Origin of the sequence: Microcystis wesenbergii NRERC-220, from assembly GCF_032027425.1 — a bacterium.
In the GTDB taxonomy this organism is placed as follows: Bacteria; Cyanobacteriota; Cyanobacteriia; order Cyanobacteriales; family Microcystaceae; genus Microcystis; species Microcystis wesenbergii_A.
Genome location: NZ_JAVSJA010000001.1, coordinates 4,567,519 through 4,624,215, shown reverse-complemented (window position 1 = coordinate 4,624,215; position 56,697 = coordinate 4,567,519). Strand labels below are relative to the sequence as shown.

General features: G+C 43.2%; 57 protein-coding genes, 2 tRNA genes and 1 riboswitch (2 of these 60 cut by a window edge). Of the genes, 18 read left to right on the top strand and 41 right to left on the bottom strand.

Going from position 1 to position 56,697, the window contains the following annotated elements; genetic code table 11:
• From RAM70_RS22520 to RAM70_RS22465, 12 genes are all read right to left on the bottom strand, one after another.
• On the bottom strand, positions 1-828 hold the 5' portion of the coding sequence (locus tag RAM70_RS22520; RefSeq protein WP_312675702.1) for an RpnC/YadD family protein. 141 nt of this gene lie to the left of the window's left edge; 828 of the gene's 969 nt are visible here — the first part of the coding sequence; it begins with the start codon at positions 826-828; the stop codon falls past the left edge of the window.
• A 21-nt stretch (positions 829-849) separates the two neighbouring features.
• A complete protein-coding gene (locus RAM70_RS22515; protein ID WP_312675700.1) occupies positions 850-1,836 on the bottom strand; it encodes an RpnC/YadD family protein in 987 nt (328 codons plus the stop codon).
• A 54-nt stretch (positions 1,837-1,890) separates the two neighbouring features.
• Positions 1,891-2,193, bottom strand: coding sequence for a DUF4347 domain-containing protein (locus RAM70_RS22510; RefSeq protein ID WP_312675698.1), 303 nt, complete (start codon positions 2,191-2,193; stop codon positions 1,891-1,893).
• Between the two features lie 204 nt (positions 2,194-2,397).
• On the bottom strand, positions 2,398-2,805 hold the full coding sequence (locus RAM70_RS22505; protein WP_045360544.1) for a type II toxin-antitoxin system VapC family toxin: 408 nt from the start codon (positions 2,803-2,805) through the stop codon (positions 2,398-2,400).
• A gap of 5 nt (positions 2,806-2,810) precedes the next feature.
• On the bottom strand, positions 2,811-3,071 hold the full coding sequence (locus tag RAM70_RS22500; RefSeq protein ID WP_002733873.1) for a hypothetical protein: 261 nt from the start codon (positions 3,069-3,071) through the stop codon (positions 2,811-2,813).
• 183 nt (positions 3,072-3,254) lie between these two features.
• Positions 3,255-3,437 carry a hypothetical protein gene (locus tag RAM70_RS22495; protein ID WP_072024871.1) on the bottom strand — a complete coding sequence of 61 codons (183 nt, stop codon included), beginning with the start codon at positions 3,435-3,437 and terminating at the stop codon, positions 3,255-3,257.
• A 1,036-nt stretch (positions 3,438-4,473) separates the two neighbouring features.
• Positions 4,474-5,691, bottom strand: a complete 1,218-nt coding sequence (locus tag RAM70_RS22490) for an ATP phosphoribosyltransferase regulatory subunit (protein ID WP_312675695.1) — start codon at positions 5,689-5,691, stop codon at positions 4,474-4,476.
• A gap of 38 nt (positions 5,692-5,729) precedes the next feature.
• The gene (locus tag RAM70_RS22485; RefSeq protein ID WP_190380391.1) at positions 5,730-6,668 is read right to left on the bottom strand and encodes a J domain-containing protein; all 939 of its coding nucleotides are present in this window, start codon (positions 6,666-6,668) and stop codon (positions 5,730-5,732) included.
• Positions 6,669-6,990: 322 nt separating this feature from the next.
• Positions 6,991-7,821, bottom strand: a complete 831-nt coding sequence (locus tag RAM70_RS22480; protein WP_045360551.1) for an inositol monophosphatase family protein — start codon at positions 7,819-7,821, stop codon at positions 6,991-6,993.
• A gap of 14 nt (positions 7,822-7,835) precedes the next feature.
• Positions 7,836-8,204, bottom strand: coding sequence for a 2Fe-2S iron-sulfur cluster-binding protein (locus RAM70_RS22475; RefSeq protein ID WP_190380390.1), 369 nt, complete (start codon positions 8,202-8,204; stop codon positions 7,836-7,838).
• Between the two features lie 165 nt (positions 8,205-8,369).
• Positions 8,370-10,643, bottom strand: coding sequence for a hypothetical protein (locus RAM70_RS22470; RefSeq protein WP_312675688.1), 2,274 nt, complete (start codon positions 10,641-10,643; stop codon positions 8,370-8,372).
• Entirely contained in the window at positions 10,640-11,581 is a 942-nt protein-coding gene (locus tag RAM70_RS22465) for a homogentisate phytyltransferase (RefSeq protein ID WP_190380388.1), read from the bottom strand. Before RAM70_RS22465 ends, RAM70_RS22470 begins: the two co-directional genes overlap by 4 nt.
• 246 nt (positions 11,582-11,827) lie before the next feature.
• Between RAM70_RS22465 and RAM70_RS22460 the strand changes: the two genes are divergently transcribed.
• Positions 11,828-11,914 (top strand) — tRNA-Ser (locus RAM70_RS22460).
• 464 nt (positions 11,915-12,378) lie between these two features.
• Here RAM70_RS22460 and RAM70_RS22455 read toward each other — a convergent pair.
• Positions 12,379-13,041 (bottom strand): class I SAM-dependent methyltransferase, encoded by a 663-nt coding sequence (locus RAM70_RS22455; protein ID WP_045360557.1) that lies wholly within the window; start codon positions 13,039-13,041, stop codon positions 12,379-12,381.
• 106 nt (positions 13,042-13,147) lie between these two features.
• On the opposite strand from RAM70_RS22455, the gene RAM70_RS22450 reads away from it, so the two are divergent.
• Together RAM70_RS22450 and RAM70_RS22445 are read left to right on the top strand one after the other, a co-directional pair.
• Positions 13,148-16,300 (top strand): hybrid sensor histidine kinase/response regulator, encoded by a 3,153-nt coding sequence (locus RAM70_RS22450; RefSeq protein ID WP_312675685.1) that lies wholly within the window; start codon positions 13,148-13,150, stop codon positions 16,298-16,300.
• 114 nt (positions 16,301-16,414) lie between these two features.
• Complete coding sequence (locus RAM70_RS22445; protein ID WP_190357825.1) at positions 16,415-16,573, top strand: hypothetical protein; 159 nt, start codon at positions 16,415-16,417, stop codon at positions 16,571-16,573.
• Positions 16,574-17,023: 450 nt separating this feature from the next.
• Here the strand turns inward: RAM70_RS22445 and RAM70_RS22430 are convergent, their stop codons facing one another.
• The 11 genes from RAM70_RS22430 to RAM70_RS22380 form a co-directional block, all read right to left on the bottom strand.
• Entirely contained in the window at positions 17,024-17,800 is a 777-nt protein-coding gene (locus RAM70_RS22430) for a type II restriction enzyme (protein WP_045360646.1), read from the bottom strand.
• Between the two features lie 29 nt (positions 17,801-17,829).
• Positions 17,830-18,744 (bottom strand): DNA adenine methylase, encoded by a 915-nt coding sequence (locus tag RAM70_RS22425; RefSeq protein ID WP_045360561.1) that lies wholly within the window; start codon positions 18,742-18,744, stop codon positions 17,830-17,832.
• 218 nt (positions 18,745-18,962) lie between these two features.
• Positions 18,963-19,478, bottom strand: a complete 516-nt coding sequence (locus RAM70_RS22420; protein ID WP_045360563.1) for an alpha/beta hydrolase — start codon at positions 19,476-19,478, stop codon at positions 18,963-18,965.
• Between the two features lie 167 nt (positions 19,479-19,645).
• On the bottom strand, positions 19,646-19,972 hold the full coding sequence (gene frp / locus RAM70_RS22415; protein ID WP_002746320.1) for a fluorescence recovery protein: 327 nt from the start codon (positions 19,970-19,972) through the stop codon (positions 19,646-19,648).
• Positions 19,973-20,201: 229 nt separating this feature from the next.
• Positions 20,202-21,164, bottom strand: a complete 963-nt coding sequence (locus RAM70_RS22410) for an orange carotenoid-binding protein (protein ID WP_012265170.1) — start codon at positions 21,162-21,164, stop codon at positions 20,202-20,204.
• 521 nt (positions 21,165-21,685) lie between these two features.
• Positions 21,686-22,444, bottom strand: a complete 759-nt coding sequence (locus tag RAM70_RS22405) for an ABC transporter ATP-binding protein (RefSeq protein WP_312675680.1) — start codon at positions 22,442-22,444, stop codon at positions 21,686-21,688.
• 70 nt (positions 22,445-22,514) lie between these two features.
• A complete protein-coding gene (locus RAM70_RS22400; RefSeq protein WP_312675678.1) occupies positions 22,515-23,330 on the bottom strand; it encodes an ABC transporter permease in 816 nt (271 codons plus the stop codon).
• Between the two features lie 218 nt (positions 23,331-23,548).
• Positions 23,549-24,589: an ABC transporter substrate-binding protein gene (locus tag RAM70_RS22395; protein WP_312675677.1), complete on the bottom strand. Its 1,041-nt coding sequence runs from the start codon at positions 24,587-24,589 to the stop codon at positions 23,549-23,551.
• 63 nt (positions 24,590-24,652) lie between these two features.
• A complete protein-coding gene (hypB, locus tag RAM70_RS22390) occupies positions 24,653-25,342 on the bottom strand; it encodes a hydrogenase nickel incorporation protein HypB (RefSeq protein ID WP_312675676.1) in 690 nt (229 codons plus the stop codon).
• Between the two features lie 58 nt (positions 25,343-25,400).
• Positions 25,401-25,757, bottom strand: coding sequence for a hydrogenase maturation nickel metallochaperone HypA (hypA, locus tag RAM70_RS22385; RefSeq protein WP_002731704.1), 357 nt, complete (start codon positions 25,755-25,757; stop codon positions 25,401-25,403).
• Positions 25,758-25,763: 6 nt separating this feature from the next.
• Positions 25,764-26,942, bottom strand: coding sequence for an agmatinase family protein (locus RAM70_RS22380; RefSeq protein ID WP_045360572.1), 1,179 nt, complete (start codon positions 26,940-26,942; stop codon positions 25,764-25,766).
• Between the two features lie 68 nt (positions 26,943-27,010).
• Positions 27,011-27,144: riboswitch (guanidine-I (ykkC/yxkD leader) on the bottom strand.
• 500 nt (positions 27,145-27,644) lie between these two features.
• Here RAM70_RS22380 and RAM70_RS22375 point away from each other — a divergent pair.
• Both RAM70_RS22375 and RAM70_RS22370 read left to right on the top strand, forming a co-directional pair.
• Positions 27,645-27,854 (top strand): DUF2281 domain-containing protein, encoded by a 210-nt coding sequence (locus RAM70_RS22375; protein ID WP_312675964.1) that lies wholly within the window; start codon positions 27,645-27,647, stop codon positions 27,852-27,854.
• The gene (locus RAM70_RS22370) at positions 27,851-28,105 is read left to right on the top strand and encodes a type II toxin-antitoxin system RelE family toxin (protein WP_002760924.1); all 255 of its coding nucleotides are present in this window, start codon (positions 27,851-27,853) and stop codon (positions 28,103-28,105) included. The genes RAM70_RS22375 and RAM70_RS22370 overlap by 4 nt, the downstream gene beginning before the upstream one ends.
• Before the next feature lie 391 nt (positions 28,106-28,496).
• Here RAM70_RS22370 and RAM70_RS22365 read toward each other — a convergent pair whose 3' ends face one another.
• The 6 genes from RAM70_RS22365 to RAM70_RS22340 form a co-directional block, all read right to left on the bottom strand.
• Positions 28,497-29,462, bottom strand: a complete 966-nt coding sequence (locus RAM70_RS22365; RefSeq protein ID WP_045360577.1) for a permease — start codon at positions 29,460-29,462, stop codon at positions 28,497-28,499.
• A 218-nt stretch (positions 29,463-29,680) separates the two neighbouring features.
• The gene (locus RAM70_RS22360) at positions 29,681-31,018 is read right to left on the bottom strand and encodes an anthranilate synthase component I (RefSeq protein ID WP_312675672.1); all 1,338 of its coding nucleotides are present in this window, start codon (positions 31,016-31,018) and stop codon (positions 29,681-29,683) included.
• A gap of 349 nt (positions 31,019-31,367) precedes the next feature.
• On the bottom strand, positions 31,368-31,745 hold the full coding sequence (locus RAM70_RS22355; RefSeq protein WP_045360581.1) for a hypothetical protein: 378 nt from the start codon (positions 31,743-31,745) through the stop codon (positions 31,368-31,370).
• A gap of 36 nt (positions 31,746-31,781) precedes the next feature.
• On the bottom strand, positions 31,782-33,500 hold the full coding sequence (locus RAM70_RS22350; RefSeq protein WP_312675670.1) for an ABC1 kinase family protein: 1,719 nt from the start codon (positions 33,498-33,500) through the stop codon (positions 31,782-31,784).
• Positions 33,501-33,671: 171 nt separating this feature from the next.
• Complete coding sequence (locus tag RAM70_RS22345; protein ID WP_312675668.1) at positions 33,672-34,376, bottom strand: Uma2 family endonuclease; 705 nt, start codon at positions 34,374-34,376, stop codon at positions 33,672-33,674.
• A gap of 623 nt (positions 34,377-34,999) precedes the next feature.
• Positions 35,000-35,239 carry a hypothetical protein gene (locus RAM70_RS22340; protein ID WP_287998445.1) on the bottom strand — a complete coding sequence of 80 codons (240 nt, stop codon included), beginning with the start codon at positions 35,237-35,239 and terminating at the stop codon, positions 35,000-35,002.
• A gap of 8 nt (positions 35,240-35,247) precedes the next feature.
• Between RAM70_RS22340 and RAM70_RS22335 the strand changes: the two genes are divergently transcribed.
• Complete coding sequence (locus RAM70_RS22335; RefSeq protein WP_002750529.1) at positions 35,248-35,514, top strand: glutaredoxin family protein; 267 nt, start codon at positions 35,248-35,250, stop codon at positions 35,512-35,514.
• A 237-nt stretch (positions 35,515-35,751) separates the two neighbouring features.
• Here RAM70_RS22335 and RAM70_RS22330 read toward each other — a convergent pair whose 3' ends face one another.
• Together RAM70_RS22330 and RAM70_RS22325 are read right to left on the bottom strand one after the other, a co-directional pair.
• Positions 35,752-36,933 (bottom strand): serine hydrolase, encoded by a 1,182-nt coding sequence (locus tag RAM70_RS22330; protein ID WP_287999658.1) that lies wholly within the window; start codon positions 36,931-36,933, stop codon positions 35,752-35,754.
• Between the two features lie 27 nt (positions 36,934-36,960).
• Positions 36,961-37,761, bottom strand: a complete 801-nt coding sequence (locus RAM70_RS22325; protein WP_046662435.1) for an RNA methyltransferase — start codon at positions 37,759-37,761, stop codon at positions 36,961-36,963.
• A 36-nt stretch (positions 37,762-37,797) separates the two neighbouring features.
• On the opposite strand from RAM70_RS22325, the gene RAM70_RS22320 reads away from it, so the two are divergent.
• The 4 genes from RAM70_RS22320 (at position 37,798) to RAM70_RS22305 (ending at position 41,544) form a co-directional block, all read left to right on the top strand.
• Complete coding sequence (locus tag RAM70_RS22320; RefSeq protein ID WP_002746413.1) at positions 37,798-37,953, top strand: DUF2256 domain-containing protein; 156 nt, start codon at positions 37,798-37,800, stop codon at positions 37,951-37,953.
• Between the two features lie 169 nt (positions 37,954-38,122).
• A complete protein-coding gene (locus RAM70_RS22315) occupies positions 38,123-39,271 on the top strand; it encodes a glycosyltransferase family 4 protein (protein WP_312675664.1) in 1,149 nt (382 codons plus the stop codon).
• Between the two features lie 9 nt (positions 39,272-39,280).
• Positions 39,281-40,615, top strand: coding sequence for a TrkH family potassium uptake protein (locus RAM70_RS22310; RefSeq protein WP_045360595.1), 1,335 nt, complete (start codon positions 39,281-39,283; stop codon positions 40,613-40,615).
• Positions 40,616-40,854: 239 nt separating this feature from the next.
• Complete coding sequence (locus RAM70_RS22305) at positions 40,855-41,544, top strand: potassium channel family protein (protein ID WP_045360596.1); 690 nt, start codon at positions 40,855-40,857, stop codon at positions 41,542-41,544.
• 190 nt (positions 41,545-41,734) lie between these two features.
• Here the strand turns inward: RAM70_RS22305 and RAM70_RS22300 are convergent, their stop codons facing one another.
• The 3 genes from RAM70_RS22300 to RAM70_RS22290 form a co-directional block, all read right to left on the bottom strand.
• The gene (locus RAM70_RS22300) at positions 41,735-43,333 is read right to left on the bottom strand and encodes a SpoIID/LytB domain-containing protein (RefSeq protein WP_190381026.1); all 1,599 of its coding nucleotides are present in this window, start codon (positions 43,331-43,333) and stop codon (positions 41,735-41,737) included.
• A gap of 201 nt (positions 43,334-43,534) precedes the next feature.
• Complete coding sequence (locus RAM70_RS22295; protein WP_045360600.1) at positions 43,535-44,584, bottom strand: hypothetical protein; 1,050 nt, start codon at positions 44,582-44,584, stop codon at positions 43,535-43,537.
• Positions 44,585-44,708: 124 nt separating this feature from the next.
• The gene (locus RAM70_RS22290) at positions 44,709-46,766 is read right to left on the bottom strand and encodes a protein phosphatase 2C domain-containing protein (protein ID WP_045360602.1); all 2,058 of its coding nucleotides are present in this window, start codon (positions 46,764-46,766) and stop codon (positions 44,709-44,711) included.
• A 312-nt stretch (positions 46,767-47,078) separates the two neighbouring features.
• Here RAM70_RS22290 and RAM70_RS22285 point away from each other — a divergent pair, with 312 nt between their 5' ends.
• Positions 47,079-47,633, top strand: a complete 555-nt coding sequence (locus tag RAM70_RS22285; RefSeq protein WP_045360604.1) for a DUF4126 domain-containing protein — start codon at positions 47,079-47,081, stop codon at positions 47,631-47,633.
• Between the two features lie 12 nt (positions 47,634-47,645).
• Here RAM70_RS22285 and RAM70_RS22280 read toward each other — a convergent pair whose 3' ends face one another.
• Positions 47,646-49,157, bottom strand: a complete 1,512-nt coding sequence (locus RAM70_RS22280; RefSeq protein ID WP_045360606.1) for a hypothetical protein — start codon at positions 49,155-49,157, stop codon at positions 47,646-47,648.
• Positions 49,158-49,285: 128 nt separating this feature from the next.
• Between RAM70_RS22280 and RAM70_RS22275 the strand changes: the two genes are divergently transcribed.
• A tRNA-Glu gene (locus RAM70_RS22275) sits at positions 49,286-49,358 on the top strand.
• Positions 49,359-49,378: 20 nt separating this feature from the next.
• Here RAM70_RS22275 and RAM70_RS22270 read toward each other — a convergent pair.
• Positions 49,379-50,728: a sensor histidine kinase gene (locus RAM70_RS22270; RefSeq protein WP_045360607.1), complete on the bottom strand. Its 1,350-nt coding sequence runs from the start codon at positions 50,726-50,728 to the stop codon at positions 49,379-49,381.
• Positions 50,729-50,783: 55 nt separating this feature from the next.
• Entirely contained in the window at positions 50,784-50,960 is a 177-nt protein-coding gene (locus tag RAM70_RS22265) for a hypothetical protein (RefSeq protein ID WP_190381526.1), read from the bottom strand.
• Between the two features lie 88 nt (positions 50,961-51,048).
• Here RAM70_RS22265 and RAM70_RS22260 point away from each other — a divergent pair, with 88 nt between their 5' ends.
• The 4 genes from RAM70_RS22260 (at position 51,049) to RAM70_RS22245 (ending at position 53,991) form a co-directional block, all read left to right on the top strand.
• On the top strand, positions 51,049-51,522 hold the full coding sequence (locus tag RAM70_RS22260; protein ID WP_045360609.1) for an EVE domain-containing protein: 474 nt from the start codon (positions 51,049-51,051) through the stop codon (positions 51,520-51,522).
• Positions 51,523-51,525: 3 nt separating this feature from the next.
• Positions 51,526-52,380, top strand: a complete 855-nt coding sequence (locus RAM70_RS22255; protein ID WP_045360611.1) for a prohibitin family protein — start codon at positions 51,526-51,528, stop codon at positions 52,378-52,380.
• Positions 52,381-52,646: 266 nt separating this feature from the next.
• Positions 52,647-52,832 (top strand): hypothetical protein, encoded by a 186-nt coding sequence (locus RAM70_RS22250; RefSeq protein WP_045360613.1) that lies wholly within the window; start codon positions 52,647-52,649, stop codon positions 52,830-52,832.
• A 502-nt stretch (positions 52,833-53,334) separates the two neighbouring features.
• Positions 53,335-53,991, top strand: coding sequence for a discoidin domain-containing protein (locus RAM70_RS22245; RefSeq protein WP_312675660.1), 657 nt, complete (start codon positions 53,335-53,337; stop codon positions 53,989-53,991).
• A gap of 88 nt (positions 53,992-54,079) precedes the next feature.
• Here the strand turns inward: RAM70_RS22245 and RAM70_RS22240 are convergent, their stop codons facing one another.
• From RAM70_RS22240 to RAM70_RS22230, 3 genes are all read right to left on the bottom strand, one after another.
• Positions 54,080-54,763 (bottom strand): response regulator transcription factor, encoded by a 684-nt coding sequence (locus tag RAM70_RS22240; RefSeq protein WP_312675659.1) that lies wholly within the window; start codon positions 54,761-54,763, stop codon positions 54,080-54,082.
• Positions 54,764-54,862: 99 nt separating this feature from the next.
• Positions 54,863-55,318: a (2Fe-2S) ferredoxin domain-containing protein gene (locus tag RAM70_RS22235; RefSeq protein ID WP_312675658.1), complete on the bottom strand. Its 456-nt coding sequence runs from the start codon at positions 55,316-55,318 to the stop codon at positions 54,863-54,865.
• Between the two features lie 55 nt (positions 55,319-55,373).
• Positions 55,374-55,676, bottom strand: coding sequence for a hypothetical protein (locus tag RAM70_RS22230; protein ID WP_045360621.1), 303 nt, complete (start codon positions 55,674-55,676; stop codon positions 55,374-55,376).
• 115 nt (positions 55,677-55,791) lie between these two features.
• Between RAM70_RS22230 and RAM70_RS22225 the strand changes: the two genes are divergently transcribed.
• Both RAM70_RS22225 and cobQ read left to right on the top strand, forming a co-directional pair.
• The gene (locus RAM70_RS22225) at positions 55,792-56,193 is read left to right on the top strand and encodes an Npun_F0494 family protein (protein WP_045360650.1); all 402 of its coding nucleotides are present in this window, start codon (positions 55,792-55,794) and stop codon (positions 56,191-56,193) included.
• Positions 56,194-56,302: 109 nt separating this feature from the next.
• A protein-coding gene (gene cobQ, locus RAM70_RS22220) for a cobyric acid synthase CobQ (RefSeq protein WP_312675657.1) crosses the window boundary here: on the top strand, positions 56,303-56,697 show its start. Its footprint extends 1,081 nt past the window's final position; only the first 395 of its 1,476 coding nucleotides appear in the window; its start codon is at positions 56,303-56,305; its stop codon lies off the right edge, out of view.

The window sequence follows — 56,697 nt, the reverse complement described above, 5'->3', positions numbered from 1 at the left end:
CACGGTTAAAACTGTTTTTATGTCATCGCGGCTTTTTTCTAACGCTCCAATTTCCTTGCCTATTTCTTTACCGCGTTCTATCCCTCGTAACTCCATATTACTTACTAAAGGCATGGTTCTTTCCTCCTCAAATTGTTTGATTTTACTCTCTAAACTTGACTGCAATTCAGGGGATAAAGTCATCATATTGTCGATGATTTCAAACAGTTTAATTATCTGTTCTCTCTCGAACTCCTTTTCATATAATCCCCTGATTAACCTCCACTTCCACTGTTCCCGTTGTGGCAGCTTCCCAGTAGTCGCTTTTGTTTTCAGGTGTGCCATGACGATTATAGCAAAGGGATTGCTACTTGCTTCTAGTTCTGACCAGCTTTCCTCATAGTCCAGTAATTTGACTGTTGGGAATTTCAAACTCACTTCACAGCCAGCGATAGTATAATTATAGGAATCTGGTCGCCAATTTACTCGTTCATCTCCTAATATAGCGAGACTGATAACTGGTTTCTGATACAAATCAAAGGCCCGATAGTTATAAATATACATCCTCTGAGGGAAATTTTCTTCGTACTGGCTTTGAATTTCAATATGAATCAAAATCCAGACTTCTTCACCCCTGAGTAACCAAACTTTATAGAGTTTGTCAGCAAAACGTTTTTTTGTCCTTGCTGAAGCGGTAATCCGTTTGAGTTCTTTTTCTAGAGATTCGGGAATTTTTGTCCAATCAATCAATTGGTGAACTTCAGGAAAGAAGAAATGTAAAAACGCTTCAAAATACTCGCTTAATGCTTCTTTCCAGGATTCATCATAATTGGCGGTTGTTGGGTTCATTGGAGAAGAAAATTACTGAGACTATTGTTCTAAAAGTTGATGCAACTCATCAAAAGAATTAACGGTTAATGCCGATTTCAGTAACTCGTCTAAAATCGATAATACAGAAATTTTATCCACAGCTTGCTCAATTTCTATTGGAATATCACCCAATCGCGTTTTCAGCACCGTTTTAACATAGTTACGAGCATTTTCTAACGCTCCAATTTCCTTACCTATTTCCTTACCAATTTCCTTGCCTATTTCTTTACCGCGTTCTATCCCTCGTAACTCCATATTACTCATTAAAGGCATGGTTCTTTCCTCCTCAAATTGTTTGATTTTACTCTCTAAACTTGACTGCAATTCAGGGGATAAAGTCATCATATTGTCGATGATTTCAAACAGTTTAATTATCTGTTCTCTCTCGAACTCCTTTTCATATAATCCCCTGATTAACCTCCACTTCCACTGTTCCCGTTCTGGCAGCTTCCCAGTAGTCGCTTTTGTTTTCAGGTGTGCCATGACGATTATAGCAAAGGGATTGCTACTTGCTTCTAGTTCTGTCCATCTTTCCTCATAGTCCAGTAATTTAACCGTTGGGAATTTCAAACTCACTTCACAGCCAGCGATAGTATAATTATAGGAATCTGGTCGCCAATTTACTCGTTCATCTCCTAATATAGCGAGACTGATAACTGGTTTCTGATACAAATCAAAGGCCCGATAGTTATAAATATACATCCTCTGAGGGAAATTTTCTTCGTACTGGCTTTGAATTTCAATATGAATCAAAATCCAGACTTCTTCACCCCTGAGTAACCAGACTTTATAGAGTTTGTCAGCGAAACGTTTTTTTGTCTTAGCTGAAGCGGTAATCCGTTTGAGTTCTTTTTCCAGGGATTCGGGAGTTTTTGTCCAATCAATTAGTTGGTGAACTTCAGGAAAGAAGAAATGTAAAAACGCTTCAAAATACTCGGTTAATGCTTCTTTCCAAGGTTCATCATAATTGGCGGTTGTTGGGTTCATTGGAGTTGTTTGCTTACTCCTAGGCTATGAAGCGCGATAGCGTAACGCACCGATTTAATAATAGAGGTGAATGGTGGTAATCTGGGGATTTTGTGGTAAAAAAGCGGATATTTGTTCGATTCCGTCTTGATTGGCAGAGAGAATAACGGTGGCGACTTCTGGAATTACCCCAGCTTGTAGGGTTTGATAATCGGTAACACCAGCATCGAGGAAGACTACAGTATTTAATTCGGGTGCGGTTAAACCCTGATTTCTCGCACTATTCACCTGATTAACTTGACTCAAGCCATCAGATTGAGCAAAATTGAAGAAAACATCGTCAACAGCAGGAAGGCTCGGCAACAGGGTAGAAGTCATGACATTGACCGCAAAGGATGACTTCGACTATTTTGTGCAAACAATCGCCAATTTTTCAAGGGGGATATAACAAAAATTTACAGAAAACGGGTTTCTAAATAGGCGTTTTCTCATGGTTTCTTGAAAAACCCCATTTTCTCAGTTTCGTGGGTTGTTGCAAGATATGCAATCTGAACGACGTTCATAAATTGTATTTTTATTAGTTTATGGGACACAAACAATTCCTAATCCTGCCATTTGACGAATATGATCATCAAAAGCGAATACCTTAAATATTTGTAAACGATGAGCCATAACTAAAATAGAACAATCTGTGTAACTCCATTTTTTATCATTGTACTTACAGAAAGCTTCCCATGTTGCCAGATCATCGCTATCTGACACATTGATATAACGATGATCTTCTCTTAGTATTTGACCCACTTGGATTGAGGCTCGACTAGATACCTTGCTCCGAATCCAAGTAACAGTTTCATCGAATACCGATTCCAGAATAATCCAATTATTATGAGGATTTTCCAAGTAATATTTTTGAGCGCTTTCGTGATGAGTTTCAGATTTGACAAAAAAGGCAATTAAAGCAGAAGTATCAACAATAATTTCTTTGTCCACAATTTTTAATAAATAATTTCATCGATGTTTTCAGCGTAGTTAGTTACAACTTGACCCCGATTATCTTGTCCGATAATATATTTAGGCTCAGGTTGGACAATTTCTAAACTTCCACAAAGTTCCCAAGTACGAGTCTTAGTAATATCTGGTAATTCAGCTTGAACATAATTTTCCAAAGCTTTGATAACAATCTCTTGAACCGAGGATTTTTGTTCTTGCAAACGAGATATTAATTCGTCGGGAATTTCGATCAATATTTGAGTCATTGATAAACCTTAGAGATTAACGTTGTTTTACTAACATTATAGCCTGTTTGTGAATTATAACCAAGAGACGCAAATGCAATTACCTGAATCAGTTACCAAAAGGCTAACAACTGTTCACTGATTCAGGTGATTCGCCATAAGTCCAGAAAACGGGTTTCTGAAGATTGTCTCTCAATTACTCCCTCACAATGACAATTTTAGCGGGTCATGGCGAGAAGGCGATGGCCACAAGTCCAGAAAACGGGTTTCTTCAAGAAACCCGTTTTCTGGGTGAACTTCGGGAAAGAAAAAGTATAAAAACGCTTCAAAATACTCGGTTAATGCTTCTTTCCAGGGTTCATCATAATTGGCGGTTGGTTGTTTCATGGCGAGTCGCTACCAATTGGAAAGTTAGGCGATCCTCTAGATTCATTATTCCCCATAAATATCATCAATGCTACTTGTCGTCACAAAACTTCCCATTAGAGCAACCTACATCTACATCTTTGTTCTAACATTTATTGGTAAAACTATATAATGCCGTCAGATATTTGGGGTAGGAGTTAAAGGCACCGGGAAGGATATCTTTGACCAAAAAAGGAGTTGACATGATTTTTTCCTGAATAAAGGGTGAAAATTTTAAAATCGCCGTTTCCCGCACTTGGGACAGTCCTAGTCGTTACCATGCCAAGAAGCGGCTCAATCATCGCCGTCAGCGTTGGGTTTCATGCTTTAACCCAACCCACGTTCATCTCTGGTATAGATTAGAATCGATTATTAACATTGATTTTTGCTTATGATTTATTATGGTTTCAGTGGGTATTAATGGGGGTTATTATAAAGTTTTTTGAACGGCTCTTCTGGTTTATGTGTGGGAACGAGGTCTATACTGATATTTTCTAGTTTCTTCCGCCGCTCGACTGAGCGTCGCCGAACGTCAAAATAGAGCTAAAAGTCTTGCTTGATAGGTATTTCACGATTCCATAAGCAAAAATTACCACACAAAGTCGAGAAGAGCCAAAAAATATGTTGAGAATCAAGCTACTCCGTCTAAGGAAACGCTATCCTGTTAGTCTTTTTTACTGGTCGCAATTCATCTCCCGCTAACCGCGGGGGCGGTGTAACGGGAGTCCTCTTGCTCCAATTTAGATAGGGTTTGCTGAATAAAGGTGAAATGTAGGCAAGGTAAGGGTTTTGTGGCTTTTCTCGCGAAACAGGTGCAAGATTTTGAGAGAATCGTGCTTCAAAACCTTGCGTCTTCATCGGCCCGCGTCCTGTAGGGGTGAAGCATTCGGATAAAAAATCTACGGTTTCACCGATAGGTTATTGCCCGAATGCTTCCCCCGTACTTTTTGCCGCAAACCCTAGATAGAGTCCTATAGCAGCGGGCAGAAGGCAGTATTTCCGCCGCTTTTGCCACCTTTTAGAGAGATTCTTCGATCACGGAACCATCTTCTTGCACCCAGGCGAGATTTTTAATCATCCGATCGCGGGCATAGGTACGAATTTGTGCCTCGCTGCGACCACCTAAATCGATCGCCACTCTCAGATTAGGATCACCGTTGCGAAGAGAGCGAGCTTTACTAAAAGTCGCTATCTGGGCGTTATTACCCAAAGGGATAAGTAACCAGTCGAGGGGAGGAGCTTTACTGGGTAAAGTCTGCCCTGATAATAAACTTTCGTGCAGTTCTTCGATATTCAGGGAAAAACCGATACCCGGAGCCGATTGGTCCTGGGGATGAAAAACGCCCAATAATTGATCATAGCGTCCGCCCTGGCCTAAAATACTGAGATTTTGCTGGTGATAACTAACCGCTTTAAAAACGATGCCAGTGTAGTAATCAAAGGTTTGAATCAGACTTAAATCGAGAATTAGGGGGAAAGGACCAGAGCGATCAGCATTAAGCAGCTCGACTAGGGATTTAAGGTTATTAACGGCTTTTTGGGCCGATTCTTCCTGGGCTAATACTGCCACTTGTGCGAGGACATCCTCAGGATTACCGCGCAGATGAAATAATTGTCGGGCTTGCTGCCGGAGGATTTCGTTGGGATAGGGAAGATTTTCGAGGCTAACGTAGTCCAGGAGGGCTAAACAGCGTTTCACCTGTTCCCGCAAGGGACCTGGAAAAGGGGAAAGTAGGGAACGAGTCAAACCCGCTTCTCCTAAAATAATCTGCCAGTTAGGGACGGCCAAACTATCGAAACAGTCGGCCAGGAGCAGTAAAATCTCGGCATCAGCTAGTAAACCGCCAGAAAAGAGCAGTTCTACCCCCGCTTGATAGAATTCCACTTGACGACCGTGATAACTGGCGCTAGGGCGACGAAAAACGTTAGCCCGATAACAGAGACGTTGGGGATAGGACTCCCCACTCATGCGGGTGACGGCACTACGGGCAATGGAAGCGGTTAATTCAGGGCGTAATCCCGATAGTCCTTGGCTATCCCCGTGGAGTTGGATTACGGTGGTGGGATCGATCGCACCGCCTGCGGTGAGGGTATCGAGCCATTCAATGGTGGAGGTGACGATCCTTTGATAGCCCCAACGCTGAAAGACAGACTGAAGGCGATCGTTAATCCAGCCTTTTTGGGTAACTTCTAGGGGTAATAAATCCCTGGTCCCCGCCGGGGGTTGATGAATCATGGGAGTTTGCTAATCAAAATCGGTGGCACTGGTCAGTCCTATTTCTTTTTACCACCAAATCGAGACCAAAAACCGCTATTGCGATCTCCTTCCCCTTTTTGTCCATTCTGATGTTGCACTTCAATATTAGGATTAACTACTTTATCTAGTTCCTGTTTACACTTAATCACCGTCGCATCTTGGGGGCTGGTTTGCCAGGCGCGATTGATATGAACCCGGGCCATGGAGGGTTGATTTTGTCGCAGGTAGGCTAAACCGAGCAGGGCGTGACAGATGCCGTTATCCGGTTCTTGCCGCAGGGCATCGCGCAATTCTCGCAAAGCTTGGGCGGGATTATTTTGGTCAAGAGAGGCTTGAGCGCGGCGAATATAGGCTTCTAGTGGCGATTCCTTGGCTTTAGCCCGGGCTGCCGTGGGGACAGTAGCCCCGACTAACTCGGACTGGTTAGGATTGCCTTGGGAGATAAAGACTTTCCGGGTGGTTTTCTTGTTGCCCTGACCTTCGGTTAACATCAGATAAACCAGATTGAGTTCACTGAGTTGGGCGATTTTCTGATAGGCATTTTCTAGGGCGGTATATTGATCGATCGCCAAAGATTGCAGGATTTTTTGATAGGCTAATTCATGGTTAGCGCTAGATTGGGCTAGTTTTCTAGCCGGTTCGCTACTGATGGTGATTTTACCCGAATCCCTCGCCATTGCCTTGCCCATTTCTGTTAAAACAAGGCGAAATTCTTCGCGAGACGGGTTGCGGCCGAGATGTTCGTAGGCAGGGTTAACTAATTTTGAGAGTAAATGATGAGCCTGTTCCCTTTCGGCGGGGGTGTAAGTGCGACAGGTATCGGGATGGAGTTTATGGGCGATTTTTAAGTAACGCTGGCGAATCTCCTGATGCTCGGCATCGATCGAGACTCCTAAAATAGCGAAGTGATCGATTAAATCAAATTGAAACAACCCCTGGGAAATTGGAAAAGTCATACAGCGGCTCCTATCTCTAATCAAAATGATAACGCCATAAATAGAGTTTGCTGAAAAAGTTTGTTGGTGGAGTTAGGAGTCGGTCGTCGGCCGCCGGTCGTCGGTGGGGGAAGTCAGAATAACAGAATGACCTCGCGCGCCTGGAAGCGGCACCCTTTGCGTTCTCGCATAGCGAGTGCTTTGCGTTCGCCTCCGGAAAGTGCCAGGGTTTTGAGTCCCTCGGCTCGATTTCTCAACGTTTGTTTCTGGCACTTTTTGGGGGAAAAAGTCCCCAAACCCTTTTCTAGCAAAGCTTATGCTGATATTCAGCCAACCCTAAATATTAAAAGGATTCAAACTGAAACCTCCAAGAGGCAGCTTTTTGCAGAGCTTGGCTTAAGGGGGTGTGAATCTGTCCGTTAGTGGCCAGAATTCGCCCCGTTTCCATCCTAAAAGGACTCTCATCATAGGCGCTAATTTTACCCCCAGCTTCTTCGATCAGAATAATTCCCGCGGCCATATCCCAGGGATTAATCCCTCGTTCCCAATAACCATCTAAGCGCCCACAGGCCACATCGGTTAAGTCTTTGGCAGCGGAACCGCTCCGGCGTACGCCTTGGCTCAGATGGGTCAGATAACAGAATTCGGCATAATTATTATCCTGGGTTTGACAGCGATCGTAGGCAAAACCCGTCACCAGTAAACTTTTTTCTAGTTCACTCGTCCGGGAGACATGGATGGGACGACGGTTCAGGGTGGACCCTAAACCCCTGGCTGCCCGAAATAGTTCCTTTCTAAAGGGGTTATAGATAACTCCCACTGCTGCTATCCCTGCGATCAGTAGTCCGATGGAGACGACGGATACGGGATAACCGTGGGCATAGTTGGTGGTTCCATCGAGAGGATCGATCGCCCAGAGATAGTCGCTGTCCGTCCCTGGCATTTTTCCCGATTCTTCCGCTAAAATCCCATGTTCGGGAAAGTGACGGCTAATAATTTTGAGAATTTCTCTTTCTGCTCGACGATCTATTTCCGTCACTAAATCGCCTGATCGCCCTTTTTCTTCTATTATCTCGATTTTACACCAATTATCGAGGATAATTGTTCCCGCCGCTAGGGCGGCTTCGCTGGCAATGTCTAGGTATTTTTCTAATTGGCTGCTGGTATCTGGCACGATTAATCCCTAATCTATTCTTCATCTAAGGGTAAACCAAAACGCACTTTGCCACGAGCAAAAAAGCGACCGAATTGCAGTTCATAGACTTCATCTTCGTCTTGGGTGGCTACTTCCATATCGCTGCGGGCATAACTAACACAAAGTAAAGCATAACCTCTGGCTTTTAATTCTGGCGATAGTCCGATCGCTTCTGGTTGGTGGATATCTCCTGATAATACCCTGACCGCGCAGCTGGTACAAGCTCCATTGCGACAGGAAAAGGGTAATTGATAGCCCTGTTTTTCCAGACTGTGGAGTATATAGTTATCCTCGGCAACGGTGGTGGTAATTTTTTCGCCCGTCTGACGATTGTGAACGGTGATTTGATAATATTTAGTCATAGTTTAGTTAGTCGGAAATTATAGATGCAATTCTAGATAGTTCTGAATTTAGTGGCTATTTTGGTCGGCTATCTTGATTATATCATCAATAATTGCTCGAATAGTTATCATTTTGACCAATGCTCCTTGACAACTGTTAACTTGTCTTGGGTCACTTGCCAATTTTTATGGCTCTTGAAAATTCATATTTTTTAATCTAACTGCACCGTCGATAATTGAGATTTCCTGGAAGCCAATTTCCACGATCGCATCTAATCCCTTACCGATAATTTTAACTGCTGGGGGACGACTTTTCTGCACGGTCATCACCAGAAAAAATTCCTCGCTACCCGTGGCTAAAATGCGCTGACCTGTATTAGTTTTCTCGACTTTTAAAGTCACGGGAGTGATAAAAGTTCCCTGCATAGTTGCCCGATTTTGAGTGATAGTAAAACTATTTTTTCCGAGAGTGACATTTCCCTGGGTATTCATCACCCAAGTTTTATTAATAAATTCTGGTTGCTCGACTTTACCTAATAATTTATCCATCAAGACGAATAATCCGGGAGAACCAGAGGAAAGACCGTAATCGACGGCGAAAGAGCGAACTAGAGCGACTTCTGCGGGTTCACCCTGAGCGGAGCCGAAGGGTGGATTAGCTCTTTTAACCCTGATTTTATCAGTTTTTAAGGTAATTACTCCCGAACCATCGGGACTAGATTGAAAAGATATCGGTTTTGCCTGTCGCCAAGGCGGTGTTTTCGGGAAAGTAACGGTATTTTCCGAATTCCAGTCGCCTTTTGACCCCTCAAAACTCGCCCAATGTCCTCCTAATCCCCAAATTCTCACACTAGCGACATCGGGAAAAGACCATCCCCCCACAAAAGGTTGCTGTTTGAGATAGATACTAGCGACAAAATCCTCTTCATTTTGCCACCGATTACGAAAAGTATAAAATCCCTTTTGTTGATCAACTAAAACGCGGGAAAGTTGGCGTTCGGGATTTTCTGGAATAAGATTAGATGGATAAGCAGCGAGAAGAAAAGGGGCAATATGAGGATAATGGGGGTGAAAAAGTTGTTTTTCTTGACCTTGTAATCGCCATTTTACTGCTGGTAGCAATGATTTATCGGTAATTCCCAATCCGATAGTTAATAAAGATACTCCTACAAACATCTGATGTCTGCCATAAGCAGGAATCAATAATTGACCATTCTTAGGGACAATTCTGGTTAAATAATGGGGGATTAATTGGGCTGCCGGGGAACCAGCTACTAAGTCTAATCCGAGACTATTTCGATACCCTTGCAGAAAAGGAAAAACAGCGAGAACCATGGGTTCGGTGCTGTATAAATCTCCCTCCGTGCCAAATCCTCGATCGCCGATAGCTGTGGTAAAATAGCGTTCGATGTGACGTTTGGCCATTTCCACCTGTGCAGAGGGAGAATAGAGAGGATCGGCTGGTACATCTTCCTTGAGAATCGCTAAACTGGCTAAACCTGCCGCACCTCTGGCCCGCGCATTCCAGTTACTAACTGCGTCTCCATTCCAGCCATTTTTGGGTGAATCACCTTTGAGAAGTTTTTTACTTTCACTGAATAACCAGCCAGTAATTTCCCGTTGGCGCTTTTCTCCCCAAAAATCATAACAAAGATCGTAGGCGAGAGCGACTCCGGCGACAATTGGCGATTGTTCTAAGATTCTCCTGCCCCGATTTTTACGGGTTTTTTCGAGAATTTCCCAGGCGGTTTCTGCTGATTTTCTATCTTGATTTAAAATTGCTAAAAAACAATGACCTGTGGCATGATAACCCCCATTAGGCACATAACCATCGTAATAAATTTTTTCCTGTAAACTGTTGTTTAATTGGGCGATAATAGTTTGACCGATGGGAGTTTTCGCTTTTTCTCTGAGATTAGTTAATTCTGACTTGCGAAAGATTAAACGGGGATGTTCTCGCGGTTGTAGGGGTTGGTGATTAGGGACAGGATTAGGCCATAAAGGGGAAATTGTGCCATTAACTGTGTTTTGTAGTCTTCTTCCCCCTAAAGTACCTTGATAACTGCCGATAAGTTGGTCTTGGTAGGGGACAATTTCGATATTATAGATAGCTTCCCTGACTTCCGCTTGCCAAGGGTGAGTTTGAATGTTCATTTTCACCTGTAATCGCCAAGCATTGTCTAATTTAATCGTTTTTACCGTACCTTGGTGATCCACTTCTTTGTTAAATTTGGGTGCGTATCCCCACACCGATGGCTGACAAACGGCACGATCGCATCTTAAATCTAGGGTAAGATATTGATAAACGGGTTTATCTTGCCACAGTTTCCAAACGCCATGTTTCAGGGTTAAACGAAGATTGCCGGTTAATAATTGCGGCTCTATGGTTTCTTGACTAGGTGCGCTTGTACCACTTAGCCAAAGTAAGGGAATCGCCGCTAAAAAAGGAGATATTTTCACAGTAAACAAGCTAGGGGGAATATAAGGTATTCTAGGAAGAATAATTTCCAAATAAATTGGTAAAATCGGCTGATTTCGCTTTTATCTTCTAAATTTACTCCGCGACTACGCCACCAAAGAAGAAGAAGTAGGAGCAGATGGGCGACAATGGCCAGAGAAGAATTAATTCCTGTTATCCCCAAGAGGCCGACGGCAATCATCCCTGCATAACACAGCGAAATTGTCAAGAGGGAAATTATTAAGATTTTTTGAGGACCGAGAAGGAGGGTAAAAGTGGTAATTTGGTAAATGCGATCGCCTTCTAGGTCAGGAACATCCTTAAAAATAGCGATCGCAACGGTGAAAACGAGAACAAAAGCTGTTAAAACCCAGATCGAGGGATAGATAGACTGATTTTGATTAATAACTGTGTTGTAGTGGCGAAAAAGACCTAAATTGACGATGACACCCCGGACGGTAAAAATACAGAAGGCGGACCAGAGGGGAAAGCGTTTTAAACGCACTGGTGGCAAGGAATAGGCCGTACCGATGAGTAAACTAATCCCCACGGTGATTAACAGCCAAAAACCACCGATAAAAGCCAGTATAATTGCTAAAATACCGCTAAAACCCACGATTAACCCGCCTGTTAACCGAGAAAATTCGCCCTTGGCTAGGGGAAGATGGGGTTTATTGATTTTATCGATGTCGATGTCTTCCAACTGATTTAAACCGACGATATAGACATTACCCGCAAGACAAGCAGCCCAAGTGAGCAATAAAACCGACCAATGGCTAAAAAAATCGCTAATATTGCCTAAAGCAATTAAATACAGACTTAAAACACTGAAAGAAGTGCCGATAATCGTATGGGGACGGGAAAATTTCCAGAGACTCCCTAACCAGTGGAGAAAGTTAGGCCGGGGATGGTTAACTGGAAGAAAAGGAGCTTGATTCATCGGACCTCTGGTAAAAATCAAAAATTGTCGTGGTTGGTGAGGAGTCAGTGGTCAGTAGTCGGTCGTCAGGAGAATTACGAGTGAATAATAATCAATTAAATGGTCTATTTAGATATTTTATGCCACTTAATCCTTATTTTTGACGTTTTTAAACCCTCAAAAATCAATTAGGCAAGAGGTCGATCAAAAAAAATCAATCCTAGGGCAAGTAATCTGTTAAAATGATAATCCAGACTCAAACCCTGTGGAGAGGTGGCAGAGTGGTTGAATGCGGCAGACTCGAAATCTGCTTTAGGGTCACACCTAACGTGGGTTCAAATCCCACCCTCTCCGTTGAACTGATAATTTGGTGCTGTCATTCTCAGCTATAATTTTTTGTCAACTATCTTAAGAGATAAGTAGTCGTGCAAAATTAATTTCCTAGTGAAGATAGGCAAGAGGCAAGGGGCAAGAGGCAAGAGGTGGTTAGATATGTGTAATTAATTTTGCTTAGGTACTTATAAGTAGCGAGACACAATTAATTAATTACAGATAAGCTAAAACGCATCTAAGATGCGTTTTAGCAAGGCAGGAGGAATAAGCGGTTGAGAGTTTTTTGAATTATCAAGATATGTAACTTAAGTGCGTCTAAGCTTATCTAACTGTCTCTTGCATGAGTGCCTATCGTAACCAAGAAGTTAATTTTGCCCTATTACTTAGCTTTGTCGTGGGTGGTTTTGGACTGGTGACTAAATTTAGACAATAAAAATAAACCCTGATTGTTAAGAGCAAAAGCTTTTCTACTCTCCTCCACTTCTTCACTTTTTCATGGCTAGGGTCAAACCATCACCAATAGGAATAATACTGATATTTACCCGTTCATCCTGCTGAATTTTGGCATTAAGTGAACGGATAATTTTGGTGCGATTATCGGTGTTATCGTCCGTTGCTACCCGTCCCGACCAAAAGACATTATCGATAGCGATAATTCCGCCCGTTCTGACCAATTGTAACGCCTGTTCGTAGTAGCGATCATAATTACTTTTATCGGCATCGATAAAGACAAAATCAAAACTATTACTTTCTCCTGCGGCGATTAATTGATCTAAAGTCTCCAGGGCTGGGGCAATTCTTAAATCGATTTTAGCGGCGACACCGGCCTGCTGCCAATAACGGCGGGCTATACTGGTATATTCTTCGCTTAGATCACAGGCGATCAGCTTGCCTTCCGGGGGTAAAGCTAAGGCCACCACTAGAGAACTATAACCGGTAAAAACCCCTATTTCTAGGGTTTTTTTCGCCCTGATCGCCTGTACTAAAAAAGCCATAAACTGACCTTGTTCGGGGGCAATCTGCATGACTGCCAGGGGTTGAGAGGCAGTTTCTTGACGTAACTGAGCTAAAATCGGGGGTTCTCGCAGACAGATAGATTGATAATAGGAATAAAATTGTCGATCGAGTCCAAGAGTTTGATTAGCCATAAAAAAATTGCTAGTGGATGAAGTTATCGGGTAGAATTCTGGGTAACCTGAAGCTAGAGAGAGCGTATTGGTTGACCAAAAAGGAAGACTTGGCAGGAAGCAAATCATGATGAAACCCGACTCGGATCATCTCTTTAACGAAGATCTCGAACAGTTGTTAGAGAGTTTAGAAGACAAAGACAGCGACGGTGAGGAGGCTCTAGACGAACTCAGCTTTTTATTTGAGCAGAGTTCCTCTCCGGCAGCCAGGTCTGGGGCTTCTCTTGGCCAAACCCCGTCTTCCTTGCCCTCAGAACGGGAATTACGGGAACTTTTTGGCGGTAGCATCAATTGGGAAGAAGCCGCCACTAATGATCTTTATTTTACCCGTAGGCCTGCGCCAAAGTCAGAAGCAGAAGATGGGGATGATCTGGAATCTCGGCTGTTAGAAAATGCAGCAGTCCGGGACTCAGAAGCAATTATAACCATCAGCAACCCCAATTTTTACGACAGCCTTGAAGACTTAGAAGCTTTTCTGGAAAAACCCACTCCACGAGCGCAATCGCCACTGCCAGACATCTTTGAATCCCTAGAAGCCCTCCTCTCGGAATCCACGGCAGTGGAACGGGAGGCTGGGGCGGAACATCTCCAACGGTTAGAATCACTGGAACTTGCCACAGAAAGCCACCTAGAGAATAAATTCAAGGATTTAGAAAAACTCCTCAAAGAAAGCAGTCAGGTGATGGGAGGAGTTCCGGCCTCCAGTTTCAGTCCACCAGCACGGTTAAATAACGGGCGTCCCCTTGTCAGTAAAGCTTTTGAACAGACGATGCGGGTGCCGATCAAACAATTGGATAACCTCAGCAATCTGATCGGGGAACTGGTGGTTAAACGCAATTGCCTTGAACAGGAACAGAAGGACCTGGGTCTCTTTTTGGATAATTTGCTTAACCAAGTCCAAAAACTCAGCGATGTGGGCAGTTGGCTGCAGGATCTCTATGAAAGAACCCTCCTAGAAGGGGCTTTGCTGGCTAGTCGCAATTCCCGCGGTGCCATCGGTTACGGTAGAGTTAAGGGAGAAAATCAGGGCGATTCGGCTATGACCGGCAAACAAGATGCCCTAGATCTCGACCAGTTTGATAATGATTTCCATAAAAAAGCGCAAAATATAATCGAATTGATCGTGCGAGTGCGAGAATCGGCCTCTGATCTTCAATTTGTCGTCGATGAAACCGATCAGGTGATGCGTAGTCTGCGACAGGTTACCACCCAACTACAGGAAGGGATGACCAAATCCCGCATGGCTCCCTTTAGTGAAACTGCCGATCACCTACCCCGGGCAATTCACGATCTGTCCCTGGAACTGCATAAACAAGCCAAATTAAAAGTGGAAGGGGGTGATGTTCTCATCGATCAGATGCTCCTTGAACATCTCCTTAGTCCCATGACCCATCTGGTCAACAATGCGATCGCCCACGGCATTGAATCACCCCAAGAACGCATGGCTAAGGGGAAACCTGCCCTCGGTACGATCTCTGTCCAGGCATTCCTACAGGGAAATCAAACCGTGATCACCGTTAGTGATGATGGGGCCGGTATTGATGCGAATCGGGTTAAACGCAAGGCGATCAAAAAAGGACTAATCAGCGATCGGGAAGCTCAACACCTCAGTCCCCAAGAAGTCTATGAACTCCTCTTTCGCCCCGGTTTTAGTACCAAAGATCAGGCCGATGGTATTTCCGGTCGTGGGGTGGGTTTAGATGTGGTGCGTACCAGTGTAATCGATGTGCGCGGGACCGTTACTATTGACTCGGTACTGGGCAAAGGAACCACTTTTACCATCCGTTTACCCCTAACCCTGAGTATCTGTAAGGCCCTCTTTTGTGTTAGTGATCGTGCGCGCATCGGTTTCTCCAGGGACGAAGTGGAAGAAGTCCTCCTCCCCAAAAGCCTGGAGGTCAAGGTGGGAAAGGTGGAAGAGGTGAAAGAGGTGAAGATGAGCTTTTACCAGCCCAGGGATATCCAAATGGATATGGATGGACGGCGCTGCGTTTTCTGGCAAAATACTTTACTACCTTTCCAACCCCTGAGCGAGTTGCTTTCCTACAATCGGCGGGTCGGTCGCGGTAGTTTTTACACCGGCAAACAGGAGGAAGACTCTTTTTCGATCGTGATCCTGCGCGGTGGTAATAATCTCTTGGCAGTGCAGGTAGATCAAGTGATCATGTCAGAGGACCGATTCCGAAGCTCGCTACCGGAAATCGTCATCAAACAGATCGAAGGACCGATTCCGAAAACGGTTGGGATTGCTGGGGCGACGGTTTTAGGCGATGGTACGGTGATGCCCATCGGCGATGTGTTAGAGTTAATCGACATTGCCCAGGGTCGTCTGCGTACCGATAAGGGGAGTCCTTGGCGCCAACCAGCCCCCCCCGTAGAGGTGGGAACTGGCCAAAAATCCGAGACTATGGTGCTGATTGTCGATGATTCGATTACTGTCCGGGAATTGCTCTCTTTAACCTTTAGTAAAGCCGGTTATCGTGTGGAACAGGCCCGGGATGGTCAAGAAGCTTGGGAAAAATTACGCGGCGGTTTGCCCTGTGATATCGTTTTCTCCGATATCGAGATGCCCCGCATGAATGGCCTGGAATTACTGTCTAATTTGCAAAAAGACCCCCGATTAGCGGCGATTCCCGTGGCTTTCTTGACTTCCCGAGGAGCGGACCTTCATCGCAAGGAGGCGGCGAAATTAGGAGCTAGTGGTTATTTTACCAAGCCCTGCCCGGACAGAGATTTACTCTCGGCAGCTGAAAAAATGATTGCGGGGGAAGTGTTACTAGCTGATAGTATTAAAGCGGCTCGTAATCAGCCTTTATCCTCTCCTCTGGTCTTGATTGTCGATGATTCGGTAATAATGCGAGAAATGTTAACGATTTCTTTTGTTAAAGCTGGTTATCGCATTGAACAGGCCCGGGACGGTTTAGAAGCATGGGAAAAATTACGGGCCGGATTAGCTTGTGATCTGATTCTCTGCGATATCGAAATGCCGCGCCTGAATGGGTTAGAATTGCTCTCTTGTCTGCAAGAGGATGAACAACTTCAGGGGATACCAGTAGCGATGGTTACCGCGCAAGGGGCGCAAAAAATGCAGCATCTCGCCGCTGCTAAAGGGGCAAAAGGTTTTTTTGTCAAGCCCTATATTGAGAGTGTTTTACTGTCGGCAGCCCAACGTTTGATCGCTGGTGAGGTATTAATCCAAAAAGAAAGTCTTGTAGATTAAGTTCAGTGGGACTTAAGTTTTATCGAGGAGAATTTCTACTAAGGTTTTTACCGTTTTCTCTAACTGTTCAACCCGCTGCTCTAAACTAAGAGAAGGATCGGGAGGTTTTCAACCATGAATCCCTCGCAAAAATGCCTCCCGCATTGTCCTGAAATCCCAAGTGCAAATGGTCAAGGAGAAACCATTGAAGAAGTCAAAGAAAGCTTAAAACCTTTAGCTGATATTCGTCGAGGACTACCAAAAGAAGCGATCGAGGAAACAATTTCCCTATGAACAAGATGATTTAATCAGTATTATTCGATATAGACAAATTGAAAAAAGACGAGAAGAAATCGCCCAAAATATCCATCAAGTGCGTCAATACTACCAACAAGGGAAAGTCTTTCGGGGAAACATTGATGATATTATCGCAGAATTAAACAATGACTAAATTAATTCTAAGCTCATCCTTTAAACGAGCTTTTAAGATAATCATTAAAAGCCGACCCGATTTAAAAAGCAAAATTGAGGCTAAATTAAGATTACTTGCTGACGATTTAATTATCTTTTCTATAAGTATGCTACAGGTTTTGAAAAATGTTATTACAAGGGTAAACGAGGCATTTTTTGCAGATCAAAATGGTCGATTTATTCTAGGGTTCTCATGAGAGACATTCTAGATTCTGATCCGCTTAATCAACAATGAGTTAATTGCGTCTAACTGATATGAGAACTACGATAAATTTAGCTTATGATTTCAAATCTCGCTGAGTCCACCAGCTTAATACTATTATAATTGTCTGGATTTTCAAACTCGAATTTCCATAAATAATATATATTTGATTTCTTAGCAAAAAATAGTGTAACAATTTTCTTTTTAGTATGCAGTTGCCATTGTCTAGATGGATAATATAACTGTCTGATAATTACATTGTCTATACTTAAGTTTTTGGCTTCAATCAGGACAATTTGGTTCTTGCCTTCATATCCTGCATCCACCTCTGTTTGTACACCTTTAATTTTAAGAACATGATCATTAATTTTTAGTGTAAATTCAGGGGTATATTTTCTACCACGAATGGTTAATACTAGGCTATTATCTTTGATAAAGTGACGAATTAGACTCGATGCGTAAGCGAAGTCCAGATGTTGCATTTCTGAATCACCTATCAAAGAAGTTTCTAATTGAAAATCTAATAAAGTTTGATAATTTTGTATGGGTGTTTCTATGATAGGAATATCAACATAACCCTCGCCCTTTAATATCACATACTCTCCATTCTTGACTGGTAAAATAAACAATCCTAGCTTTTTAAAAACTTCTGGACGGCTTTCTCTTGTATCTTGTTTACATAAAATTCTTACTTCTCTTTCCCCTGTAGTTTCAAAATGTTTTGTGGCTGCCTTAATCTGTTCAGCCTTAATAAAATAAGGATGATTACAAAAATCATAATCGTGCAAGTTATATCTATCGAATACAGCTTGCCACCCTCGATCTCTTGAAGAAATATTTTTATTCATGTCCTCTTTTCTGTTAGGCTTAATTTTTGTCAATTATTGATCAGTAATTCCCAGATTTCTCCCCTATTATTGCCCTGGGAATTGATATTTCGTCGGGCTTTTACCCGTTGAATATTATAATTTTTATATAAATCATCAAAAAAATTGTTGTCAGAGTCAAAGTTTTTAACGTCGGAATTGCTTAAAATAAATTTATAACCAGCCTGATCCACTCGATCAATAAATTGTTTTAATCGTATTTGCTCCTCATCGTTAAAATCTTCTTTAGTATAAGAGGTAAAAGCTGATGTTTTTTTAATCGGTTTATAGGGAGGATCAAAATAAAATAAAGTCTTGTTATTGGCATAATTTAGGGTTTGGACAAAATCCCCTTGTAGGATCGTCACTTTCTGTAAATGATGGTTGACAGCTAATAAGTTTTCTTCATTGCAGATCAATGGTTTGACATATTTTCCAAAAGGGACATTAAAAAGTCCTTTGCTATTGACTCTATAAAGTCCATTAAAACAAGTTTTATTGAGAAATAATAACAAAACTGTTTTTTCTATATCGTCATCGCAGCTGCGAGAATTAAATTCTATTCTTTTATCCAAAAAAAACTTTTGTTGTTCCTCTAGATTTTTAAGTTCATAAAAATCCTGCTGAATTTTTTTTAGCTTGACTATTAATTCTTTGACATTATTTTTAATAACATTATAAGCCATGATTAAATCAGGATTGATGTCATTAATAATAACTTTTTGGACAGGATAAAAATTATTTAAGATTGAGAATAAAACCGCCCCACCTCCGACAAAAGGTTCAATGTAGTTAAACTGACAATCTTGAGAAATCTGGGAATTAATCAAAGATAGAATATTGGGAACCAGTTGAGTTTTGCCTCCCGCCCACTTTAAAAAAGGTTTGCCGCTAACTGTTTTCCTTCGAGACAAAGAAGTGGTCATTATTCCTACCAGATTATCCTAATTTATTCAATTTACAGCGCAATTCATGAAAACCTGATCAGAGAATGCGTTACGCTGGGCTAACGCATCTGAATATCCAATATAAGTAACTGATTATAATTAAATTGAAGATAGATTTTGGGTTTGATCCCCCCTGCCCCCCTTAATAAGGGGGGTATCGGACAATTTTTAACACCTACCTACTTATCTATTAGATATCAGAAAGGTAAACGGGGCATTTTTTTCAATACTGATTCAATTTGGTTGATTAAATCCAGCAGACGATTGCCATCCAGATGAACCTCGCTGGTGGGATAATTGTCGAGGACTTCGATGATTTGAATCTCGTTATCGTTGAGGGCAGAAGTGACTAGGGAACCGCGTAAAGCTTGCCGACTAGCGGCTCGATTGGGGGTGTGGACAATTTCGGCGGCATAGTCTAGCAAACTTTCGCCAAAAAAACTATTAAGAAATTTGGAAAGAAAGACGGCATCCACCGCTACCCGACGATTAAGGATTTTGCGGAATTCTTCGGGTTTTTGGTTAGCCATCTTTAATTGTGCCGCTAAAGCGGGAGCTAATTCGCCTGTTTCGCTCAATTGCTTTAATTCTGATACCGATACGGACCCTTGGAAGATGTAGTATTTGATGATAGCTGATTCGGCGGCTGACAAAGACTGACAAACACCGAGAAAGATAGATATTCCTAGGGGAAGTAAAAGATTTTTGAACATAAACCAAAGGTGCAAAACAAGCGATAAGCGATCGGGATGATTGACTCATTCTAGCGGGATTGGTTGCCGCTTAGGAAAAACTTAAGACGGGGTTGATTATCTAGAGATGAATTTTTTAGTCACCCAACTAGGAGCAGAAAGCTGATAGCTTAATGCTAATCATTAATTTACATTCGCGAGAGGGCAGCGATTTTCGCTAGTTTATCTTTTTCCAAACCGTTGAGATCCTCTAGCTTTAACCATCCTTCCTTTAATAGTTGAGCAAAGACAAAAATTAGGGAAGTATAGCGATAGTCATATTTACCATCAATCTGATGTCGTCGGGCGCTTAGATAATCGTGCATTTGCCAGATATCATCTAAAACCGTGATCTGACCAGACTGTTCTTTAATATGTTCTATTAAAGTGCTAGTTTCTCGCTGATAGGCTTTTTGGAAAGCAGTTTGAGCAATTTCTTGTTCGGTATCTGACCAAATTATTTCACTCATAGGCATGATTTTAGTTTTAGGGATGATAATTTTTGGTTTTTGAACTACCTCGACTCTTTTCGCCGACACCTGTTAAGAATGATGTTTAGTTATTCTTACCTAGATCGGAGAAGAAACCGGTGTATTTACCAATTTTTTTAAGTCAGCCTTTTAATTGTAGAAAAAAAAGAGTTCACTTGACAAGGAACTCTAATAAGTTTCATCAGAATTTTTAATGATTTCTCTCAGTAGCTATTTAGCCACGGGCAAAGTTTAATAATTCTTTCGGAGAAGCTAATAAATCGATCGCTACGAAGAAAATTTTATTATCAGGAGTTAGGAGGAAGCGCCATGCCATATTCATACCCACACCTGCACCAAACCAGGGGGTTTGTACTTTTCCCGTCACTTTAATCTGAGTAAAACCGTCATCGGCGGGTTCCACTACGCCGCATTCGGGGATTAATTTCAAATTTTGGCATTCTTCCCGGAAAAAGCGATATACTGCCTCTTTACCGACGATGGGACGTTGGAAAGGTGGTTGCAGAGCGCCGTCAGGGGTGAATAATTCAATTAATACATCAAAGTCATTAGCGTTGAGGTTGTCCATATAGTTGAGGACGGTGGCATTGGTAACGCCTTCAATGCTAACTTTGGTCCGTTCGGCAATATTTTGGGGAGGAACCACGGGTTCGGAAATACGGTTATAATCGCCCAGTTTCTTGGGATCATAGCCCATATCGACCACACAATTCCGCAGAACGGTGATTTGTTGTCCCGACTCTAATTTTTTAATCCCGTCTAAAACGGCACTAGCATTAGCGGATAGTTGATAACCCTTGGGAATTGGGGCAACACTGCCATCTTCCATCCATTGTCCTAATTGATACCAGAATCCCAGTTTGATATTAGCAGACCAAGTGCCGTAGGTACGACAAATCGGGGTGTCAGCATGGTTGGCTAAGTCGCACATCACCTGCGATTGTTGCAAGGGTGACATCTGCCGAATTTCATTCATGGTTTTTTCGGCAAACACCATACTAGCAGCGCCGGGGGCGGCAACGGTGATGGTTTTGCCCATTTCTAGGTAGGCAAACCAAATCAAGGCTAGTTGATCTTCGGTATTCAGCTGATTGAAACGCGCAATCGTGGCGGGAACCACATCCGCTGATAGCGTGTTGGGGAAAATGCTCCGCGCTGATTCGATCGTAAACGGCATAGATTCACCTTGAAGTAAAGTTTTGTATCAATTTACTCTCATTCTATCATATTTGCGCCCCAAGGCAGCACCGATGGAGAAACTTTCCCAAAAAAAGCTGTACTTTAGATCACACTTGCCCGGGATTATCACTAAATCTTAATGGTTGAACAACTGTTCCATCACTTATTTAGGGTCTGCTGAAAAAGTTTTTCGGTGGTGGCAGGGTGTGGGGTGTGGGGTGTGGGGTGTGGGGTTTTACTCATTTTCAGGTGGTCAATTACCTAATTTTCAGGGAAAAAGTCCAGGAATTTTACCCCCGATCACTCCAATGCTAGGCACTTTTTGAGGTCAAAAAAGCCTAAAAACCTTATCCAACAAGCTTTTTAGATTTATTCAGCAAACCCTATTTAGGGTTTGCGGCAGCAGCGAGCGATCGCTGTTTGGCGATGCTAGATAACCGAAAGTATCTCTAAAGGATGATTTTTGCTGCTCTAACTCGTTTTCAACCCAGGACTACTCTTGATGATCCCTAGTTTTTTCTAGCATTTCTCACCCCGTAGCAGGCCGTAAATTTCATCCGTATAGTCATAAAACTGAGCTTGTCGTTTAATTTTATGATTACGATCTACGGGTAAATTAATTGTTAATTCCCGTTGTATAGTCCCCGGCCTAGCACTCAAAACATAAATACGTTGAGCCAAAAAAACCGCTTCATCCACATCATGGGTAATCATTAAAATACTACACCTAATTTTTTGCCAAATTTCAATTAAATATTCGTGCATTCTTTCTTTGGTTTGTACATCTAAAGCTGCAAAGGGTTCGTCCATTAATAAAACTTTGGGATGACAGGCAAGAGAGCGGGCGATCGCTACCCGTTGTTTCATCCCACCCGATAGTTCTCTAGGGTAAGCATTAGCGAATTGGGTTAAACCGACAATATCCAGATAATAACAGGCCACTTCCCAGCATTCTTTTGTCGATAATCCCTGTAGTTTTAAGCCAAATTCAACATTTTTTTGGATCGTCATCCAGGGATAGAGTGTATAATTTTGAAAAACCATGCCGCGATCGGCTCCTGGCCCTGTCACTTCAACACCATCAACGGTAATTTTGCCGGAAGTGGGCAGCTCTAAACCCGCAATCATTCGCAACAAAGTCGATTTTCCCGAACCAGAGGCCCCGACCGCACAGACAAATTCAGCACTTTCAACGTGTAAATTAATATCTTTCAGAGCGACCACAGCACCTCGTTTAGTGATGAAAATTTTATTGAGTTGAGTAATTTCTAAGTGCATTAAGGTTCTTCTCTTATCATTAAAATAACTTTACTGGTGACAGAATAAACTCTGTTATTGAGTTTTTAAGTTAACGAGTAATTGACCATTTACAAGTCCACTGCAAAAACAAACGAAAACTTAAATCTAGGGCAAAGCCAATAATTCCCAGGACAATTAAACAGGCAAAAATTTCATCGGTTCTCAGAAATTTCTGGGCTAATAAAATGCGTTTGCCTAAGCCATTATCGGCCGCCACCAATTCCGCCACCACTACCAAATTCCAGGCGGCCGCCATATTAACGCGAAAAGTATCAATAATATTAGGAATAATATAGGGAGTAATCACTTTAAATAAAACCTGTTTTCGCGTTCCTCCAAGGGTATAAGTTACTTCGATCAATTCACGGGGAATGAACTTAACTGCATCCATAATCATCAGGGTATTAAAGAAAATTGTCCCGATAAAAATCAGCATAATTTTTGACATTTCTCCAATACCCAAATAAATAACCAATAGGGGAATAAAAGCAGGAGCGGGCATATAACGTACAACGCCAATGATCGGTTCCATTAAACTACGAATACTCGGAAAAGTTCCCATTAAAATCCCCAGGGGAATAGCAAACAATCCTCCCAAAAAAAAGCCCCCAACTACTCGTAAAAAACTGGTAATAGTATCTTGAATTAAAAAGCCCTGTTCTGCCAATTTTCCTAAGGCCTGAATAACGGCTAAAGGAGAAGGCAAAAATACGGATTCAATGCCCGCAAAACTAGAGATTAGTAACCATAAAATCAGCGGGACAATAATAGAGGAAACCATTAAAGTCCATTTGAGGGATTCGGGAATATCCTCGGTAATCCGCCAAAAAGTGCTTTGAGGAAGCGTTTTAGGTGTTGTGGTCATGGGATTTTTAAAAGAAAAGAATAATTTTGATAGCCAATATCACCCAGTTAAGTAGTCGTGCAAAATTAATTTCTTGGTTAGGATAGGCAAAAGGCAAGAGGCAAAAGGCAAGAGGTAGTTAGATATGTGTAATTAATTTTTCTTAGGTACTTATCAAACAATTCTTGAAGTCAACTTATCTCCCTAATCAATCTTGTAGATAATGCTCGAGGGACTAATTAGGATTTTTTGTCTTGATTTGCCAACGCCTTGACAAATTGGGCATCGAAAATGGTTGTTAGATCGGGGACTTTTTTAATAAAGCCAACTTCCCTCATAAAATCAGCCATTTTTTGAGCGGCAAAGGGCATATTTTTCATGGTTTTCCCCGGACTAAAGGCTTCTAAGTTTTCTTCTAAGGTGAAAAACTTCGTTCCCTCTTTATATAAGTCCAATTCCTCTGGGCTAATGCCGGCACGCTTGGCCATAATCTCATCGGCTTTTTGGGGATTTTTAGCCATAAACTCTCGGACATCAAACCAGGTTTTTACGAGAGCCTGAACCTGTTCTGGTTTTTCTTTTACCAATTTGGCACTGACAACTAATAAATCGGGAATAGCACCGGGAAAAGCTTTAGAACTAATTAATTCTTTAGAACCTTTTCTTTTAAGGGCTGTTGACCAAAAAGGTGGAAAAGCACCAACTGCATCTACTTTTCCCGATGCAAAAGCGGCAGCAGCAGCCCCTGTTTCCATGGGGACAATTTGCACATCTTTACGGCTCATTCCCTCTTTTTCTAGGGCTAAACTGAGGAGAAAGTCACCGACAACGCCTTCTTCGACTGCAACTTTTTTGCCTTTTAAATCTTGAATAGTTTTAATCTCTTCTGTGACAATAATTTTATCATTTCCTGACGAATTATCATTGACTAAAACAGCAACTTGACCATTCACTGCATCTCCTGCAAAAGCGATTGTATCGTTGAGAGTTTGACTATTTCCATCTAATTGTCCGGCGGCCAAAGCTTGTAAGGATTCAAGATAACCATCAAACCATTTCATTTGAACATTAGCCCCATTTTTAGCAAATAATCCCTCTTCTTCAGCGATCGCCCAGGGCCACCAACCGGCCCAGTTACTATAACCAATGACAATGGGGGCAGTATTACTCAGAGAACTACTTGCATTGGGGGTTTGCTGAGGAGCTTGATTGCAACTAACGGTCAGGAGTAAGCTACTAAAAAAAACGAGAGGTAAGGAGAAAAAATTGCGCCGTTTCATAGGTAATAGCCTTTAGAGATGACAGATAGTAAAACAGAAATAAATCTCAAAAACTGTTACTGATTAACAATTCAAGAACCTCGGCCTATTGACTTGGCTTTTTAGCCAATTTAACCAGTCTTCTAAACCTTCTCCTGTTTGAGCAGAAAGAGCAATAATCTTTACATCGGGATTCATGGAGCGAACATTTGCTTCTAAACGTTTTAAATCAATCTCTAAATAAGGAGCCAGATCTAATTTGGTAATAATCAGACAATCCGCTTCTTGAAACATAATTGGATATTTGAGGGGTTTATCTTCTCCTTCAGTAATACTTAATAGAGCAACTTTAGCGTGTTCCCCTACCTCAAATTCGGCGGGACAAACTAAATTTCCCACATTTTCCACCAACAATAAATCAAACTCTTTGGGGTTATAATCTTCTTGGAAACGATGAATTCCCCCGGCTACCATTTTGGAATCTAAGTGACAGGAGCGACCCGTATTAATGGCAATTACCGGAACTCCATATTGTCTCAGGCGCTCTGCATCTAGTTCTGTAGTCATATCGCCTTCAATAACAGCCATTTTTAATTGATCTTTTAAGGCTGCGAGGGTTTTTTCCAATAATACAGTTTTACCCGCACCGGGACTACTCATCAGGTTTAAACAGGTAATGCCCCACTCGTCAAAATGTTCCCGGTTGTGATCGGCTCCTGCTTGATTGGCATGAAGTAGATTAATTTCTAGGGCCGCGTCAAAAGTTTGGTGCATTTTAGTTGAGAATGAATAATTGATCATCGAACTTGTAGAAGCGATCGCCGAACTTTGTTTAAGAATCTAAAGAATATTCAATGTGGTCAATTTTTAACTCTCGACCTGAACGAATATCCTCCATCGGTGATCGACAAGTTGGGCAGGAATATTGCTGGCCAATTTGGGGTTTATAATCCTTTTGGCAGCAATGACAATAAGCAATTAGGGGAATATTTTTAATGGCTAATTCCACGCCAGCAAGAAAAGTATTGGCAGTTTGAACTTCAAAGGCAAATTGTAAACTGACCGGTTCAACACAGGTAAATTCACCAACCATGAGATGAATTTTTTCAATTTTGAGCTTTTCAGGTTGGCTATCATACCAATCTCGAACTGTCATAATTAATGCCTTAGTCATATCAGTTTCGTGCATAGGAAATTACTGCCAAGGTTCGTCAACGGCCAGATTGGCTTGAGGATGAATATAATAGGGCTTTTCTTTACGCGGTAATTGACCTGAAATAACCAGATGGGCCATGGCATCACAAATAACACGGGTAGCCATCAAAGAGGTCATATCACTAATATCGTAGGGAGGGGAAACTTCCACCACTTCCATACCACAAATGGGAGCTTTTTGGATAATTTTACCTAATAAAGCTAAGGCTTCACGGGGTAATAAACCGCCAGGTTCTGGCCAACCTGTACCGGGGACAAAACCGGCATCAATGCAATCAATATCGAAACTAATCCAAACGCAATCCGTACCATCTAAAGCTCGTTCTAAGGCAAATTCGGCGGCCGCATCAATGCCTCGTTCCACAATGTCGGTGACGGTCAAAATATTAGTGGCCCGCTCGCGGCAAACTTTAACACCTTGACGGGGAACTTGCCAACCACCAATCCCTAATTGGACGAGATTTTTAGCAGGAGCATTTTTCATATTGGTGGCATGAAACCAGGGGCAAGTGTGCATCCGTTCATCTAAATCCGTTTCCTGGGTATCCACATGGCGATCAAAGTGAATAATACCGACTTTTTTATCCCCTAAATGCCGACAAATACCCCGCACTGTCGGAAAACCAATGGAATGATCACCCCCTAAAATAATCGGCAAGGCGCCGGAACTAAAGACATGGGCAACCCCCTTAGAGATTTGATCGAAGGACTTTTCATTATTAGCAGGAATGGTGAAAATATCCCCCAGATCACAGAGAGTAATTTGTTCCCGCAGATCTACTCCTAATTCAAAATTGTAGGGCGTATAAAGGGCCGAAATCCGCCGAATTCCCTGGGGACCAAAACGAGTTCCGGGTCGGTAAGTTGTCCCCGAATCATGGGGAACACCCACGATTGCCACATCATAATTGCCCACATTCCGCACATCTTCCAAATAGGGGGCCTTCATAAAGGTGTTAATTCCCGCATAGTGGGGTAACTCACCCCTGGAAAAGGTGGGAATACTGCGATCGCGAATACTATCGGCCGCCTCTAAACCGTAGGTTAACCCCTGAGAAACTTCCTGTTGCCAACCGGTTAGGGGCAAATGGCGTTCTTTTTCTAGGGCCTGTTGAGCTTCGGTTAAATGCGGGGGTTGAAAAGTAGATTCCTCGGACATCATTTCACCTCAAAATACAATAACCCGGGAGTCTTCAAAGACACTGCCTCAAAACAGTTATCCTTAAAGTCTCCCGGGCTTTTATCCCGCCGTGTAGCCAGCTTAGACGGAAAAGTTTTTGATCCGCTCATTTAAGACTAGCTTGCTCCTCTCGGACCTGACATTTAAGGACGCTTAAATCGGAACCCTAGAAGCAATTTTCTTGACATTAGACGATCTCAATCCAAAAAACAGTATCACAGACTACATAAAAGGGATTTTTCCCGCTTTAGATAACTTCAATAAAAAGCGACGGATTTGATATTATAGGGACTTTTGGATATATTATCAGAAGACTATTCCAGGTCAACCTTATGGAGAATTATAGGAGTATATTCTGGCAACTCCGGCAAGCAGAATCAAGATAGAGTTTAAATGCTTGGGAAAATAGGGTTCGCAGGCGCACGGATTTTCCATTATGAATATAATATCATGTCAAGGGGCTTTTGTCAAGAGAAAATTTGACAACATCCAGAAAAACCTAGCCGATTGTAGGGGTAATTCATGAATTACCCCTACACCTATTACCTAGTCCAGTAACCCACCACCAATCATCGACTATGATTGGAATGATTGAATGATGGACTATGATTGAATTAATCGCTGATAACTGATTACTGCTCACTGATAACTGATAACTGATGACTGATGACTGATAAAGCTATGACACTCAAAGAACAACTAATTAAAGAAATCGAGCAGACACCTGACACCCTTTTGACTGAATTACTTGACTTTTTGCTCTTTATCAAAGAACGACATACTGCAATAGAAATTACAGAAGAAGAGCAAGCTAACATAATCGCTTCTGAATCAGCTTATCAAGCAGGAGACTATCTAACCCTCGAAGAATATGAGGAAACTCAAGCATGAACTACAGAGTTATTATTCCGAAACCAGTTCAAAAACAACTAAACAACTTACCCAAACAACAACGCGAACGCTTAATTACTGCCATTAGACTACTTACCGATACACCTCGTCCTAGCGGAGTCAAGAAACTCAAAGGATATGATGACACCTACCGAATTAGAATAGGGGATTATCGCATCATTTACAAAATTCAAGATCAAGAAATGCTGATTATCATATTGAGTAGTATTCATCGAAAAGATGCTTATTGAACCTCTCAGTAGGTGGGTGTAATTCAATATAAGATGAACGTAGGTTGGGTTGCCTATAGATATTGCTAATCAACAGGATCATCATCTTTATGGAGTTCCCAAATCTTAAGCAAAGCAGAACCTCTCTATCGAGAAGCGATTAAGATTGTTACCCAAGTATTAGGGGAAAATCATCCCTATACCCAAACAATTATGGAGAACTATAAAACTATGTTGTCGCAACTCCGGCAAGCAGAATTAAAGGTAGAGGGGATTTTTAGATGGGCAAGATGAGTTAGAGTTTAAATGCTTGGGAAAATAGGGCTTGTAGGCGCACGGATTTTCCATTATGAATATAATATCATGTCAAGGGGCTTTTGTCAAGAGAAAATTTTTCTGACCCAGAAGAAATTCAACCTAGATAAAAACTGAGGATCAGAGCCACTAAAAAACTCATTAACAGGCATAAAATTCCGAAATAAAGGACGATTTTAGGACGGAAAGCTGATAGGAGGAGGATAAAAGCTTTAATATCAATGAGGGAAGCGACCAGTAAAAAAGCTAGAGTGGAACCCACGGACAGATTAGTAATTAAAGAACCGGGGACAAAAGTGCTAAGACTGGCATTAACAGCGAGGGTGAAACCAAAAAACAACTGCACGAGAATTTGAGTAACGGGAGTATTCCCCCAGGCAATTAATTGACTCTGAGGTAATAATAGCTGAAAGACACTAGCGATCGCACAGCCAATGATTAATAATCCCCCTAATTCCAGTGCTTCATCGATAAAGTTATCGAGAAATAACTGCAGAGAAATTGGCCAAGCTTGCCTATCTCTAGTTTTATACTCATAAACAAGACTGCCGACTCTTTGCAGGGGTTGACTGGCTGCTTCCTCCGGTAAAAAACTACCGGAAAGAACTAAACTCGATTCTAGGGGAATTTCGCTATCTGTGCGGGGTTTTTCCCGATAGAAACTAAAGAGAGTGCCGATAAAAATTGCCATTAACCAGACCGAAAGCGATCGATAGAAAAAAATACTAGAATAGGTGAAAGTCTGCCAAGTTAGCCAAAGAGTGACGATATTTAGGGTAGGTGCAGCGGTGAGAAAGCTAAACACCACCCCTGGGGGTACTCCCTCTAATAAAAATCTTCTAGCGACGGGAATCGTGCCGTATTGTCCGACGGGTAAGATTAATCCGATTGTACTGCCAACGATCGCTCCTAACAGTCGATTACGGGGAAATATCGCCGCTAATCGCTGTTTATTGACGAAAACCAGCAAAAAACTGGAAACGGCTGCCCCCAAAAGTAAAAAGGGAAGCGAGGTCAAGACTAAACTAAGAAAAAAAGTAACAGCGATAGAAATTTGATTCATGAATAGGGTTCAAGATCGGAAGCTATCCTACAAAATAGCAGATAAGGTAAAAAGTAAGTAGTCGTGCCAAATTAATTTCTTGGTTAGGATAGGCAAAAGGCACTCATGCAAAAGGCACTCATGCAAGAGGTAGTTAGATATGTGTAATTAATTTTGCTTAGGTACTTAAAAAGATCGGTTTTAGATGCAACAATAGGTTAGTTTGTTGAAATCAAAAATTAAAAAGAACGTAAAGCGATTAATTGTGCCTCAGCTTTATGAAGGGATTCTAACCATTCTTTTTCGGGATCGCTATCGGCAACTATTCCCGCTCCCACCTGTCCCCAAACGGTGTTTAAATTCCCTTGAGTAGTCATTAATAGGGTACGGATGAGAATATTCAAATCTAAATGACCCCGTAGGTCAATATAGCCACAGGAACCATAGAATAAATTGCGTCGCACCGGTTCCAATTCTTCGATAATTTCTAGACAACGAACTTTCGGACAACCGGTAATTGTTCCGCCGGGGAAAAGAGCTTTAATTAAATCAATAGCATGATACTTTTTATCTAATTTTCCTTGAACATTACTGACCAAGTGCATAACATGACTATAACGCTCGATCGTCAGTAATTCATCCACATCAACCGATCCCCATTCACAAACTCTACCCAGATCATTACGTTCTAGATCCACTAGCATAATATGCTCGGCCCGTTCTTTTTTATTCGTTAATAGTTCCTCGGCCAATTGTCGATCGAGTGCCTCGGTTTTACCCCGGGGACGAGTTCCAGCGATCGGTCTAGTGCTGGCTATTCCCCTTTCTAATTTTACCAATCTTTCGGGAGAACAACTAATCATTTCTCCCCAAGGGGTGCGCCAATAACTGGCAAAAGGAGAAGGGTTAATCTGTTGTAAACTGCGATAAATTTGCCATCCTTTTGCCCTAGTTGTGCTTTGAAATCTTAGGGATAAATTTGCTTGAAAAATATCACCTTTTCTGATATAATCTAAGGCTTTTTTAACAGCTTTTTCGTAGTCGAGTTGAGAAGTATAAAAGATTAAGGGAGAGGGATGAGGATCGATCAACTCAAAATCAGGGTTAGTGGTTAAAGATTGTTCGTATTTATCTAAATCTTCGGGTTTAGTGGCAGCTAACCAGAGAATTTGTGCTTGGTGATCGAGAAGGGCAAAACTATCTGGTTCATACCAATAAGCGACGGGAAAAGGGAGAGTATCAGCTTTCCTGTCGGGTAATTTTTCTATTTCCCAAGCTAAATCGTAGCCTAACCACCCCAACCAACCGCCATGGAAGGGAAGATGGTCGGGAAGCACATCCGATCGAGTTTGGGGGAGTAAACTGCTTAAAAAGGGCAAAATTTCGCCCAGTGCGGGGGTCCAAAGCTGACGCGGGGAACCAGCACAAAGAGAGTAACGGGAGAGGGAATTACCCGGATAGGGACTTTCTAGTAAAGTAGCGATCGCATCTTGGGAGAATAAGCAAGCAAAAACCTCGGAACCAGTGCGCTGATGCAGAGGAAGCGATCGCCAATGCCATGCTAAAGGTTTTTGCATCTAAAATCGCGGGCCAAAATAGCTGGGAAATTGGGTATAACTAGGGTTTGCGGCAAAAAGTTTTTCGTGGGGGTAGGGTGTAGGGTGTGGGGTGTGGGGTGTGGGGTTTTACCCATTTTCAGGTGGTCAATTACCTAATTTTCAGGGAAAAAGTCCCGGAATTTTCCCCCCAATCACTCCAATGGTCGGCACTTTTTGAGGGAAAAAAAGTCTAAAGACCTTATCCAACAAGGTTTTTAGATTTATTCAGCCAACCCTAACTAGGGTTTTGGTGTTAGTTGTGGGGGAGTTGATCTTTCCTATCTGCTAACACCTATTCTCTTCGTCCTAAATGTTTGCTGCCTCGTAATTATCCCCGATAATCGAGGTCAATTTCTTTAGAACCGCCGCGCTGTAATTGGCCTAATAATTCCCCTAACTGACTCCAAACCAAACCACCGATAAAGATAGTCATCGGGAGAGAGATAGCGTAGGCAACCCAACCATTGAGAATAAATATATCTAATCCCGAGGCGAGGAAAAGACAGATTCCGATACAAATACCAATAAAAGGAATTTGTAAGGAACTGGATTTTAAAAGATTTTGATCGTCTGAACCCTTATTTTTATACCAATTGTTAACCACTTGCTTGAGACTAGCTTCAAAAGCGGCCCCGCAGGTAATACCGATAAACAAACCGGCAACAACCAGAAAATAGGGCGGTTGGGGCAGAAAATAATAATCCATAGAAAAAGTGATTAACCGATGTTGACCTTAAACACTCTAACGCGAACTGGTTTCTCGCGGAAGGACAGCGGCCACACCTTGGGACGATAATTCCCGAAAAGCGCTCATGGCCACATCCAAGAGTCGCCGCGGTTGCAATTCTCCTTGAATTAAACCCCAGAGACGTTGCACTTCGGCAGTATGGAGACGGTCATCTTCCGTTAAAGCTAATAGCAATTGACGACGCAGATAACGACCTTCTTCCGAGAGAAGAAAAGTGATGCCTAATTGCGCGGTGGGCAGTAAATCGAAGTTACTTTCCGATCGAGCCATTGTAATCATGTTTTCTAGGCGTTGCCACTGGAATTTACCGTCTTTGAACAGCACATCCAATAAACGTCGGCGCAGTTGGGGCGATTCCCCGGTCAGGAGACGTTTAGCGACGTAGGGATAGGCCACTTGGACGATTTTGAAGTTAGGATCGAGGGTGAGGGCTGCCCCTTCTTGGGTGACGAGGGAACGAATAATCAGGGCGAATTTGGCGGGAATCCGGAAGGGATACTCGTACATCAATTCGGAGAAATCATCGGTAATGGTGCGGAAATTGAAGTCACCGACCCTTTGACCGATGGCATTGCCTAAAACTCGTTCTAGGGCGGGAATAATGGGTTTTATATCGGTTTCTGGGGTTAAAAATCCCAGTTTGACAAAGTTGCTGGCTAGGTTTTCGTAGTCTTTGTTAATTAAATCGACGACGCAACTGGCGAGGGTTTCTTTAGTTTCCTCCTCTAACTGGTCCATCATGCCAAAATCGATATAGGCCATGCGACCATCAAAAGTGGCGAAAAGATTACCCGGGTGGGGATCAGCGTGGAAAAAGCCGTGTTCGAGGAGTTGCTGTAATCCAGAGGTTACGCCGATTTTAACGATATTATTGGGGTCTAATCCTAAAGCTTTGATGTTCTCGGTATCGGTGAGTTTATAGCCATCAATCCATTCCAGGGTGAGGACGCGGCGACCACTATAACGCCAGTAGATACTGGGAACTTTAACTTCGGGGTTATTTTGGAAGTTGGTGGCGAATTTTTCAGCGTTGCGACCTTCGTTTTGATAGTCGATTTCCTCAAAGAGTTTGGTGCCGAATTCATCGACAATCAGGGTGAGGTCGTGGCCGAGATTGAGGGGTAATAAACGACCGAATTTTTGGGCGGCCCAGCGCATTAGGTATAAATCGAGGCTTAAAAGCGCCCGCAGCCCGGGCCGTTGCACTTTAACGGCTACTTCTTCACCGGTGGGGAGTATCGCTTTGTAAACCTGGCCTAAACTAGCGGCAGCTACCGGGGTGGGGGATATTTCTCGATAGGCTTTTTCTACAGGCATCCCCAATTCTGTCTCGATAATGGCAAAAGCAATGTCGTTATCGAAGGGGGGAAGTTGGTCTTGCAGTTTAACTAATTCGTCTAAAAAGTCTCTGCGAACGAGGTCGGGACGGGTAGAGAGAGCTTGACCGACTTTGATGAAGGTGGGACCCAAACGGGTGAGAATTTGCCTAAGTTCGCTGGCACGCCTGTATTTATTGGCTTCTTCTTGCTTTGTCCATTTGTCCCAGAGGAGACTGAGCAGAAATAATCCTAAAGACCAAATAATCACGAAAGCGCGACCGAACAATTGCCAAGGTTTGTAACGGTATTCTTGAGCGATCGCTTCTGCACTGTAAGGAGTGAACTGTGTTTCTTCTCGTTTCCGGTCAGTTTGACTGTCTTGATGCCGACTCACTAGCTAATCTCTATATATCTTACGCCACTTGACATTGTATCTAAGTTCCTGACATCAGTATACAAAACTACACATTATTTAATAATTGTTATAATTCCCTGAGAAATTATAAGTATTTATAACTAGACTGCTGGGGTGAGTTGGGCTGCCCTAACACCCCCAATCGGATATTTAAGCAATTTCATCGGGATTAATGCCCAATTCTCGCAGCTTTTGGGCTAATTTTTCCGCCCGTTGTTGTTCTCTTTCTTTGGCTAATCTTTCCTGTTCTTTGGCTAATCTTTCCTGTCGGGCCGACTCTTGAGGGGTGGGAACCAATTCACCCGATTCGGTGAAATAGCGCAATTTATTGGCAAAAATCCCTAAATATAATCCTAGTTGCTTACTCCATAAATAACCGTTTTCATTGGGGGTAATCGGTTGGTATTGTCCCTCGATTAAAGTGAATCCTTGCCATTCTAAAGTATTAGGATCAAACAAAAAATATTCAGGAGTCCGGAAAGTATGCTGATATAGTTCCTTTTTGGCTTTTCTGTCCACATTAGCGGTGGAATCGGAGAGAATTTCGATGATTAGATTGGGATATTTACCCCCTTCTCCCCAGACAACCCAACTTTTCCTGGTACGTTTCTCTGTATCTAAAACCACGAAAAAATCTGGTCCACAAAAATCTCGCTGTTTCAATTGCCTTTCGTTATAATAAATAGTCAAATTGCCCGAGGCATAGTAATCGTTTCTATCTTGCCAGAGCCAATCAAGACAAGATAATAATAAAATAATTTGTTGTAAATGCAGATCACTTTCCAAGGGTGGTTCATCACTCCATAAATCGGTGGGAGGACAGACAATATCGGTAGCAATATCTAGGGTTGTCATCGTTTATAAACCCATTGAGTCAATTTGGGGTGATTCTAGCAACAAGCCACAATCAATACAATTATATTATAAGTCTGATTGTTTTGCTTGGGGCGCATCTCATTTTTGTAAATCGACTAAGTTGCGATTTTTAAGGGGAAACTTTCTCCTAAAATCGGGCGTTACTTTCGGTTTTATCACTAAATCCAAGCTTTTGGAGGGTTCTACCCCCCAACGGGGTAGGGTTGATTCATAGTAGGGTTGATTCATGAATCAACCCTACTGGACTGTTTCAACTAAAATAGGGCAATAGATTTCGGCTTAAAGTCTTAGATTATAGAATTTATAGCATTTTTCTAATACACCAAATTAGCTGAAACAATCCACTACCGCGCATTAGTTTTTCGGTGAGATGCTTACACGCGATTGTTCATATTTTTGTACCAATTTAATAGTCACTGATAATTGCTAATTGTCGGTATTTCTGCAAATGTGAGATGCACTCCTTAATCTTCCGCTCGGTCCTAGGGAGATTTTTGTCAAGTCTGAACTCGAATTACTTAACAATTCGGTGAAGGTAAATCAACGAGAGCCGTTAATCTTTATTAAGGGGGATTTGCCCTCAATTCCCTTAGTTGAAGGACTTATAAAAACCAGAGGAAAGCAATTAAAATAATAGTGAGAGTGGCGGCAAAAATGAGAGCGTATTCAATTTTTTGATTGATAATACCAATAACCATGACTAGGGTAATTGCCAGAAGAAACACACCGATATAGACTAGATCTTGAGTACCTGAATTAACTAAATTATTATTTAAAGTCGGTGTGGGTGTGGGAGTTTGTAGAATTGTTGATGAGAGACTAATCGTGGAGGTAATGAACATAAATATTTATGACTACCATAGAACTAATTTTATACAGTAAACCGGACTGTCATCTTTGCGAAGGGTTACTAGAGAAACTAGAAAAAATCCGTCAACCGGAGTGGCAGTTAGAAATTAGGGACATTACCAGTCGAGAGGATTGGTTTAACGCTTATCAGTACGAAATCCCCGTCCTCTGTCAAAAACTAGCCACGGGGGAAAAAATCCTCCCTCGTCTTTCCCCCCGGGCAAATGCCGAACAATTAGCCCGTCTTTTAGCCAATAATTTAACCTAGGAGCTAATTAGGGTTTGCTTAATAAATCTAAAAACCTTGTTGGATAAGACTTTTAGACTTTTTTTCCCTCAAAAAGTGCCAGCCATTGCGGGGATCGGGGGCAAAATTCCTGGACTTTTTCCCTGAAAATTAGGTAATTGACCACCTGAAAATGGGTAAAACCCCACACCCCACACCCCACACCCCACACCCCACACCCCACACCCTACCCCCACGAAAAACTTTTTGCCGCAAACCCTAATTACCCGGACTAGGAATAACGACCGGACTAGGAGAGGGAGAAGACTGGGCGACCGGTTGCGGTTTGGCTGCGGGTTGAGTTTGATACCATTTAAAGTGTTGGTAGGCCGTGCGCGATATTTGTTGAATCAGAGTCCTAGCGTTGCTATCATTGTGGGGACGTTTCACCATCACTGCCCCTAGATAGCGTTTGCCGTTGGGCATATCAATAATCCCCGCATCCGCTAACATCGAGCCAATATCACCGGTTTTATGGGCAATATCGGCGGCTTTCTCGATACCTTGCGGCAGCAGGGTGCGAGTGCGCGTTTCCTGCATAATATTCAATAGACGATCGCGGGAACGTAAACTGAGTAATTCCCCTTGATTAACTTTTCCTAAGATTGTCACCAAATCTCTCGGACTTGTGGTATTGGTTCCTTCCAAGTCAGGTAAAGCGTTATTAATTACCGTACTGGTCAAACCCCAAGCTTGAAAACGCTGATTAAGAGCCTCTTTGCCGCCCATGCGCTTGATTAACATATTAGTAGCGGTATTATCGCTAATTACGTTCATTTTAGTGGCGGTTTCTAGGGCAGTATAGGTTTTATTCACTCCCAGATACTGCATATCCCCGGACCCACTGGCCAGGACATCCTTAGTGGCCACAAGGGTTTCATCGAGACGAATTTTCCCCGCGTCCACATCCTCAAAAAAGGCCACCAGAATCGGGATTTTAATCGTACTAGCGGCGGCAAAAATAGTATCTCCGCGAAAATTAGCGTAAGCACCGTTATCGAGGTCAATAAATAAAGCTCCCGCCTGTAATTTCGGATATTTGACCGCTAAAGCCTGTAATTTCTGGTTGAGGCTGCTCAGATTTTCGTTTAAAACTAAGGTGGTAGGTTTTGGGGTGACGGGTTTGGGAGTCGGGGAATTAGTAGCGGTGGGTTTTGGGTGTAGGGGTAATTTGCTCGGATCCACCACCGTTAAAACCGTACCAGCGATCGCACCTAAACCGACACCAAGGATAGAGAAGCGAAGAACCTGAAGGAGAAAAGAAGCGATTAGGTTAGGTTTACGTTGTTTTTTCGACTTTTTAACTGGTACAGGCCTTTTTTTATTGTTTGAGTCCAGGGACCTAGGGGACCCAGGACCAGATTGGACTTTAGTGGGACGACGAGTTACTTGACGAGTCACGGTTTTCCTCAAGGGTATCCAGATTTATTATCGATCGCTAGGAGAATTTTTTTTCTTGCCCTTGAGACTATCAAGACCGAGAAAAAGTTGCCCGATACTTTCAATATGACCGATAATGCCCCGCAGCAGGGCTAATTCCTCCACCGTGGGACGGGCCCGATGATAAAATTGCCGGAATTTCTCCATCCTAGCGGCGGCGGTGTGGGGGTAAAGATAGCCAATTTTGAGCAAAAAGCTCTCTAAGTGCTGATAATAGCCTTCTAGAGCCTCAAAAGTGGCATTGGGGAGCGTTTCTACCGGGGGTTCGAGCCTATTTTCCGTGGCCATTTGGTACAGTTCGTAGGAGCAAACCGCCACCGCTTGGGCGAGATTGAGGGAGGAATATTGAGGATTAGCGGGAATACCGACAAAACGCTGGGCGTGGTTCAGTTCGCTGTTACTTAAACCCCGGTCTTCTGGCCCGAAAATTAAGGCCGATTCCAGGTTAGGGGTGAGTAACCAGGGTAAGGCGGTCCGGGGTGTTTCGAGGGGAGTATTCAGGTGACGGGGTTTCGAGGTGGTGGCAATGATGCGATGACAACCCTGCAAAGCTTCCCCCAGGGTGGCTACCCGTGAACAGTTTTCTAGGACTTCAATTCCGTGTACTGCCATGCGTCGCGCTTCTTCTGCAAGGATATCACAGGCGGGATTGACGATAATTAAGCGACTTAAGCCCATATTCCGCATAATTCTGGCAGTGGAACCCACATTTAAGGCTCCGGCTGGTTCAACTAAAATAATTCTCAGGCGATCGAGTGGGGAACTCTGATTATTTTCATCTACACTCATAGATAAGGCGCAGTTTTTGACTTTTTAATTTTAATCATGGCACGTCAGCCCTCGAAGTCCGATCTTCCCAGTAAAATTTGTCCTGTTTGCGGTTTATCCTTTACTTGGCGCAAAAAGTGGCAAAACTGTTGGCATGAGGTCAAATACTGTTCAGAACGTTGTCGTCGTCGCAAGTCCTCGGCGAATCAGTAAAAAGCCGAGAATTTTAACTATCAAATAGGCACTCTTGCAAAGGGCAATTTTTAGCTGGGGACTTAGATGGATAATTAATTTTGCTTAGGTACTCTATTAGCTTTTAATTTTACGGCTAATTTAGTAAAGTGATACTTGGCTAAATTAACTTTTTCTTAAGAGAATCTGAATGCACATTGCCTGGTTAGGAAAAAAATCTCCTTTTTGCGGTAACGTTACCTATGGGCGAGAAGTGACTAATTCCCTGCTCGATCGAGATTATCAAGTCAGTTTTCTGCATTTTTCTTCCGAAAAACCCACCGTAAGCGATTGGCCTGACTTTTACGACGAAATCACCCTGCCACGTCTCTATAGTTCCCAAGTCTATACTATTCCCACCCTGAAATCGAGTCGGGTTCTACAGGATAAACTCAGGGAACTGAAACCCGATCTAGTTCATGCGTCCTTACCCCTGTCTCCCCTCGATTTTCTGCTACCGGAAATTTGTGAGTCTTTAGATTTGCCTCTGGTGGCGACTTTTCACCCGGCTTTTGATAGTAAAATTCGCAATCTCATCTCCAGTACCCAATTATTAACCTACCAACTACACGCCCCTTTTTTAGCTAATTACGATAAGGTAATTATTTTTTCCACCTCTCAACGGGATTTTTTAGTTAAATTGGGGGTTCCCGAAGAAAAATTAGCAATTATTCCCAATGGGGTTGATGTTAATAAGTATTGTCCAGGTCCCTCGAATATTAAAGCTCAATATAATGCCGATTGTTTATTTGTTTATCTCGGTCGGATCATGCCGGAGAAAAATGTAGAATCTTTATTGAAAGCTTGGAAAAAAACCAATTTAGGGAGTAGATGCAAACTGCTCATTGTTGGCGATGGTCCGTTAACTCCTTCCCTCAAACCTTTTTATGGAGAAGAAGATGGTATTATCTGGTTAGGTTTTATCGGCGATGAAAATAAACGAATTGAAATTTTGCGCGGGGTTGACTGCTTTATTTTACCCTCATTAGTGGAAGGTTTATCGATTTCCCTCTTGGAAGCGATGGCCTGCGGTGTTGCTTGTATGGCTACGGATGTGGGGGCCGATGGGGAAGTGTTAAAAGGTGCGGGAATAGTTCTAGATACTAAAGGACTAATTACCCAATTAAAAACTCTCTTGCCCGTATTACGGGATCATCCCGAATTAACAACAATTTTAGGACAAAAAGCCCGTCAAAGAGTTTTAGACTCTTACACTCTCAGCAAAAATATCGATCACTTACAGTTAGTTTATCAAGAAGTGTTAGCCAAAAAACAATCTTCTCTTAGCTACTTTCACTAAGGAATTTATATGACGATTGCCCGGACAATTTGCTTGGGATTTATTGCGGTAATTTTAGCGGGAACTTCCCTGTTGATGTTGCCTGTTTCTACCACCAGCGGCACTTGGAATGACCCAATTGTTGCCCTCTTTACCTCCACTTCTGCTGTCTGTGTCACCGGTTTAGCTGTAGTAGATACGGGTACTTATTTTTCTTTTTGGGGTCAATTATTTATTGCCTTATTAGTGCAAGTGGGGGGTTTGGGTTATATGACCACTACCACTTTTTTAATGTTATTAATTGGGCGAAAATTTGACCTGAGACAGAAGTTAGCGATTCAAGAATCCTTCGATCGACCTTTCCTACAAGGTAGTCAAAGTTTAATGAAATCAGTGATTGCTACTACTCTAGTTTTTGAGTTAACAGCAACCTTGATTATGTTAACTGTCTTCGCCCAAAAGTATGATTTTAGATATGCGGTGTGGTTGTCTCTATTCCATAGTATTAGTGCTTGGAATAATGCGGGTTTTGGCTTGTTTAAAGATAATTTGATGTCCTATCAGTCTTCAATTATTATTAACTTATCTATCACAGGATTGATCATTTTTGGAGGTATCGGTTATCAGGTAATTATCGAGTTTTACACTTGGTTTATTTACCGCTTTCAATATAAAAGAAAAGGCTTTGTTTTTTCTCTTAACTATAAAGTTGCTATCAGCACAACTATATTTTTATTAGTGATGGGAACCTTGGCTTTTTTACTTACTGAACAGGGAAATGGTGACACTTTGGCTAATTTATCAATTAAAGATAAATTGCTGGCCGCTTGGTTCCAATCGGTAACATCGAGAACAGCAGGATTTAATACCATTGATATCGGTAAAATTTCCGTAGAAGGTTTATTAATTACCATGGCTTTGATGTTTATTGGTGCCAGTCCTAGCGGTACAGGGGGAGGTATTAAAACCACAACTTTTAGGATTTTATATAATTGTACCCGCTCGGTTTTAAGAGGTCGTGAAGAAGTAACTCTCTATCAAAGGCGCATTCCTATGCCGTTAATTTTAAAGTCAATGGCGGTGGTTTTTGGTTCGGTTATAGCGATTATTATCTCCACCCTAGCTATCTCATTTGTGGAGACAGATTTTAAAATGATTCAACTGTTTTTTGAGGTGGTTTCTGCCTTTGGAACTGTCGGACTATCTACGGGGATAACCGCCGCCCTATCGCCGATTTCTAAGTTAATTATTGTTTTTATGATGTATCTGGGACGGGTGGGAGTTATACTTTTAATAGCGGCTATCATCGGCGATCCGAAACCAACAGTTATTAATTACCCCGAAGAAAACCTTTTAGTGGGATAATTAATATCAGTTATCAGTTATCAGTTATCAGTTTCTGAAGGCAAGAGGCAACAGGCAAGAGGCAAAAGACAGAATCTGGCAATTCTCCTACCTAAAAAGAAGGTTAGAAACTAAGCTCATCAAAGCTTTTAGCTTAACCAATTAGGTTTTAGTTTCGGCCTTTGTTATCAGTTATCAGTTTCTCCTGTCTCCTCAATCATTGACACCAGCATTTTAAATGCGTAACAGTTTAACTTCTTATGCAATCAATTAAATTTTTTAGTAGTATGCGTCCCCAAAATCGTCAATTTGCCGTCATCGGATTAGGCAGATTTGGGCGCGCTGTCTGTGAAACCTTACGCAAACAAGGTTATCAAGTGGTAGCGACAGATATTGAAGAAGGATTAGTAGCACAAGCGTTATCTGATCGAATAGTAGATAATGCGATCGAGCTTGATTCTACCAAACCTAACGCTCTGCGAGAAGCGGGAATTTTTGAAACCGATACGGTGATTGTCGCTATTGGTAAATACGTTGAAGAAAGTATCATTACTACTCTCAATTGTAAGGAAGCAGGGGTTAATTTTGTCGCAGCTAAAGCCTCCACAGAAATCCATGGAAAATTACTCAAGAAAGTTGGTGCAGATTTAGTAGTTTTTCCCGAATACGATGCCGGTTGTGAGTTAGCGCACCGTTTGACTAGACCATCAATTTTAGAACGATTTGATCTCGATCCCGAACATAGTATTGTCGAGTTAAAAGTCCCAGAAGCTTTTCACGGTAAAACCCTAGCAGAGTTAGAAATTCGTAATCGTTATGGGTTAAATATTGTCGCTGTCGGTAATGCGGAAAAATTCAAGATTAACCCCAATCCCCAAGAAAGATTATACAAAGATTTAGCAATGGTGGTGATTGGTTCTAACCGAGATATTCAGCGTTTACCGATGTAAAATTTAGTCAAATATTTGATCTACTTAGGGTCTGCTGAAAAAGTTTTTCGTGGGGATAGGGTGTGGGAAGTGGGAAGATGGGGAAGTGAGAAAGCTGTCTCATCACCCTATCACCCCAAAACCCTATCACCCTATCTCCTGACTCCTGCCTTTTGCCTCTTGCCTCTTGCCTTCACAAGCTGATAACTGCTTAATTTCCTCGCCAAAAGACAATCGAATTATTGAGAGGTTGAATGGTGGTGCCGGGATAATAGAAAGCGAGAATTTGTTCGGGAGACCAACCCAAACGGGCTAAATTATAGGAACCAAATTGACTTAATCCTACCCCGTGGCCGAAACCGCCACCAATAAAGTTATAACCCTGGATCTGTCGATTGGTATCGTAGATAGGATCGATGTAGAATAGGGTACTGCGAGGCGGTTCCAAAGCACTACGCACCTCATTTTTATGCAGTTCCAAAATCCCCTTATCGGTTTGAATGGTCATAGTAAGAATCCGACCGGAAGGAGAGCGCTTAGTCACTTCCATCCATTGGATTTTCTGGAAATGGGCGAGGGGATGTTTTCTGCGTTTTAGATAGGTTTCTAGGTCTTGACTCAAATCAGCTAAAGAAGCTTGTTTTTGCCAGCGAAAAACCCGTCGCCCCGTCTCATTAAAACCATCTTTAAGATTAATAAACTGGCGAAAAGTTGTCTCATTAGCGAGGGATTGTTTCGACAGATCCCAGACTCGATTAGGGGAGTCCACCACTGCCCGGAGATAAGGTCTTTCTTCCCCATCCCAAACATCACTAAAAAGGGCAGTTATTCCGCCGGTGGTGGAGGAATAAAGGGCATCCACTAACTCATTTTGGTAGGTTAAAACCAGGCCTCGCGTGGCTGCGATCGCTTGATCAGCCCGGGGATTAGTTCCCGTCAATCCATAATAAACTTGACAATGGGTATCGGCACAGAGTTCGTAATTATCGGCTTGAAAACGGCGGCGATTGCGGAGGGCGTAGGTACGGGCGATAATAGTTTGCGCCTGGGTGGCACTTTCCGGGGCATCATGACCGATTTCGTGGGGTACAACCCCACGCAGGTAGGTTTCGAGGGGAACGTTATTAACTAGGGTAAAAGTGCCGTAGGCGTTGGGCTGTAGGCGCATAGTTCCCCCGTACAAACGTACCTGCTCGGGGCTATGGGTGACTTGAATCAGGTTTTTTTGGCTCTCGATTTCTAATTCTTTGGGAAAATAGCGCACCCCGTTGATCTGGAAAGAAACTTGCGGCTTTTCTTTGAGTAAAACACTATTAATATAGGGTTGATTGTGGCCTTTGGTTTGCAAACTGGTCAACAACCAACGTCGCACTAGGGGATTTTCATAAACTTCTCGCTTTGCCCAAACCTGCCAGCGTCCGGGTTGGGTAATTTCCACTTTAATGCCCATTTTTGCCCAATTTTTGGCACTATTTTCGGCGGTTTCAAAGGTGGCGTGGTCGCTTAAAATGACTTTTTCTTGCAGGATGGGAGAAGCGAGGGGACGGGGAATAACTTCTAATTGTAGGCGATTGGTTTGCAGGGTTTGGGATTGGCCATCTTCTCCCAGCACGCGCAGGGTGAGATTATCACCACTGGTACTACTCAGGGTTAATTTTTCCTTGGCTTCATCGCCAAAACGTTGGACAATGCCCACTCTCAGAAGGACATCCTTGGCTATAGCGGCAGGAATTAGGGTTAAACTGAGCAAGATCGCCGCAGTTATGGAACCGATGCTAATTATTGCTTTTTTTTCCTTGATTTTTAGCATAAAGTCAAGTATCTGTTAATAAGTTTTCATAAAAGTTGAGGATATTCAGAGATTATAGCAGCAAGCCGTTAGGGGATAGGGGTTAGGAAGTGGGAGCAGGGAGAATAAATAAAAACAATCTCCTGAATACTGACTTCTGAATACTGAATACTGAATACTGACTCCTGATGGCTTCAAGACACCCAACCGCCAACAAAGCATCTAACTTCCCCCATCGCTGATAATGCGTAAACGTACCATTTTTTGCCCACCTTCATCCAGTTCTACTTCGATCACTTCACTGGTTAAACTTTCCAAACAGGTTAACATCGATCGCAGATGGGGATTACTTGCTCCCGTATCCACATAGAGGCGATCGGACAAACTACCTAAACGTTTCCAAGTAGTATAAAGTTTAGCTACGGCTTGCTCTAATTGTGTGGCTTGTTTAACCAGGTCCGCCGCCGTATTTAGACAATCGACGCGCAAAGCTTCTTCTAGAGCCATTTCGATATCTAAATTACCCCGTCGGAGAGTTTGTACTTGGGCCGCCGCATCGAGATATTTGGCTAAACTGCGTGCTTCCGAGGTGATTAATTTTACCGTGTCCACATCGGGATTAGCGGCGATTTCTTGGCGGAGAGTGTCGATATGAGTATCGGGTAACTTTTCTAATTCTTTGACTAAGGGGGCGAGATGACGCGCCGGTAAACTGCCGTCGCTGGCTTTTTCTTTCACTTCATCGGGTAGTAAGTCTGAACTCATCGCCGTCCATTCATCGGCCAATTGCTTCACTTCCCGACGGGTAATTCTCTCCCCTTGTCGGGCTGCATCACTGACTAATTTTTGAATTTCCGGGGCAGATTTGGCCGTTTCTACGAAGGCGCGTTTACTAAAATTATTGATACTATCGGGATCCAGTTGTCCTTCCGCCAGGAGAGTATCGGCACTATTAGCCAATTGAATCAGAGCATAAGCTTGACTTTTAGTGATTTCTCGCTTTTTTAACCAGTTTAAAAAGCCTGTACCCCGACTATCACCGCCTTGCTTTTCCCGGTCGCGAATAGCTCGCAAAATTCGCCCCCGCCAGATTTCCGTTTGCAAATCAAAGCGATCGCAGACTTGCCAAAAAGAATCCAGTTGCTGCTGAAAGTCATGATCTTGGATGGTTTCATCTTCGGGATCCGGCAGTTGAAAGTTAAACTCTAGAGGTGTTTCAAAGGCATCAATGATCGCGGAGGTGTCGGAGGAGAACGTGGCAGCATCAACCATATATGATAGACTCGGCAGTTAATCGGGCATTTTATCTTAACTCGCTCTGGCAACCCCCGACAAGCCGATTAATCTTCAGCCACATATAGGGAAGTGGGTAAGTGGGGAAGTGGGGAAGTGGGAATTAGGGATTGGGGGGACTCGGACCGGTGACAGGTGCGGGAGGTGTCGTCCCGGTCGTGGGACTAGAATCGGTGACAGGTGCGGGAGGTGTCGTCACCGGACTCGGACCGGTGACAGGTGCGGGAGGTGTCGTCCCGGTCGTGGGACTGGTGACGGGTGCGGGAGAAATCGATGGATTGGAAGCGGGATAAGGACTCAGGAATTGCCAAGCGATCGCGGCAAGCAAACCGAGAACACCGACAGCGATCGCTCCCATCGGGGGAGAAACGTTAGTGGGTGCGGGGGGAGAGGTAGGACTAGGAACAGAAGAAGATGCAGGGGGGGGAGTGGGTATTGAAGTCACCACTTCTTCTTCGGAGTAGGTTTCCTCGCTGTGATCGAAATCTTGGTCATTAAGATCGGGAATAATCCGTTCTTTGGCCTCAGCATAAACTAAAGGCGTGACAGGTTCAGCCGCAGGAACTACCCGACAATAAACTAGGGCGATGGTGGAGTTATCGTGACCGTTTTTCTGGTTAGCTAGTTGTAATAAACTTTCCCCCACGGCTGTCACGGTTTTCTCCCCTTGCAAAAGAGGCACAATTTCACTGTCCCAGTATTGTTCTACCCGATCGTAATCACTTAAACCATCGGAACAGAGGAGAAAAACACAATCTTGATCAACAATCAACCTCTGAACGGTGGGATGGAGATTATTGGCGCTACTCATGCCCAAAGCTTGCACCAAGGCCCCGGCGTTGGGATACTGTATGGCATCACGATAGAGGAGATAGCCTAATTTCACTTCCCTGGAAGCGAGATCATCATCCACCGTCACTTGATGACAACTGTGGGCAGTAATCCAATAGAGGCGGGAATCCCCCACATGGGCTGCGTACATTTCCTGATCGTGGGCAAAAGCCATGACGAGAGTAGTACCCATGCGCTGACGATCTTGTCTTAACTCCTGATCATTGCGTTGACTGATCAGATCATTGGTGACACGAATCGCCTGTTCGAGGGCCAGACTGTGACTATCGGGATAGACTTCAATATCACTCGTGGGACTGGGATTAATTTCCCTAGGCAGGGTTTTGATCGCCAATTGAGCAGCGATTTCGCCTCCTTCCTGACCGCCGATGCCATCACAGACAATCGCCAGGGGCTTGCCCTGAGCTTTGTCGAAGGGATTTTGACCATGAGCGAGGGTTATGGCCTGATTAGCCGGGGGATAACAGGCATCCTCGTTGTGTTCCCGCAGCGGACCGGTATCGGTACAGGTGAAAATCTCATAGCTGCGTTCTTGACCTGCACCGTAGTGCTGTAGTGCATAATCGAGGATAGCGATCAGGGATTCCGGGCGATCGAGATCACCCGATTCTAGCTCTTGGGTCAGGGATGCGAGAAAATCTTGAATATTAGCGGCTGCCGTCGGGATCAGACCGGCCCACAGGACCCCTAAATCTTTTAACTTGGGAGCGGCAGCCTCGTCTTTGCTTAATTCCAGCAATTGCAGCAGCTGATTATTCACTCTCGTCAGAGAAGGGTTGAGCAGACTAGAGACCACGGCTTTTTTCTGGAGGGGATGCCAGAGTTTGGCCATTTGCCATAACCAGTGAATTTGCCTTAAATCGGAAGCTTGCGACCAAACCTCGGCCAGAGTGGGCAATAGTTGCGGATAAATTAATTCTCCCGTTTCATCGAGGGGAATAGTGCCGTATTCCAATAGCCAGATGTCCATATTTAAGCGTTCATCGGGACTGGGAATATAGCCGTAGATTTGGGGAATGTGGAGATGGAAGGGTAACAATTTTAGGTAGAGGGAAATCCAGCTAGGAGGTTCTTCCGGTGCTTGGGGTGCTTGAGCGGGTTTAGTATCAAGAACAATTTGGGGTTGTTTGACCAAATAACGATTATCAATTAGCTCACCAACACGATAATAGGTTCTCACCCAATCACCCATCATCCATAAATAACGCTTAACTAAAGGAGTACCGCATTTTTCACAGAATCTATTAGTGAGAGGGTTCTGAGCTAGACAAGTTAGGTTTTGACATTGGAGGGTTGTCAGGGAGTCCATGAAAACTGCTTACTCCTAAAGCGCGGTTACTATTAAGTTAATAAAATAGCGTGTTTTTAGCCAGGATGACTGCCAGCATATTGCAGTGTTTCCCAAATTTTAACCTTTGTCGCTCGCTCGGAAAATATAGAATGGAGAAGAATACGCCAAATATTTCAATTTTAAATTGCTTGTGGAGATGAGGCGCTCTTGCAAGGGGCAACCCCCCACCCCCCACCCCCCGATGTCGTGGGGGTTGGGGGGGTTGGGGGGGGGAGATTGAACTAATCTAAGGATAGGCGGTGAAAATGCGTCTTAGTTTAACTGAAATCTATGTTAATTGGAATTTTAGCGGTACTTTCGGCGGCGGCGGCGGCGGGTCTACGCACCGCTTTACCGTTGTTGGTTATTGGTTTGCTACGAACTAATCTCTGGCAGGATGTCCCGTTATTATCGCGTCTTCATCCTCAAGTTTTACTGGCGATTTTGGTTAGTTGGTCGTTATTCGAGTTGTTTGGTTCCAAGAGTCTTTTGGGGCAGCGGGTTCTACAGATTATCTCTTTATTTATCAGTCCGCTCGTCGGCGCATTAATGAGTTTAACCATGGTGAAAATGTTGCAGTTAAATCTGCAACCCCTTTGGTTAATTGCGGGAGTGGGGGGATTACTCGCTTTTGTGATCAAGTTAGTACAAGTGGGCTGGTTTTTTCGTTTGCACGGTTTACCGATTTGGGTGACTTTGGCCGAGGAGTTTTTATGTATTATTTTAGTGTTTTTTGCCCTCAGCGCCCCAGAAAATGGCGGTTTAATCGCTTTATTGCTACTCTGGCTGGTGATTCGTAGTTCCAGCTTGTGGCGCGATTGGTATAGCCAAAAACAGCAGCTGTGACTCCTGACCCGATTAACGTTTGCGTTTGAGCAATTTAGAAATGCGAATGCGTCGATTGTACCGCAACCAACGCCAAATTTTAATGACTAATTCCTCCACCCATAAAATAATCGCATCTAATCCCTCTAAAATCCGTTCTAAGGGGTGTTTAACGTAGCCGACGGGGGTTGATTCGGTTTCTAACCATTCTTCGTTAATTGGTTGAATTATCTCCCTAGTGTAGCGGGGATCTAATTGAGTTGCGGGGGGGGATTCTCCAGGGGTAATTTCAGCAGCGGCCGGGGGGATTTTTTGTAAAGATTTATTTTGTTTTTCTTGACTAAAAGCTTTTTTTGTGCTATGAGGCTCAGCTGGTGTGCCTGGGGACTGGGGAAGGGGATAAGCGGGGTTAAGGCGCGGTTTTTCGGAGTCTTGGGGAGAAATAGCCAAGATATCGGCGGATTCTAGCCATGGTTGCTCGCTGACGGCGGAAAATGTCAGGGATTGGCGAGAGGAAAAGAAGTGATCGATCGCCGCTTGGATGAGTTTGCCGATCGTGAAGGGATCCGCTTGGGTTTGTTTTTCTAGCCAATCCTGGAGACGTTGCTTGAAGGTGATCAGCAGAGAATTAGGAAGACTTAGGGGATATTTTGCCGATAAAGCGGGTGAATCAGCACTATATTCTAAATTATTCTTCTCTTTTGCCCAGAAATGCTCGATCGCCGCATAAATTAACCAATAAAGTCGCCAGAGATAGGAGGAATTTTTCTCGACAGTCGGGGACTGGTTAACGAGATCGGAAGGGGGGTTAGAGGTGTGGCTAAAACTGCTGGGGATTGCGGGGGAGATAGCGAGAAATTTAGCCTCGAAAATTGCTAATTTTTCGTCAATAACTTCTAAAATCGCTTGAGAATTTAAATTAGGCAGTGGTAAGGAGGGTGGTGTCGGGGTTTTGACGAGATGGGATTCCTGGAAGAGATTTATGGCGATCGCTATTTGTCCCTGTTGTTCCCAGCGTAGTAGGTTCCAAAACCAACGGATCGGAGGCAAGACAGGATTTTTGTCGGTAAAATTCGGTAATAAAGGCGGATATTGAGGATTTAATCGCTTAATTTTCCGTTTTTCGAGGGCGTAGTTAGCCAGTGCCGTCCTAATTTGTTTTTCTATTTGTCTTTGGGTTTGATTATCGGTGATTTTAACAGTCTGGTGATCGTTAGTGACGAAAACTAAAGCTTGATCCTCTAGATCGGCTGCTATGCCAATAAATGGCGTTTCTTGGTCGGATAAGCTGTGGAGAAATTCTTTGATCGCATCCGTCCCATCTTTTCCGGGGGGTGATAATTGTTTCTGGAGACTGTTCCCCAATTGATTAGCCGTCATCCGCAGGGATTGTACCAGCAAATAGACGGGATAGAGGGCTATTTGCAGGGCAATAGCGATCGCATTTTGTCCGCGACGAGAGACGCGGCCGAGGTTATCTTTCAGACGGATCAAGCGACGGTTGATCAGGTTGAACAGTCGGCTTTTATAGGAATCGGCAGCCATGGATTTTGGGCGATAACATCTTCAATTACACTATCCTATTGTGCAAGGGCGGGATAAAAAAAATTTTTTGCCAAAACCCTTGACTCCCGGAAAGATTATTGTTATATTTAAAAAGGTCTGAAATCCACGCCCCCATCGTCTAGTGGCCTAGGACACCTCCCTTTCACGGAGGCGACAGGGATTCGAATTCCCTTGGGGGTATGAAAAAAAGGTCAGAAGTGTCAAGCTTCTGACTTTTCGGTTTTTTTCTCCCGTTGATGGCTTTTCGGTAAGCTGACGGTGAAGATTGTTCCTCGATCGATCTGACTTTCGACGCTAATTTGTCCATGATGACTGAGGGTAATCGCTAAAGCGATCGCTAATCCTAATCCTGTTCCCCCGGAAGTGGCGGAATTTTGTCGCGCGGGATCGAGACGATAAAAGCGATCGAAAATATGGGACAAAGCAGCCTCGGGAATCCCGATTCCGTTATCTTTGACGCGTACCAGTAACACCGATTGTCGATCGCGTTTACTTTTCTCCAATTCCACTGCCACATTTTTAGGCTCAGATTCTGGCAAAAAAGCGTGTTTTAGGGCATTAGAGATTAAATTTGTGAATAAACGGGCTAATTGATCCCAATCTCCCTCCATAGTAAACATTTCATCGCTGTAGGAAAAATCCTCTTGATTCGGTTCCACAATCGACAAAGAGAGGGAAATTCCCTGCTTATCGGCGATTAAACGCTGTTCTTCCACCACTTCCATCAATAAAGCATCCAAAGGTACAGCTTGCTCGATCGGTTGGACGATGCCACTATCAGAACGGGCTAAAAAGAGCAGATCATTGACTAAATTGCCCAATCTTTCCGTTAAACGATCGATCACTTGCAAGCGTTGATGACGAGTTTGGGGATAAGCGATCGCCATTTGCACGTTAGTTTGGATAGTGGCGATCGGATTGCGTAATTCATGGGAAGCATCGGCGGTAAATTGTTTTAAACTCTGATAGGACTCTTTTACCGGTTGAATGGCTAAACCGGACAAAAACCAACCAATCCAGGCGACACTGGCAATCATCAGGCAAATTCCGGCGATTAAATCCCATAATAGCTGTCTAATCGGTTTTGTCACCTCAAACCAAGGATGACTTACCCGCAGATATCCCAAAACATAATGACCGATTTCCACCCTTTCGGTTACTTGTCGCAGCAGACGATTATCGGATAAGCGAATAGTTTCCCCTTGACGGTGGGGATGGAGGGGAATATCTAAGGATTCAGCCAAAGTTGACCAAAGTAGATTACCTTGGGGATCAAACCATTCCAAATCTATATGATCGTCCTCCACAGATTTACCCTGACTGGGAAAACTTGCGAGGGGATCGACGCGATAACGTCCTTGATCTGGGGGAATCGATTCGATCACGAGGGAACGATTTACCACCTCAATGATGTGTTTGAGGGTATCATCAATGCGATCCACTAGGGTATGGCGCACATAAAAATACATTCCCGTAGCGAGAAAAAGCAGTAGTATGGCAGTGACGGCAGTGTACCATAAGGCTAAACGGCGGCGAGTGGCTTGGAACACCGATAATCTATGGATTGGCTAGAGATTTTTAGAGCAATGTATCTTATTTTACAGCTTATTTGATCGATTTAATAATCGAGAATAAATTATTTTTAGCCATAGGGAAAAACTGACGGTTGCCAAGAATAGCTAGACTTGAACGCTCATAGTCCTTAAAAATTGCCGCTAACAAAAGTATTTTTAGATACATTCTCCCCAATAATTGTTTGAGTAGAACTACAAAAGCAGCCAAAGTGAATTATATTTAACATTATGGTAACAAGGCTGACAGGAACGGCTAAAAATATTTTTGAGCTTATTTGAATTAATCACAACTATAAATGATGAATTTAAATTATTGGTTAATGAAATCGGAACCCGATGTCTATAGTATCGAGGATTTAAAAAAAGATGGTCAAACTATTTGGGAGGGGGTGCGAAATTATCAGGCCCGCAATTTTCTCCGTCAGATGAAACGGGGAGATTTGGCCTTTTTTTATCATTCTAATACGACCCCGCCGGGGATTGTCGGCTTAATGCGAGTAGTGCAAACCGATAGGATCGATCCCACACAATTCGATCCCGATAGTCCCTACTATGATTCTAAATCCTCCCCGGATTGCCCGCGCTGGTGGACGGTTAAAGTTGAGTTCGATCGCCTTTTTCCCCAACTGCTGCCCCTAGGAATTTTAAAACAAAATTTTACCGCCGATGAATTATTATTAGTAAGGACAGGAAATCGTCTGTCAGTGATGCCTGTCAATCAAGTGATCGCAACAAAAATTCTCGCTTTAGTCGCTCGTCAAGGAGTATAAACTGTGAACCAGAAAGATGCTATTAATTTACTTTCCCTGATTGGGGGATTATTGGCCACTATTGTCATTTTAGCGGCCTTTAATGCCTATGTGATTATCACCCCCGGACAAGCGGGAGTTTTAAGTGTTTTAGGAAAGGCTAAGGACGGGGTTTTATTGGAGGGATTGCACTTTAAACCTCCCTTTGTTTCTAGTGTCGATATCTACGATGTTACGGTGCAAAAATTTGAAGTTCCCGCCCAAAGTTCCACTAAAGATTTACAGGATTTATCCGCTAGTTTTGCGATTAATTTTCGTCTCGATCCGACCCAGGTAGTGGCAATTAGAAGAACCCAAGGCACCCTCCAAAATATTGTCGCTAAAATTATCGCCCCTCAAACCCAAGAATCCTTTAAAATTGCCGCCGCTAAAAGAACCGTAGAGGAGGCAATTACTCGACGCAGTGAGTTAAAAGAAGACTTTGATAATGCCCTATCGACTCGGTTAGAAAAGTATGGTATTCTAGTTTTAGATACCAGTGTAGTAGATTTGAATTTTTCTCCAGAATTCGCTCGGGCCGTCGAAGATAAACAAATCGCGGAACAACGGGCCCAAAGAGCCGTTTATATCACCCAAGAAGCGGAACAACAGGCCCAAGCAGAAGTTAATCGCGCTAAAGGGAAAGCTGAGGCACAAAGACTATTAGCAGAAACTTTAAAAGAACAGGGGGGAGGATTAGTTTTACAGAAAGAAGCGATCGAAGCTTGGCGCGAAGGTGGGGCGCAAATGCCCCGGGTTTTAGTCATGGATGGAGCGGGAAAAAATAGCGTACCATTTTTATTTAATTATAGTGATTCTTTTCCAGAAAATACCCCCTAAATTCGGTTCTATTTAGCCTAATTATTTTCTCAAGATACAGCCTTTCCCATCAAGAGGAAGTGTAACCTAAATTTGGTATCGACGACCGGCGATCGGCTCCCCAAAAGCAAAACTTTGTACCTCACCATTAAGATAACTGTTATAAGTTTTGTTGAGAAATGTGTAGAGTTGGAGCCGACCCTTGACTGGAACCCAAGCTCTTGTGATAACTTGTAGAGGAGTTATCGACAAGACACCATCAGCTAGACGACCCTTCCAGTTTCTCTATGTTTCATCCTCACCAATCGGAAACCCGTGAAGATATCCGCGAGTATGTAGCTCAACTACAGCTTCACATGGCTTTACAAGCTCGTAATCTTGTGCCTAGTCTGACTAATACTAGAGATAGTCGCGAGAAACTGCTGCAGGATACCCAAGCAACCATCGAAAAAATCGTTTCCCGTCATTTCTAGTTGACCGATTTTACGGCGTTGTCAGATCAGAATAGGAAAGATGCCATGCAATCCTTGCTGCCCTTCGACGTAGCTCAGGGCAAGTCAAAGTAATTTCAGTTCCCATTTGACAACGCCCATTGTAGGGCTAATTCATGAATTAGCCCTACACCTATGACCTAGCTATATTCCACTGCATATGTAGCCTATACTCAACGGATTTAGTATTATACGTCTCTACCAATCACAGCAGCTGCAATGTAGGGGCGCAAAGTGGTCAGTGAGTTTATCGAACTGCTTGCGCCCATAATGTGACATTGTGAACATTTTTCAGCCAAGAGCCAAGAGAGGCTCTTTTTTTTCTGATATTGAGGGAATAAACCTGACTTCTTAACCATAAAAACGCAAAAAAACTGTATCATAAATAGCAGAAATTAAAAAAAAAAAAAATAAGATTGGTAAAGATGTAAAACATCTATTTAACTTTACTTAACTTAACTTTACAAAAGAGGCAAGTTTGCCAATGAAAGTCGCCATCGCACCGATTGTTTTATCCACTGCCAGTTTAGGGTTAATGTTGGGTGTGGCAGAAAACGCCCAAGCCGCCCTGATTCCTAACATCACTGCCTCAACAAATATGGGTAGTGCTTTCTCTACTAACATAGCCAATACCGTCAATGGTGCCGGGTTGCCCAGTAATACACCAAGTCTGACAGGATCTCATGCTGCGGCAACTGTGACTAATGCTTGGTTTGGAACTGCGCTCACTGGTAATATCACTTTCAATCTCAATGGCAGCTATAGTCTGGCTGGTTTTAGCTTCTGGAACTTTAACGGACAGAGGACTATCGGAATTAAGGGCGTGACTGTTCAATCCTCCACCAATGGGACAACTTTCACGACTATAGCGGGTGCTCCTACTCAGTTTGCTATCGCCGCAACTAGTTCTGCTGCTGTAAATCCAGAGACGTTCAGCTTTTCTTCTCCGGTTACAGCCTCTTTTGTCCGGTTTGTTGTTGCTAGTAACTGGGGTTCTACTAATGGTACTGGCTTCTCTGAGGTTCAATTTAATAGAACTCCTGATCAACCTCCTCAGCTTCAATCTGTTCCTGAATCCTCTTCCTTGCTTGCTTTGTTAGCCTTTGGTTTAGCGGGTGTTGGTTTAAGAAAAAGAATGTAATCTTTAGATGGTAGGTTGGTTAATTACCCTTAGCCCTCTTCTCCCCACTCCCCACTCTTCTTGAACAGGATTTAGTCTAGGATACCTGCTAGGAATAGAGAAAAATGATATTACTTTCGATCGCCCACTGGGTCAATTCCGTGCGATTATGAAGACCAGTTTTATGGAGCATATTCGACACATGGCTTTCGATTGTCCGTTGACTAACATTGAGTTTTGCGGCGATTTCCCGATTAGCCAGTCCTTGTGCGACCAATTGTACTACTTTTAACTCCGTTGGGGTTAATTCCACATTACCCGGGACTTGAACAGGGGTGACATCCTCGGAATGGATGCGGGTGCTGCGTTTCAGCAACCGGCCCGCTTGTGTGAGGGAAGACTCCACCAGGGCCACTAATTCTTCCGGTTCAAAGGGTTTGACCATATAAAAATCGGCCCCGGCGGTTAAACCTGTTACCTTGTCCTGACTTTGATCCTTAGGGGAGAGAAAAATCACGGGAAGGCCACTAAAACGACTGTCCTGACGAATTTTTTCGAGGAAGGCATAACCGTCCATTTCCGGCATGATCAGATCACAGATAATCATATCGGGCATTTCCCTTGCCTTGGCAGTATTTGCCCCGCGTTCGAGGATTTCTAGGGCCTCCCGACCGTTTTCTGCGGTTGTCACCCTATAACCACGAAACTCTAGATAATCTTTTACCAAAAGTATTAAATTCGGGTCATCGTCGATTAATAAAAGTTGTTTATTGTCTTTGTTGGTCTCTTTCATGGGTATTTTCCGGGCTGCAGGGTTGGGGGAATGGAGACGGACAAAGGATCGACAGGCACTCATGCAACAGGTAGTTAGATATGTGTAGTTAATTGTGTTTCAGTTAGTTTTAACGCTGTTTTCCTCTATTGTTTCGGGTTCTCCTCCTGGACAGTTCCGAGAAATTGCCGGTAAATCGTGGCGAAGAAAAGCATATTCGGTGACGATTTGATTACCGATTAGGTGTTCTTGGATAATTCTTTCGATCGCTTCCTTATTGACCCTTCGATACCAGACTCCTTCCGGGTACACTAATAAAATCGGGCCTTGGCTACAAACCCGCAAACAGTTGGCTTTAGTGCGAAAAATACAGCCCGGACGGTCCGCCCTAGGGCGATCGAGTTCTAATTCCCTTAACCGCTTCTTTAAATAATCCCACACTTCTAACCCTTCTTCCTTGTCACAGCATTTTGGCTTAGTCTGATCGCAGCAGAGAAATAGATGACGCTGGATCTGGGCCAGTCCCAACTTAGCCACATTTTCCCCCAAGATATCTCTGGTGTCCGCTTCTTCCATAAATTTTTTTTATCAACTAAACTCTTGACATTGAACAGAAAATGTGCATAGCCGACTAAACTCTCGGTTTGAGGATGTAACGATAGATAAGATAAACGATAGCGGCAAGGATTAAAGCACTTAAAACTGCGCTAACTAGCCGTAAAATCGCCGTTAAAATCGAAAGAGCCACAAAAACCCCCGCCACTGCCACGACTACCTGTGCCGGTGTGGACAGGCTGCCGTACCAAGTTTTCACTTTTTCGAGGGTGGCAGCGAAACTAACCGGGGTATCAAGGGGGGGAAAATCGTCGGTTTCGATTTCCACTTCCACTTCCTCTGGGGCATATTTAGTATCGAACGGTTCGGGAGACTGCATAAACACTCAAGCTACTTAACACTTCATCCCTATTTTATCGATGATTGGGGTTAACAGGGGTTGAGACAGAATTAATGTAACAATGAGTTTATCAATAGCTAAACGACTGGAATCTATGAGCCTATCGACTCCCACCGTTACCGCCATCAATTATCCTGATGCTACCATCACTAGGGCCGAACGCGCCCTCTGTTGTTCTCCTTTCCGTCTCACCTTATTTGCGGCTATGCTGGAGCAAAGTGTATCACTTTTAAGCATTCCGGGTGCTGGGGGTTTAGAGAAAGGTTATACTTCCAGACTGCTGACGGAAGCAGCAGCGGAAAGCTATCTTCTCTGGTTGATTAAAGTGGGAATTTTGCGGCGCGAAGTAGATGGACAGGGGATAACCGATAGTTTTCGTCTCACTCCTTTGGGGAGAAAATTAATAGAAAAATGGCAACCCCAAGGGGACTTTTTCCCTCAACCCACTTTCTGGCAAAGATTTTTAAATACTCTGCAACGTTGGTTTTCTTTTTAATGCTGTTGGGAGTCAGTTATCAGTTATCAGTTATCAGTTATCAGTTATCAGTTATCAGTTATCAGTTATCAGTTATCAGTTAACTGAAAATACTCAATAAAAAAACTAGATGAAAGCAATTATGGTAGTGGGGACAACCTCCCACGCGGGTAAATCTTTTTTAACTGCAGCTTTATGTCGTTTATTCAACCGGAAAGGCTGGCAGGTAACACCCTTTAAAGGTCAGAATATGGCCCTTAATGCCTATGTTACCGCCGGAGGGGGAGAAATGGGTCACGCTCAGGCGGTACAAGCATGGGCCGCGGGGACAATTCCCCGGGTAGAAATGAACCCAATTTTATTAAAACCCCAGGGAAATATGACCTCTCAGGTGATTATTAAAGGCCAGGCTGTTGGTGTCACCACAGCAGCGGATTATTATCAGAATTATTTTGAGCAAGGTTGGCAAGCAATTAAAGAATCTTTAGCTAAATTATCGGCAGAATTTGATCTAGTTGTCTGTGA

What these genes read in the sequence shown, in the direction of transcription:
- RAM70_RS22380 (WP_045360572.1), bottom strand. Translation starts at nt 26,942, where the DNA reads ATGTCCGAGGAATCTACTTTTCAACCCCCGCATTTAACCGAAGCTCAA.
- RAM70_RS22410 (WP_012265170.1), bottom strand. Translation starts at nt 21,164, where the DNA reads ATGCCGTTTACGATCGAATCAGCGCGGAGCATTTTCCCCAACACGCTA.
- RAM70_RS22425 (WP_045360561.1), bottom strand. Translation starts at nt 18,744, where the DNA reads ATGACCACTTCTTTGTCTCGAAGGAAAACAGTTAGCGGCAAACCTTTT.
- RAM70_RS22355 (WP_045360581.1), bottom strand. Translation starts at nt 31,745, where the DNA reads ATGGATTATTATTTTCTGCCCCAACCGCCCTATTTTCTGGTTGTTGCC.
- RAM70_RS22315 (WP_312675664.1), top strand. Translation starts at nt 38,123, where the DNA reads ATGCACATTGCCTGGTTAGGAAAAAAATCTCCTTTTTGCGGTAACGTT.
- RAM70_RS22445 (WP_190357825.1), top strand. Translation starts at nt 16,415, where the DNA reads ATGAATCCCTCGCAAAAATGCCTCCCGCATTGTCCTGAAATCCCAAGT.
- RAM70_RS22345 (WP_312675668.1), bottom strand. Translation starts at nt 34,376, where the DNA reads ATGACAACCCTAGATATTGCTACCGATATTGTCTGTCCTCCCACCGAT.
- hypB (WP_312675676.1), bottom strand. Translation starts at nt 25,342, where the DNA reads ATGCACCAAACTTTTGACGCGGCCCTAGAAATTAATCTACTTCATGCC.
- RAM70_RS22225 (WP_045360650.1), top strand. Translation starts at nt 55,792, where the DNA reads ATGAGCCTATCGACTCCCACCGTTACCGCCATCAATTATCCTGATGCT.
- RAM70_RS22230 (WP_045360621.1), bottom strand. Translation starts at nt 55,676, where the DNA reads ATGCAGTCTCCCGAACCGTTCGATACTAAATATGCCCCAGAGGAAGTG.
- RAM70_RS22320 (WP_002746413.1), top strand. Translation starts at nt 37,798, where the DNA reads ATGGCACGTCAGCCCTCGAAGTCCGATCTTCCCAGTAAAATTTGTCCT.
- RAM70_RS22395 (WP_312675677.1), bottom strand. Translation starts at nt 24,589, where the DNA reads ATGAAACGGCGCAATTTTTTCTCCTTACCTCTCGTTTTTTTTAGTAGC.
- RAM70_RS22375 (WP_312675964.1), top strand. Translation starts at nt 27,645, where the DNA reads ATGACACTCAAAGAACAACTAATTAAAGAAATCGAGCAGACACCTGAC.
- RAM70_RS22495 (WP_072024871.1), bottom strand. Translation starts at nt 3,437, where the DNA reads ATGAAACAACCAACCGCCAATTATGATGAACCCTGGAAAGAAGCATTA.
- RAM70_RS22280 (WP_045360606.1), bottom strand. Translation starts at nt 49,157, where the DNA reads ATGGCTGCCGATTCCTATAAAAGCCGACTGTTCAACCTGATCAACCGT.
- RAM70_RS22450 (WP_312675685.1), top strand. Translation starts at nt 13,148, where the DNA reads ATGATGAAACCCGACTCGGATCATCTCTTTAACGAAGATCTCGAACAG.
- RAM70_RS22485 (WP_190380391.1), bottom strand. Translation starts at nt 6,668, where the DNA reads ATGACTTTTCCAATTTCCCAGGGGTTGTTTCAATTTGATTTAATCGAT.
- RAM70_RS22400 (WP_312675678.1), bottom strand. Translation starts at nt 23,330, where the DNA reads ATGACCACAACACCTAAAACGCTTCCTCAAAGCACTTTTTGGCGGATT.
- RAM70_RS22340 (WP_287998445.1), bottom strand. Translation starts at nt 35,239, where the DNA reads ATGTTCATTACCTCCACGATTAGTCTCTCATCAACAATTCTACAAACT.
- RAM70_RS22235 (WP_312675658.1), bottom strand. Translation starts at nt 55,318, where the DNA reads ATGGAAGAAGCGGACACCAGAGATATCTTGGGGGAAAATGTGGCTAAG.
- RAM70_RS22335 (WP_002750529.1), top strand. Translation starts at nt 35,248, where the DNA reads ATGACTACCATAGAACTAATTTTATACAGTAAACCGGACTGTCATCTT.
- RAM70_RS22300 (WP_190381026.1), bottom strand. Translation starts at nt 43,333, where the DNA reads ATGCTAAAAATCAAGGAAAAAAAAGCAATAATTAGCATCGGTTCCATA.
- RAM70_RS22310 (WP_045360595.1), top strand. Translation starts at nt 39,281, where the DNA reads ATGACGATTGCCCGGACAATTTGCTTGGGATTTATTGCGGTAATTTTA.
- RAM70_RS22325 (WP_046662435.1), bottom strand. Translation starts at nt 37,761, where the DNA reads ATGAGTGTAGATGAAAATAATCAGAGTTCCCCACTCGATCGCCTGAGA.
- RAM70_RS22240 (WP_312675659.1), bottom strand. Translation starts at nt 54,763, where the DNA reads ATGAAAGAGACCAACAAAGACAATAAACAACTTTTATTAATCGACGAT.
- RAM70_RS22500 (WP_002733873.1), bottom strand. Translation starts at nt 3,071, where the DNA reads ATGACTCAAATATTGATCGAAATTCCCGACGAATTAATATCTCGTTTG.
- RAM70_RS22370 (WP_002760924.1), top strand. Translation starts at nt 27,851, where the DNA reads ATGAACTACAGAGTTATTATTCCGAAACCAGTTCAAAAACAACTAAAC.
- RAM70_RS22420 (WP_045360563.1), bottom strand. Translation starts at nt 19,478, where the DNA reads ATGTTCAAAAATCTTTTACTTCCCCTAGGAATATCTATCTTTCTCGGT.
- RAM70_RS22465 (WP_190380388.1), bottom strand. Translation starts at nt 11,581, where the DNA reads ATGAATCAAGCTCCTTTTCTTCCAGTTAACCATCCCCGGCCTAACTTT.
- RAM70_RS22360 (WP_312675672.1), bottom strand. Translation starts at nt 31,018, where the DNA reads ATGCAAAAACCTTTAGCATGGCATTGGCGATCGCTTCCTCTGCATCAG.
- RAM70_RS22510 (WP_312675698.1), bottom strand. Translation starts at nt 2,193, where the DNA reads ATGACTTCTACCCTGTTGCCGAGCCTTCCTGCTGTTGACGATGTTTTC.
- RAM70_RS22475 (WP_190380390.1), bottom strand. Translation starts at nt 8,204, where the DNA reads ATGACTAAATATTATCAAATCACCGTTCACAATCGTCAGACGGGCGAA.
- RAM70_RS22455 (WP_045360557.1), bottom strand. Translation starts at nt 13,041, where the DNA reads ATGGCTAATCAAACTCTTGGACTCGATCGACAATTTTATTCCTATTAT.
- hypA (WP_002731704.1), bottom strand. Translation starts at nt 25,757, where the DNA reads ATGCACGAAACTGATATGACTAAGGCATTAATTATGACAGTTCGAGAT.
- RAM70_RS22260 (WP_045360609.1), top strand. Translation starts at nt 51,049, where the DNA reads ATGATGAATTTAAATTATTGGTTAATGAAATCGGAACCCGATGTCTAT.
- RAM70_RS22245 (WP_312675660.1), top strand. Translation starts at nt 53,335, where the DNA reads ATGAAAGTCGCCATCGCACCGATTGTTTTATCCACTGCCAGTTTAGGG.
- RAM70_RS22515 (WP_312675700.1), bottom strand. Translation starts at nt 1,836, where the DNA reads ATGAACCCAACAACCGCCAATTATGATGAACCTTGGAAAGAAGCATTA.
- RAM70_RS22305 (WP_045360596.1), top strand. Translation starts at nt 40,855, where the DNA reads ATGCAATCAATTAAATTTTTTAGTAGTATGCGTCCCCAAAATCGTCAA.
- RAM70_RS22250 (WP_045360613.1), top strand. Translation starts at nt 52,647, where the DNA reads ATGTTTCATCCTCACCAATCGGAAACCCGTGAAGATATCCGCGAGTAT.
- RAM70_RS22365 (WP_045360577.1), bottom strand. Translation starts at nt 29,462, where the DNA reads ATGAATCAAATTTCTATCGCTGTTACTTTTTTTCTTAGTTTAGTCTTG.
- frp (WP_002746320.1), bottom strand. Translation starts at nt 19,972, where the DNA reads ATGCCTATGAGTGAAATAATTTGGTCAGATACCGAACAAGAAATTGCT.
- RAM70_RS22290 (WP_045360602.1), bottom strand. Translation starts at nt 46,766, where the DNA reads ATGGACTCCCTGACAACCCTCCAATGTCAAAACCTAACTTGTCTAGCT.
- RAM70_RS22295 (WP_045360600.1), bottom strand. Translation starts at nt 44,584, where the DNA reads ATGGTTGATGCTGCCACGTTCTCCTCCGACACCTCCGCGATCATTGAT.
- RAM70_RS22430 (WP_045360646.1), bottom strand. Translation starts at nt 17,800, where the DNA reads ATGAATAAAAATATTTCTTCAAGAGATCGAGGGTGGCAAGCTGTATTC.
- RAM70_RS22405 (WP_312675680.1), bottom strand. Translation starts at nt 22,444, where the DNA reads ATGCACTTAGAAATTACTCAACTCAATAAAATTTTCATCACTAAACGA.
- RAM70_RS22285 (WP_045360604.1), top strand. Translation starts at nt 47,079, where the DNA reads ATGTTAATTGGAATTTTAGCGGTACTTTCGGCGGCGGCGGCGGCGGGT.
- RAM70_RS22490 (WP_312675695.1), bottom strand. Translation starts at nt 5,691, where the DNA reads ATGATTCATCAACCCCCGGCGGGGACCAGGGATTTATTACCCCTAGAA.